Here is a 56,497-nt window from a genome sequence, read left to right as displayed (position 1 = left end):
CCCCAACGTGCAGCGTAAGAAGTTCTACCTCGCCTCTGAGGGGCGTCACATCACTCTGAATGTGTCCCCGAAGGGTCTGAAGACCATCGACAAGTACGGTATCGAGGCTGTTGTTGCTCAGATTCGTGCACGTGGGGAGAAGATCTAAAAAATGGCACGTAATGACATTCGTCCAATCATCAAGCTGAAGTCCACTGCGGGCACCGGTTACACCTACGTGACCCGTAAGAACAAGCGCAATACCCCGGACCGTATCACCATTAAGAAGTACGATCCGGTTGTCCGCAAGCACGTCGAATTCCGCGAGGAGCGCTAATTCATGGCTAAGAAGTCCAAGATTGCCAAGAACGAGCAGCGCAAGGAAATCGTCGCTCGTTATGCAGAACGTCGCGCTGAACTGAAGCGCATCATCAAGTCCCCGCACTCCACTGACGAAGAGCGCATGGACGCACAGTACGAGCTGAACCGTCAGCCGCGTGACGCGTCCCCGATTCGCGTCCGCAACCGTGACGCTGCAGATGGTCGCCCGCGCGGCTACCTCCGCAAGTTCGGTCTGTCCCGTGTCCGCGTTCGTGAGATGGCCCACCGTGGCGAACTCCCGGGCGTCCGTAAGTCCAGCTGGTAAGTCGAGGAGCACCAATGAAGCGCAATCACTCTAACAAGAAGGCGCGGATGGAGCAGTCCCGCCGCCCGAAGAAGAACCCGCTCAAGGCCGCAGGCGTTGAGAAGGTTGATTACAAGGACATTAACCTGCTCCGCCAGTTCATCTCTGACCGTGGCAAGATTCGTTCCCGCCGCGTCACCGGTCTGACTCCGCAGCAGCAGCGCCAGGTCGCTACCGCTGTGAAGAACGCCCGCGAGATGGCACTCCTGCCGTTCACCAGCCGCTAAAGATGGCTGGTCGGCGGGAGCCGATCATTCGAATACCCGCCGAAAGGCCTTATTTACGCGCTGGCCGCATGACGATACATGCGATAACAGCGTAAAACGGACTCAGTCCTTCCCCACCAAGGGGATTGGATTGGGTCCGTTTTTTATTGTCTAAAATATGCACTTATGCCCGCTCTCACCGAAATATTCACCGGCTTTGGTTCCGTCGCAGTACTGATCATTGTTGGCTGGTTGTTTGGGCGCAGTGAGATCGTCGATAAGCGGGCATCTTTTACCCTGAATATGGTCGTGTTCTGGATTGCGATGCCGTGCATGCTCGCGCACACGCTCGCGACGGCGGATTCGGCGAGCATCTTCGGTTCGGCGTTTGGCGTCGCGGCACTGTCGGCGCTTGGCACGGCGGCGTTTTACCGGATCTTTGTGGCACCCATGTTCAAACAGCGCGGCGCCGATGCTGTGGTCGGCGCGATGTCGTCGAGTTACAACAACGTCGCTAATCTCGGCGTGCCCATCGCAGTCGCAGTGCTTCACGACGCTACCGCCGTCGTCCCAGCCCTTATCTTTCAGATTGCCTTCTATGCGCCCGCTTCCATGACGGTGCTGGAAATCCTCACCAACCGCGGCCATTTCCGACCGCGCAATGTCATCATGGCACCGCTGAAGAACCCAATCTTTCTGGCGGCGATGGTGGGGCTTGCGGTTAATGCGTTTGCTATCGAAGTACCTCAGTTCGTAGCGCATCCAGTGGGGCTATTGGGGCAAGCCGCAGTGCCAATGGCACTTCTGGCCTTCGGTATTAGCCTGCATGGCATGCCGTTTATGGAAGCCGGCCGCTCCCCTCGTCGCGCCGTCGTGGTGGCGTCTATGCTGAAGCTTTTCCTCCACCCCGCGCTCGCTCTGCTGTTCGGTCATTTCGTCTTCGGTCTCAACGGGCATGCGCTGCTGGCAGCTGTGATTATCGCCGGCCTGCCGACAGCCCAGAACGTCTACACCTTCGCCTCCCGCTTCGGCCGGAACCTTGAGCAGGCGCGCGATTGTGGCGTGATTACGACGATCGCCTGCTTGCCGACGGTCCTGTTGTTCACCCTGCTATTGAGTTAGGCGACTCTTCCCGACGGCCTGGAGAGAATCTCGTTACCCTTGGAGGCGTGGAGATTCTGAAGACACTTCTCGAGGCCGACCCGTCCGTGCCTCGTTTGACCTGTTATGACGAAACTACCGGCGGTCGTACCGATTTATCGGCCCAAACCCTGGACAACTGGGCCAGCAAGATCGCCAACATGCTGCACGATGAGTTCGACCTCGTCGCCGGAGACCAAGTATGGATTGACTTGCCGTTGATCTGGCAGTCCGCCTGCATCATCCTGGGCTGCGAGCGTGCTGGCGTCACCGTTAGCGATGAGGAGCCGCTGGTCGTATTCACCACTGTCAGCAACGTCAGCACGTGGGAAGAGAAGTTCCCAGATGCCTACCTCGCAGTGCTTACCGACGATCCCTTTGGCCGTGGTGTCGTGGAATGCGGTGATGATATTCCACCGGGAGTCATTGACTTTGGTCCGGAAGTTCGTTTCCACCCAGACGCATATCTAGGCGCAGGCCCGGACTCCGACCAAACCCCCGTTATTGGGGAGAAGTCGGCTGCAGAACTGCTTTCATCTGCTGGCGATTACGCGGACGAGATGCAGCTCACGACCGGTTCCCGCGTCGTTTCCGACGGCTGGCTGGTGCCTGATTCTTCACAGGTCACCGCAGATAAATGGGCACGTAATGTGCTGTCGGCTTGGGTTCGTGGAGGTGCTGCCGTCGTCGTGCGCGGTGGTGATAGCGAGCGTGTCACTGCTATTTCTACGGCCGAAAAAGCCCGTGTGATTTAGTCGCAGCTGTCCCGTCGAGAAGCGCTCTAAGTAGTCGCGATAACCTGGAAACCGTGATTACCCGACCATATATTCTTGCGATTCTCGCCCTCATCAACGTCTTGGGCGCACTGGCTGTATGGGATCTGAGCCCATGGTGGTGGATTCTGATGGCCTTCATCCTCTTCCTGGATGTTGTGGCTATCTATGACATGCTTCAAAAGAAGCACTCCATCTTGCGGAACTTCCCGGTCATCGGCCATCTGCGCTACATGGGTGAGACCATTCGCCCTGAGATGCAGCAGTATTTCATCGAGCGCAACTTCGACGGCGCTCCGTTCGACCGCGATACTCGTACCGTGGTCTACGAGCGTGCGAAGGGGCTGTCCTCGAAGAAGTCATTCGGTACTGAGCGAAAGATTAATGCGCCCGGCTACGAGTACGTCCGCCACTCGATGGCGCCGAGCCAGCACGTCATCGAGGATCCGCGCGTAGATATTGGCGGTCCGGACTGCGCCCAGCCGTACTCAGCGTCTGTCTTCAACATCTCAGCCATGAGTTTCGGCTCTCTGTCCCCTAACGCTGTCATGGCAATGAATAAGGGCGCGAAGCTGGGCAACTTCGTACAGGACACCGGCGAGGGCGCTATCAGCCCTTACCACTTGAAGTATGGCGCAGACCTCTATTGGCAGCTGGGGTCCGGATACTTCGGTGCACGTACTGAGGATGGCGACTTCGACCCGGAGCTCTTCCGCGAAAAGGCTAAGATTCCGCAGGTCAAGGCAACCTATCTGAAGGTTAGCCAGGGCGCAAAACCTGGACTCGGCGGCATGCTGCCAGGTCACAAGGTCAACGAAGAGATTGCGGCTACTCGCCACGTACCAGTTGGCAAGGGCGTGATGAGCCCTCCGTACCACCGCGTCTACTCCACCCCGCGTGAACTTGTTCGGTTTATGGGCACCATGCGTGAGCTCAACGGTGGCAAGCCGGTCGGTTTCAAGCTGTGTGTTGGCTCCCAGCTTGAGTTCCTCGCCGTGTGCAAGGCCATGCTGGAAGAGAACATCACCCCGGACTTCATCATCGTCGACGGCGCTGAAGGCGGCACCGGTGCTGCACCGCTGGAATACTCCGACCGCGTTGGCCTGCCGCTTACCGACGGCCTGATTCTCGTCCATAACGCGCTCGTAGGTGCCGGTCTGCGCGATCGCATTAAGCTCGGTGCGTCCGGCAAGGTCATTACTGGCTTCGATATTGTGAAGCGCATGTGCATCGGTGCTGACTTTGTGAACTCGGCTCGCGGCATGATGATGGCCACCGGCTGTATCCAATCTCAGCTATGTCATACAAACACCTGCCCGGTGGGTGTGGCTACCCAGGATCCGAGCCTGTGGAAGGCCCTGGATGTCGACGACAAGGGTCAGCGTGTGGCCAACTATCACAATGCCACGGTCGCGGAAGCAGCTAGCCTGTTGGCATCGATGGGCCTGAATAGCTTCTCTGAGCTGGGGCCGTCCCACCTGCTGCGGCGCACCAATGAGCAGGTCGGTGAGACCTACGCGGAGCTCTACAACTGGCTGCAGCCAGGCGAGCTGCTGAGCGGAACTCGCTTCCACAACTGGGCCGAAGCCTGGGAGACTGCCGACCCGGACACGTTCCACTACCCCGCAGTTCATATGCGCGGGTAGTTCGGGGCTGGTTGCGCGCCCTACTCACCCATCAGCTTCTTGCGCAGACGCTCGTCCTTCGCCAGAACTTCATCGCGCATGTTGGCCTGGTAGTTCTCCATCGCCACAATGAGCTCCGGGTAACCGGCCGAGAGAATACGCACAGCCAGCAGGCCAGCGTTCTTAGCGCCGCCCACACCGACGGTTGCCACCGGAACGCCGCCCGGCATCTGAACGATTGACAGCAGGGAATCGACACCCTCCAGGTTCTCCAACGCGCGTGGCACGCCGATAACCGGCAGCGGAGTGGCCGACGCAACCATGCCCGGCAGGTGTGCTGCACCACCGGCGCCAGCGATAATGCAGCGCAGCCCCTTGTCAGCGGCGGACTTTGCGTAGTCAATCATGCGTTCCGGAGTGCGGTGTGCAGAGACCACACCTACCTCAAAGGGAATTCCGAACTCAGCCAAGACCTCCGCTGCGGGCTCCATGGTCGGCCAATCCGAGTCCGACCCCATAATCAGACCGACCAGCGGACCGGTTACGTTGGCCAACTTCGGGCTTGCCACCTGGTTTGCTTCAGCCAATGTTGTCTCCTTGAGATAGCAATCTAATTCTTATACAGCGCCAGCCACCTATGCGGTGTAGCCGTCTGCCCACACGCCATCGACGATGTAGCCAGCAGCGAGGTTGGCAACCCGCCGGGTCTCCGCGATGCCTTCCGGGCTTGCGTCGTAGCCGCACAGGTTGACGTGCCCCAGCTTACGTCCAGGGCGCCAATCCTTCCCGTACCAGTGAATCTTCGCTGATGGGAAACGACGCCATACCTCAGCAAAACGCTGTGAAATAGGTACATCCGAGGCCTCATCGCCACCGAGCGTATTGACCATTACCGTCACCGGCGCAGTCGGGCGAGTGGAACCCAGTGGCATGTCAGCAACTGCACGCAGGTGCTGCTCAAACTGGCTGGTCTCACAGCCGTCCTGCGACCAGTGACCAGTGTTGTGTGGCCGCATGGCCAACTCGTTGACAAAAATCTCCGGATTGCCGTCAGCATCGACGGTTTCGAACAGCTCAACTGCCAGCGCGCCGGTTACTCCCAGCTCGGAAGCGATGGTCACACTGAGCTTTTCGGCCGCTCTCGCAAGGTCGTCGGCAAGCCCTGGCGCCGGGCAGATTGCCTCAACACAGATGCCGTCACGCTGCACGGACTCGAGGACCGGCCAGGCCTTGACCTCGCCCGACGGCGTGCGCGCACACATGGCCGACAACTCACGAACCAGCGCGACCTTCCGCTCGGCCATCAGCGGCACGTCCTTGCCCAGCAGTTCGTCGACAAGCGCACGCAGATCCTCGCGGTCCTTCGGGAACCACACGCCGTGACCGTCGTAACCGCCGCGGCGAGCCTTCAGGCAGACGGCACCGTCAACGCGGTCGAAGAATGCTTCGGCATCCTCGGCGGACTCAATTGCAGCGTAGGCAGGTACTGGAGCGCCCAGTTCCTCCAGGCGCTGGCGCATCAGCAGCTTATCCTGCGCGTACAGCAACGCCGACGGCTGAGGCTGAACCGAGTAGCCCATCTCGGTCAGCTTGTTGAGGAATTCGGTGGGAACGTGCTCATGGTCGAAAGTCACGGCCTGCGCACCGGCGACAGCGCGCTCAACATCTTCCCAGACGTGGTAGTCGCCGATGATAACGTCCGCACACACCTGCGCTGCGGAAGCATCCGGCGAACCGGCGAGCAAACGGATGGACTGTCCCAGCTCAATGGCCTCAGTCTGCATCATACGAGCCAGCTGACCGTCACCAATCACCGCCACAACCGGCACGCCATCAGCATGCGCGGGATGCTGCGCAGCAGTTAGCGCTGCAGCGGAATTAGAAGTGGAATTAGTGGAGTTTTCAGGGGTATCCGAAGCAATCACACCCCTGATTGTAGGTTATGACCCAAAATTCTAAGTCAACCGGGAGACCAACTTAGCCACCTTGCGGGAGCTGGGAATATCTTCTACAGCCAGCGGCGGGCCGAAACTGCGGGTGTGCAGATACAACACGCCGCCCTTGCGATTGACCGCACGCACCGAACGCAGATCAATCGAGACCACCTGCGGGCGCAGAATGCCGCGGCGCAAAATAATCCGCCTATCAGTCAGCACAAACCGCTCCCCCAGCCAACTTAGTACCGGACGAACGACGCGCCAGAGAATAAGCCCCAGCCACGCGAAGAGCAGCAGCTGACGCACACCTTGCAGATCTCCCGGAGCAATCCCAGGGCCGTCGATAAAACCAATCAGCAACCAGCAGACGCCCGTGATAACCATGAGTTCCAAGAGCGGCCACACCAGCCGACCAAAAGTTGGATTGGTGTCCAGCAGAATTGCCTCGCGCGTGTCCAACTCATCATCGGGAAAGGCCATACAGCACTACCCCCGCTCCGAATCAGCCTGCGGGGACGCATAGCCGCCGTCAGTGGCACGAACATGGAACACGTCACCGGCCGCAACAAAGTGACTTGTGCCAGCTTCATCGGTGACGATCAATTCGCCGTCGGCACGCACGCCAACCGCCTTGCCCACCAGCACGCGATCCCCCGGCAACTCCACGCGCACGTTCGAACCGATGGTCGCGCACACCGCCTCGTAGTCCCGCAGCAGCTCCGCATCGCCCTTTCGCCACTGCGCTTGACGACGTCCCAGCGCACGCAGCACACCAGCGGAGATGTCGTCGCGGTCGAGGTTTTCCGCTCCCGCCAGGTATAGCGAAATGGCGTGTGGCACCGGCAGCTCATCTTCCTGCAGGGAAACGTTGATGCCGATTCCCGGAATGAGAATTGGCGGTGTCAGCGACGCGGCCTCCACCAGAATTCCGCAGAGCTTACGACCGTCAACCAGGACATCGTTCGGCCACTTCAGGGAAACGCGTTCAGGCGCAAGACCCGCAACTTCCACAACAGCATCGACAACTGCGAGGCCCGCGACTAACGGCAACAGACCCAGTTGCTCGGGTGCGAGCCCTTCCGGGCGCAGCAGCGCGCTGAGTGCAATGGACGCACCCTTCGGGGCCGTCCAACTACGACTCAGTCGACCGCGACCTGCGGTCTGCTCCGAGGCGATAAGCGCACTGAGATCTGCCACCTGCCCCAGTGCCGCCTGTTTCCGAAGATCAGCGTTGGTCGAACCAGTGGTTTCGACAACCTCAATGGAATTCCAGCCCGGCGCGGCTGCGCGCACACGCGTGGCGTCAAGAGGCTTGCGGGAAGCAACAATCCTGGGGTTGGTCATGCACAGCAGTCTAGCGCCATGGCCGGATTCACTGAGTCGTGACCTTTCTCAAGAGCTCGACAGCGTGAGAATCATCACAGCTCGCCTGCTTTACTATTTTCCTTCCCAAACACTACATTCCATAACATGACTATTTCCTCACGTTTGGCGGCGGAGCAACACACCACCGCTTTTCTCAATGAAGACCTTCTACGCCGACGCACTGCTGCACTGACTCCGATGGGGTCGCGGGGCTACGACAAGCTCAAACTGACTGAGCGCATGAATGCCCGCGAGCGCATTGACTACCTGCTGGACGAAGGATCTTTTGTCGAATTTGATGCGCTAGCCCGCCACCGCACTACCGCATTTGGGATGGAAGCCAAACGCCCCGTGACCGACGGAATCATCACCGGCTGGGGAACCATAGACGGCCGTGAGGTCTGCATCTTCTCTCAGGACGGCACAATCTTCGGTGGTGCACTCGGAGAGGTCTACGGCGAAAAGATGGTCAAGATTCAGGAACTTGCCATCACTACCGGCCGCCCCCTTATTGGCATGTACGAAGGCGCCGGCGCCCGCATCCAAGATGGCGCAGTCTCACTGGACTTTATTGCCCAGACGTTCCACCACAACGTTCGCGCCAGCGGCGTCATTCCGCAGATTTCAGTCATTTTTGGTGCCTGTGCGGGCGGAAATGCCTACTCCCCAGCACTGACGGACTTCGTTGTCATGGTGGAGGAAAACTCCCGTATGTTCGTCACCGGCCCTGACGTAATCGAAACAGTCACAGGCGAAAAAATCAGCCAGCACGAGCTCGGCGGCGCCGACACCCATATGGAGATCGCCGGAAACTCCCACTACACCGCCGCTAGCGAGCAGGATGGACTCGACTGGGTCTGCGATTTGCTCGACTACCTCCCCAACAACACAACCTCCCCCGCGCCCAGCTGGGATTCCGATGCCAGTGACGAAATCACCGACACCGATCGCACCCTCGACAGTCTCATTCCCGACAGCCCATCCACGCCGTACGACGTGCACGAAGTCATCTACGCGCTTTGCGACGATGCGGAGTTCCTGGAAATCCAGGAAAACCGAGCAGCCAATGTCGTGATTGGCCTTGGCCGTCTCAACGGTCAATCTGTTGGGTTTGTCGCTAATCAGCCCATGGAATTCGCGGGCTGCCTAGATATCGATGCAGCGGAGAAGGCCGCGCGATTCGTCCGAACCTGCGATTGTTTCAACATTCCACTCGTCTTTCTCGTAGACGTACCCGGCTTTCTCCCCGGTTCAAATCAAGAACACCAGGGAATTCTGCGCCGTGGCGCTAAATTGCTCTATGCGTATGCAGAAGCAACCGTTCCTAAAATCACCGTCACCATGCGCAAAGCCTATGGCGGCGCGTATTGCGTGATGGGATCAAAGGGGCTCGGCGCGGATGTAAATCTGGCTTGGCCGACGGCACAGATCGCCGTGATGGGCGCCTCAGGCGCAGTACGCTTCCTCCATCGTGCCGAGATTCGAACCGCCACCGAAGCAGCTCTCGCAGCAGACCCAGCGGCCGATAGATTTGGCACTCCCGAGAGTGTGAAAGAACTCATTGCTGAACTGGAAATGGGATACGAGCAACACATGCTCACGCCTTATCGTGCCGCCGAACGGGGGTTAATTGATGAAGTCATCCTCCCCTCCGAGACACGAACTCGAGTGATAAAAAATCTGCGCCTTCTAACTTCAAAGAAAGTACCGTGGCCTGCGCGCAAGCACGGCAATATTCCACTGTAAGAGCAGGCTTTTTGCTGTACAACGAGCTAGTCATTACCCCTACTTTTGTTAACAGCGATTGCCCCCAACTACCTCCCCCCGTTTTCGAAACGTAAACTAGTTGGTATGACGACTGCCGCAAATACATCAACCGGTGAAACCCCGGATTTGACCACTACTGCTGGAAAGCTGGCCGATCTGCGAGCCCGTCTCGCAGAGACCCAGGCTCCAATGGGCCAGGCCAGCATTGACCGCGTCCACGACAAGGGCAAGATGACCGCTCGTGAGCGCATCGAGTTCCTCTTGGACGAGGGCTCGTTCGTGGAGGTTGACGCTCTCGCACGTCACCGCTCCAAGAACTTCGGCCTCGACGCCAAGCGCCCTGTCACTGACGGTGTTGTGACAGGCTACGGCACCATCGATGGCCGCCAGGTCTGTGTCTTCTCGCAGGACGGCGCCATCTTCGGTGGCGCGCTCGGTGAAGTCTACGGTGAAAAGATTGTCAAGATCATGGATTTGGCCATCAAGACCGGTGTCCCAATTATCGGCATCAACGAGGGTGCTGGTGCCCGCATCCAAGAGGGCGTTGTTTCCCTCGGCCTCTACTCCCAGATTTTCTTCCGAAACACCCAGGCTTCTGGTGTTATCCCACAGATCTCCCTGATCATGGGCGCCTGCGCTGGTGGCCACGTCTACTCCCCGGCTCTGACCGACTTCATTGTCATGGTCGATGGCACTTCCAAGATGTTCATCACCGGCCCGGACGTTATTAAGACCGTCACTGGCGAAGAGGTCACACAGGAAGAGCTGGGTGGCGCTGGTACTCACATGAGCACCTCCGGTACTTCGCACTACACCGCCGCTGATGACGAAGACGCTCTGACTTTCGTTCAGGAATTAGTCAGCTACCTGCCGTCCAACAACCGCGCTGAGGCTCCTCGCATGGAGGCTGAGCCGTTCGAGGGCTCCATCGCTGACAACATCACTGAGACTGACCTCGAGCTCGACACGCTGATTCCGGACTCCCCAAACCAGCCGTACGACATCAAGGACGTCATCACCCGTCTGGTCGACGACGAGGACTTCCTGGAAATTCAGGAGGACTACGCACAGAACGTGGTCATCGGCTTCGGTCGCGTGGAGGGTCGCTCGGTCGGTTTCGTCGCCAACCAGCCGATTCAGTTCGCTGGCTGCCTCGACATCAAGGCATCCGAGAAGGCGGCTCGCTTCGTCCGCACCTGTGACGCCTTCAACATTCCGATCATCATGCTGGTTGACGTTCCAGGCTTCCTGCCGGGCACCAACCAAGAGTTCGACGGCATCATCCGCCGTGGCGCCAAGCTGCTGTACGCATATGCTGAGGCCACCGTCCCGAAGATTACCGTCATCACCCGTAAGGCCTACGGCGGAGCTTACTGTGTGATGGGCTCCAAGGACATGGGCGCTGACATCAACCTGGCATGGCCGACCGCTCAGATTGCGGTCATGGGTGCTTCCGGCGCTGTCGGCTTCATCTACCGCAAGGAGCTCAAGGCTGCTGCGGCCGAGGGCAAGGATGTCGTCGCACTGCAGAAGGAGTACGAGGCAGAGTACGAGGCCACCCTGGTCAACCCGTACATGGCTGCTGAGCGCGGCTTCATCGACGCCGTTATCCCGCCGAGCGAGACCCGCGGCCAGATCATCGAGGGTCTGCGTCTGCTGGATCGCAAGGTTGTTAACGTACCCGCCAAGAAGCATGGGAACATTCCGCTGTGACCGATTCCAAAAACACCCCAGCAACCGAAGACAAGGACGCCGCTACAGCCCCGGCTGCACCGTTCATGTCCGTCCTCAAGGGCAACCCGTCAGACGCTGAAACCGCCACGCTCGCGCTTTTGTTCGCAGGTATGGCAGCAGCCGGCGGTGCCCCAGAGGACCGCGGCCCGCGCAACAACTGGGGTCGGCTGGAAGAGGGTTTCCACCAGCCGCACCAGCACGTACCGGGCACGTTCCGCAACGTCCATTTCTACTAGTACAGCTACCGCTTACCGCGTAGTCGTTACCGCACGCTAGCTGCGTCGATTCGCTAGCACAAAGCGCCACCATCGGGTTTTCCGATGGTGGCGCTTTGGTTTTTGTTACTGCCTTAGCCTTGACCACTGCTTATTACTAGCGCTGTTCACCCAGCGACTCGCCATCAAACTCGTCATCGAGCTCCCGGTCCAGCCGACGCTGATCACGGTTGCGAGCTACCGGCCACACCACCTTGAACAGGAAATACACAAACGCCAGACCGATGGCAGCACCCACCACAGCGCCGGCAATGAATCCCCACGATTCCGATAGTGCCCCACCAGCGCTTGCCTCAGAGAGCATTTGCACTCTGATAAAACCAATCAGCCACAGCCCAATGACGGCTACGAGTGCTGCAATCTCGCCTTTTGTAAGACCATTAATCTTCGGCATTGGCACTTGACGTCGCAACCACCGCTGCGAAAACAGGAGTCCAACCAGCGGCATCAAGATGATTGCCACTGTCACGCCCACCATCTTTGGCTCTGGAATGAGCCAAATCAGTACCGTTGCAAGCACGTAATTAGCCCACATCATCATTGTGAACCCGTACGTGTAGGACTTATGCAGCAACATCTGCTGATACTCATCGTCCACCGTGGCGCTGTTGCGTTCAATTACGACATCCGCATAGGACATTGTCAGTATCCTTCCTCACCAAAAATTTCTTCGACTGTTTTTCCCAGTACCTTGCAGATACGCAACGCCAAATACACCGAAGGCGAGTAATTTCCCCGCTCGATATTTGCAATGGTTTGCCGCGAGACCTCCACCTTCGCGGCTAAATCCGCTTGGCTCAGCTCCAACCAGCGTCGGTATCTCCTGACCTGGTTCGAACGTTCTTCCCCACTCATCTGTGTACTTTCTTTAACTTGATGTCCACTTTACTTTACATCACTAGAAGGCAGCTGCCATCTAAAAAAATCTGCCTGTTCTTACAATCGGGCCAACCCCACGCATGTTTGCCACAAAAATTAGGCTTTACGATTCCGCCCTCACTAAAATCACTAACTATGAGCAGCCCCCGAATCGTCTTGGCTTCCACTTCCCCTTCGCGACTGCACATTCTGCGCTCTGCAGGCATCGAGCCCATCACAGTAGCGCCCAACGTCGACGAGGATGCCGTAATCACAGCCCTTCCGGACGCATCGCCGGTACGCATCGTCGAGGAACTCGCACAGGCCAAGGCACACGCTGCCTCTCCGGCCTACCCCAATGACATTGTCATTGGCGGGGATTCAATGCTGCTTCTCGACGGGCAGTTGCAGGGCAAGCCCCACACGGAAGAAAAGACCATTGAGCGCTGGCATCAACAGAGTGGCCGGACGGCTGAGCTGATTACTGGTCACTGTGTCGTGACACCAAAGGGCGAGCACCTTGAGGTGGCGATTACTTCCCTCGACTTCGCTGAAGTCCCAGAAGAGGACATCCGTGCCTACGCTGCGACGGGCGAGCCACTGAAGTGCGCTGGCGCGTTTACTTTGGAGGCTCTAGGCGGCTGGTTTGTCGATGGCATCAATGGCGACTCATCCAGTGTGATCGGACTGTCGCTGCCTGTCGTGCGCCGAGCTCTGTATCGCTACGGCTATTCGGTCTCCCAGTTCTGGAATAGGTAAGCATCGCAAGGACGTCGTAAAGCAAAAACCGCACCAAATTGGTGCGGCTTTCTTAGCTGTGGAGACTACTTGTTAGCAGCCTCGACGCGCTTGATGGCCTCCTGAGCAACGAGCTCCTGGATACCCATATCCAGCTCGGAGGTGAAGCCAACACAGGAACAGTTGATCTCGCCGAGAACGTAAGTGTCCTCGCCGTCCTCGCCGTCTGCCAGCATGAAATCAGCTGTCCAGATCAGCGGGATATTGTCGCCACCGAGGTTCTCGGCAATGACCGGGCGAGCCTCAGCAAACATATCGATGAGGTCCTGCCACTCTTCCGGCTTGTTGTAGGTGTACTTCGCGCCAGAGAACAAGGTTGCGGAGAAAGCGTCGCCGCCCTCGGCCGGCTTCTTGTGAACCACGAAGACCGGGTGCGGGCCGACCAGCAGAATGCGAATTTCGCCTTCGGTGATGCGCGGCATGAAGCGCATGTCCACAAGCATGCCGTTATCGCCGATGATGTACTGGTCGCAGAAATCCATGAACTCGCCGAGCTCACGAGTCTCAGTGTGATTGTCCACGGCCTCGGTGCACTTCAGCTTGGTGTTTAGCGGCAGCGGGGTGCCCGGCTCAACGTTCTTAGCAACCTCTTCGTCAGCGATGCGCACGCGCCAGATGCCGGATCCGGTGGAGCCACGGTTCTGCTTAAGGACGCGCTCGCCGTAGGACAGGGAGGTCGGGAAAGTGCTGTGGAATGCCTCGACGTCGTAGTAAGCAGCGGTGTCAGACGGAACCAGGTCAGTATCCTTGAGCTTGACCAGTGCGTCCTTTGCGCCGTAGGCCATCATCTCGCCCGGGGTGGACATACCAACCAAACCAGCGACCGAGAGACTGGTCAGAAGCTCGAAGTAGCCCCTCTCACCACCCGGGATGTTGCCCGGGTTTACGCGGGAGATGTAGCCGTCGAAGTTCTGGGAGACGTAGTCGTACAGGTCGTCCTTCCACTCCGGTCGGTAGTAGACGACCTCAGCGGACCAACCGGCTTCGCGGATAGCGTTGACGATTGGCATGGTGTCCTTGCGGTGTCCGTCGAAGTACTTGTCCGAGCCGCCCTCGATCTCGAATACAACAATGTTCTTGTGCACAGGCACTCCTTTTAAGAAAATACATGGACTTCCGGCACTCAATTGTCTCCGTAACGCAGCGAATACCCAGGCAGATAGCCCATTCCAGCCCATTTTCCAGTGATACGAATCAACACAGTTTTTGCGCTAACTCTCAGCTAAATTTTAGGGCACTACCTGGACTCCAAGCGCGCTGAAAACACTGCTTTTACCCCCAACTGTGAGGCGTATCCCAGGGTGGCCGCGGACGCAATTGTTGCCGTCGGAAAGCGCTCACACTGGGGACTATTCCGCCGTTCGCCACGCGACCCGTAAACTAGATATGCAATCGACGATAAACGTCAGAAAGTCCCACCCACCCAACTTGCGCCAAGGGAGTATCCGATGGCTGTTCCGCACGACCCGCACCCCCAGTTCCAGCAGTACGCCCACCCTGAGCGCCTCGTCTCTAGCTCCTGGCTTGCTGCCCGACTGGGCTCTCCCGGTCTGCGCGTTGTTGAATCCGACGAGGACTCACTGCTTTACGACATTGGACATATTCCGGGCGCGGTTCGCATCGACTGGCATCACGACCTCAACGATCCTGTGCGCCGCGACTATATCGACGCCGAAGGCTTTGCCGAGCTCATGCGCGAGAAGGGTATCTCGCGGGACGACACCGTCGTAATCTACGGCGACAAGTCCAACTGGTGGGCCGCCTACACACTCTGGGTTTTCGAGCTTTTTGGGCATCCCGACGTGCGTCTGCTTAACGGTGGCCGCGATGCCTGGATGACTGAAGAACGAGACACGAGCTTCGAGGTCCCCAATTACCCACGCACTGACTACCCTGTCGTCGAGCGCGACGATAAGACAATGCGTGCCTACTTCAGCGATACACGTGAGCTCATTGGAAAGGCTCCGATTATCGACGTGCGCACTCCGGAGGAGTATGCCGGTGCACGAACCCACATGGTCGATTACCCACAGGAAGGCGTCCTGCGTGGTGGCCATATTCCAACCGCGGTAAACATTCCATGGAATCAGTCCGTTCACCCGAACTCGCGTTTCCGCGATCGCGAAGAGCTCGAGCAGATTTACGCGCACGTCCAATTTGAAGATGAGGCGATTGTCTACTGCCGCATCGGCGAGCGCTCCGCGCACACTTGGTTTGTACTGCACCATCTCCTCGGCCACGAGAATGTTCGCAACTACGACGGCTCGTGGGTTGAGTGGGGCAATATGATTGGCATGCCCATTGCCCACGGTTCGGAGCCGGGAAGCCTGTAGGCGATCGATGCAACCGGTGGGCGCTTCCCCCACCGTTTTCCGGCGTCCGCGACTGGCTCTACATCGGAGATTTAGTTTCCCCCTGCCGCCCCCGATCAAGGGGGCGGCAGTTGCACTCTTGGGTGATAATTTTAACCACAAACCTAGGTTTTTGAGCGAAAAATAGCCACTTCAGCTGCCCCCACACTCACTTGAACGCTGCTCAAGACCACAATCCCTACCCCCTTATGTAGCGAGCAATAAGAGGTTGCTTACCGCACCTGTGACACAATGGAGACATTGGGTCACACGCTGTTAGCTACCGCGTGGTTAACCGTATTGCGGTTCACCACTCAGTTAACTGCAGTGCTGCTTGTGATTCCTACAAATGACTGTCGCAACCTGCCCCGAGGGCCAATTCTCGGGGTGCCCACGAAAAATGGAGGATTTCGTGTCCGAGCAGACCACTGAAAAAATCACGAAGGTTCTCGTCGCCAACCGTGGCGAGATTGCCGTTCGCGTTATTCGCGCTGCGAAGGACGCAGGCATTCCTTCCGTCGCCGTTTACGCTGAGCCGGATGCGGACGCTCCTTTCGTGACCATGGCGGATGAGGCTTTTGCTCTCGGTGGCACCACTTCCGCTGAGTCCTACCTAGTTTTCGACAAGATTCTGGACGCCGCAAAGAAGTCCGGCGCTAATGCCATCCACCCGGGCTACGGCTTCCTGTCGGAGAACGGCGACTTCGCTGAGGCTGTTGAGAACGCTGGCCTGATCTGGATTGGCCCGTCACCAGAGTCCATCCGCGCCCTGGGCGACAAGGTCACCGCTCGTCACATCGCGCTGAAGGCTGACGCTCCAATGGCTCCAGGCACCAAGGAGCCAGTTAAGGATGCAGACGAGGTCGTCGCGTTCGCTAAGGAGCACGGTCTGCCAATCGCCATTAAGGCCGCTTTCGGTGGCGGTGGCCGCGGCATGAAGGTCGCACACAAGATGGAAGAGGTCGCCGACCTCTACGAGTCCGCTACCCGTGAGGCCGTTGCGGCCTTCGGTCGCGGTGAGTGCTTCGTAGAGCGCTACCTGGACAAGGCACGCCACGTCGAGTGCCAGGTTCTCGCTGATAAGCACGGCAACGTCGTTGTCGCCTCCACCCGTGACTGCTCGCTACAGCGTCGTTTCCAGAAGCTCGTCGAGGAAGCACCCGCTCCGTTCCTGACCCCAGAGCAGGATGAGCGCCTGCGCCAGTCCGCTAAGGACATCTGCCGCGAGGCTGGCTACTACGGTGCGGGCACCGTTGAGTACCTGGTTGGCGCTGACGGTCTGATTAACTTCCTCGAGGTCAACACTCGTCTACAGGTGGAGCACCCGGTCACCGAGGAAATTACCGGCCTCGATCTGGTCCGCGAGCAGTTCCGCATTGCTGAAGGCAAGGAACTGTCCATCAAGGAAGACCCGGAGATGCGCGGTCACGCTTTCGAGTTCCGCATCAACGGCGAGGACGCCGGCAGCAACTTCATGCCGGCTCCGGGCACCATCACCAAGTACGTCGAACCGTCCGGCCCGGGTGTCCGCATGGACACCGGCATCAAGGAGGGCGACGTCATCGGCGGCCAGTTCGACTCCATGCTGGCCAAGCTGATTGTTTGGGGCGAGACCCGCGAAGAGGCCCTACGCCGCTCCGCTCGTGCTCTGTCCGAGTACCAGGTTGAGGGCCTGGCAACGGTCATTCCGTTCCACCGCCACATTGTGGAGAACCCGGCGTTTGTCGGCGATGGCGAGAAGTTTGACGTCTACACCAAGTGGATTGAAGAGGAATGGGACAACCCGATTGCTCCGTACGACGGTGACTCCGACGCTGACACCGACACCGTTCCGGCTCAGAAGGTTGTCGTCGAGATCGACGGTCGCCGCGTCGAGGTAGCCCTGCCGGGCGACCTGGCTCTGGGCGGCGGCAACGCTGGTGCCAAGAAGAAGAGCAAGAAGAAGCGCGCTGGCGGTTCCAAGAAGGCCGCTTCCGGTGACGCTGTGGTTGCTCCGATGCAGGGCACCGTCATCAAGGTCAACGTCGAAGAGGGCCAGGAAGTCTCCGAGGGTGACACCGTGGTTGTCCTTGAGGCCATGAAGATGGAAAACCCAGTCAAGGCTCACAAGGACGGCGTTGTCACGGGTCTGGCTACCGAGGCTGGCTCAGGTGTCGGCAAGGGCGATGTCCTGATGGAACTGAAGTAGTTCTAAAGCTCTAAGCGGGGCTGGTTGCGATGGGATTCGCAGCCAGCCCCGCTTGATTCTTTTCAGCCCCTCCCCCGGCGCCCTTAAACACTGTTCAGGACGTCTAGAGTGGACGGTATGGAACCCATGGAAGTAAATGCCGGCCGCTTCTACTGCCGTCCGCTGCGCCACGATTCCCGCGTCGATGACGCCCCGGTCGCAACCCAATTACTCACAGAATTGGCCCCTGACTCCGTCGCCGAGTTCCTTCGGAACTCCACCACCGAGTGGGAAAACGACACCGCCTACCGCTTTGCGGTTGCTGAGCAGACGAACGTCGAGATGCTCGCACTAGCAACCGTCGAGGTCATCAATGCCGACCACGTCAGCATCACCGTCCGTCCCGCAGGCGATCCCGCACGCGTGTTGCCTAACGACGATCAGGTCCTCACCAAGGTAACCGTCGCCGACGGCGTCGAAGCCGCCGAAAAAGCCCTCCACCGATGGGCAGAGGGCTTCTTGGGCAAGAAAGTCAGCTAGCCGAACTGGCACCGCTGCGACTGCTCAGTCCTAGGCGCCGGAACGCAGCAGGTAGATATCCATAATCCAACCGTGCTCCGCACGGAGCTTCTTTTTCAGCTCCGCAATCTCTTCGCCGACGTCGCCAACGCGACCACGGCGGAGCGTCTCCAGCTCCGTTCCCAGGAATGCACCCCAGAGAATCTCTTCCTCCGGGTCCGCGTGCTCGAGCCAGGCTGCACCGCCATCGAGCATCATCACCGCATCCATGCCAGGCGCACGCTCCCCCAGGCGCCGACCAGTGGTAATCAATACCGGCTTACCAATCTGGTTCAGGCACTCTCCATGCGCTGCGGTCAGCGCGGAAATCGCCGTCACACTGGGGATAACTCGCGAGCGCACGTCCAGCCCAAGGTCGCGGACGCGCTGCAAAATCCGCAATGTTGAGTCATACAAGGAGGGGTCACCCCAGACCAAGAACGCACCGCGGCGCTTGCCCTCTCGTCCGAGGTGAGCGACGAAGGCGTCGGCAAGCAGCTCTGCACGGCGCTGATGCCAGTCACGGACGACTGCGCCGTAGTTATCGGGCGTGCGGTCACGTGGCGGGTCGGGAACGGTAACGAGTTCGACATGCGGCGCATGCTTATCGACGATCGCCTGTCGCGCAGCCAACAAGTCCGCTTTGGCATCACCCTTGTCGAGAGCAAAAACTACGTCGACATCAGCAAGAGCGCCGATAGCCTCGAGCGTAATGTGGCTCGGACTACCGGCGCCGATTCCGATGACGTCTACATCGACATATCCGCTGTATACAGGGCTCTCGGCCTGAGTGCGGGCGGCGTCGTTTCGACTAGTGATTGGTCGGATCTCCCTCGTAACCGAACTGTTCAGCCATCTCATCTGGAGACAGGCCAGCCATCGAACCCTGGAGGTTAGCCGAAGCGGCCTGCTTCAAGTAAATCTCGCAAGCGTTGGCCATGTACTTGGAGTCGTACACGTTCATCTCCAGAATCGGAGTCAAAGAGCCATCATCTTCCATGCGCGAAACCAAAAGGTGCGGCTTGTCCGAGTCCGTGGTCATGGAGCACTTAATCTTGACACCGTTGACATCCGTGAAAGTTGGCTTAATCATATTGTCATCCTCCTCCAAAACAGCGACCGGAAAATAAGTAGCGCTGTTGCGACCGCAAGCGCAAGAAAGTCGCTCGTTATAAACCATGTTAGCCAGATTCCGGGCGGCACCGCCGAGCACAAAAGCACATGGGGGTAATAGCGAGCTTCCTGCATGTTTGCGTGTCAGGTCGAGGACCCAATTGCCACTAGAGCTCGCAGATGCGTTAAAGTGATGAAGTAATTTTCCGGCCGCCGAGAATGTGTTTTCACGGCTGTTTTACCCGGAAGATGATTGCCCTAGTAGCTCAGTGGATAGAGCACGGCTCTCCTAAAGCCGGTGTCGGAGGTTCGATTCCTCTCTGGGGCACAAATACCCTCGTGACCTTTTACATATAGGGCGCGAGGGTTCTTTGTTTTTCTCACGACCGGCCACTACGCCCCCTCCTGAGAACGCATCACCCAGCAATTTCCAGAAACACTTGTGTTAGGCTTACCTAATCACGTGGCGTGTAGACTTCCGCCAGTACAAAACAGCCCAAGACTTGTTGAAGGACAGTGACAACTATGGCTGGCCTAGCTAAAGCAGCAGCACCGAAGCGTAAGCCCCGTAAGGCACACGAGGCAACAGTTACTGGACGTCGCCAGATTTCCCCAGACCTTGTTCGTTTGAGCATGAACTCGCCTGCATTTGTGGGCAAGGAGCTGGAGTTTACCGACCATTACATCAAATTATTGTTTGTGCCAGAGGACGCTGATTACTCCTGGCCGTTCGATATTGCGAAAATTCGCGCCGAACAGCCGCGAGACAAACTGCCAATCACCCGCACATACACTCTGATTAATGTGGACTCCGAAACCGGCGACTTTGACGTCGACTTCGTCACCCACGGCGATTCCGGCCTGGCTGGACCGTGGGCACGCGTAGCCGAAATCGGAGACAAGCGTGGCTTCTTAGGGCCAGGAGGCGCATGGGGACCTGCAGCAGAATATGAACACTTTGTACTCGCCGGAGACGAGTCCGCAGCGCCAGCTATCAGCGCCGGACTGAAGCACCTCCCAGCAGGCACGACCGCAACCGCATACATCGAAATCGAGTCCGAAGATCGGAAGTTTGAGCTCCCAACCCGAGAGGGTGTGGAAGTCCATTGGGTCCTCCGCAACGGCGCAACCCACGGCACAGAGCTATCCCGCGCAGTGCGCGAGGCGGGCATTCCAGAAGGTAAGAAAACTAGCTGGTTCATCCACGGTGTCGCCGAGATGATCAAGGAATTGCGCCGCTTCCTCTTCGTCGAATCTGAGATCCCGAAGAAAGACGTTTCCATTTCTGGCTACTGGCGTATCGGTATGACCGAAGACCAGTGGCAGTCTTCTAAACGAGAATTCAACGCTGAGGTTGAGGCCGAGGAGGAAAGAGCCAGGGCCTGACGCTTGCTCGAACGTTAGCGCTCGCTACGCCTTTCAACAACGACGCGTTTTCCTGCCAACCAGTCGAATGGGTGCCAGCGGCAAACAGCAACCCAAATCATCAGGACACCAAAAAACAGTTCAACGTTTGGCTCAAAACCCGTAGGCAAGAAAATCAGCGACAATAGGTAACAATTACGTACCGCTGCCCGCCAACCTCTGTGCCAAGAATCGTCTCCTGATTCGAGCTCCGATGTTCCCTCTGGCTGAGCGACTTCGAACGGAGTTGCCCCAGAGTCTGCTTTCCGCGCTGGAACAACGTGTAGCAAAAATGCGCTTTTACCAAACGTCTGTTCACCGCGAGCCTCTGCAACCACGCGCACAAAGAAAAAGACAGCTGGGAATATGACACCATACAAAATCCTGAACTCTGGCGGACTCGGCAGCGCCCAGTTCGCCATGGCTGCTTCCCACGCAAGTTTGCCAAGTGCCATAATGATGGCAACAAAGATTCCTACAAGGAACGAATCCAGTATCCACGCGCCACTGCGCCGAGCGAACAAATCCGCATTACTCTTTACGGGGAATCGATTCGGGGTGCGCCGATACATGGGACACACGCTATCAAAACCACTTATGACTTCACAGACGAATTGCCTTTCCCTACCGCACCCGTTCTGCCACGATTAGAAGCATCCAGTATGCAAATCGAAAAGTTGACTGTATAGTTGCCGGTTGAATCAACCTATCTATTGGGTGTCAGCAACTACCTTGCCAATAACTTGGCAAGTTCCCCTATAGCTGGCACCCCCAGTGGTTTTTCAGGAGACGCCGCCCCAGAAAGCCGAGAATTAAACCACGCGACGCAGGCCCGAGAAGCCCAGAAAGTGAGATGGATGTGAATACGCGAACTCAGCTGTCAGCCGTACAGCACCCTAAACTCACTGCCGTCCGGCGCAAGAACCGCCGGCAGCTGGCGCTGGCCTGCTGCTTCCTCACCTTCGCAGCCACGGCCACCAGCTGCGCCAACAGCGAAAGCGAGGAGGTTGCCGCGACGCAAACCTCGTCGTCAAGCCAACTTACTACGGTGTCGACGACGAGTTCGCCGACGACGACCGGACCAAAGGTTCGAGAAGGCGGTACGCCGCGCATCGGGCAGCTGTGCCCGAACCAGACCGGGGAAATACGAATGAGCGCCAACGGCCAGAATCTTGAATGCGCACAAGTCGGCGAGCAGGAAGTATGGACGGTGCTGCAGCAAACCCCCGCGAACCCGACATCGCAGCAAATGTGGATTTCCACTACTCCGACGACCACTGAGCCACTGCCTCAGGAACCTGAGCCGACGACTCCGAGCGAGAGCACAACGGAGACAAGTGAGACGGAGAGCTCGACGACCTCTGATACTTCCACGCCGCCCGATACTTCAACGACTCCGACAACCTCCGGCGAGCCGACAGAATCGGAATCGGAGCAGGAAGAGCAGCCAAGCGAAGATAATCATGGGCTCACCGGCCTGTTCCGCTAGGTTCGTCTCTGGCTGCGAGGTTCGTCGGCTCGGGACTTAGTTAGGTAAGGTGCGCTAGCTCGCCCTAAAAACCAAAATCCGCTGCAACAATACTGCAGCGGATTTTTTATTTACCCAACAGATACGAAGAGACGAACCTGAACAGATCTGAGCCCGCCACAATGCGGCGGAGCACCCGCGCTCCCCTACTTGCGGTGACGGCGGTTGTAGAACGGCGTCGGCACGACGGTGGCGGTAATGTCGGCGCCTTCAACGGTCAGCTCCGTGCCAGTGGAGGACTGCCAACGCTGAACGTATGCAAAACCGATGGGGTGCCCCAAAGTCGGCGACACCTTGGCGGAAGTCAGCACGCCAACCTCGTTACCTTCCGCATCAATGAGCTTGGTGCCACGCTTGGGAGCTTCATCACCGGAGAAACGCAGACCAACCAGTAGCTCCTTCGACTGCGGACGATTAATCAGTGCGTTGCGACCAATAAACTGCCCCTTGGTCGGCCCCATGATGGACTTCAGGCCGGCCTCCAGCGGAGTGCGGTCGCGAGTCAGCTCGTAGCCATAGAGCGGCATACCAGCCTCAAGACGCAGGGTGTCGCGGCAGGCCAGACCACACGGCAGCAGGCCGAGGTCAGCGCCGTTGTCAGCCGGATCCTCCGGGTTTTCCACCTTGCCACCTGCTGCAATGATTGCACGCCAGACCTCGACGGCGCGGTCAGCCGGCGGGAAGATCTCGAAGCCGTCCTCACCGGTGTAGCCGGTTCGGGCAACAATCATTTCCACACCTGCGACCTCGAGCAGAGTGCAAGAGTAGTAGTTCATGCCATCGAGAGTCGCGTGCAGATCCTGTGGCAACAGACGGCGCAGAAGCTTCGCAGCCTTCGGCCCTTGAATGGCCAGGAGCACATTCTTGTCATTCATGCGCTCAACCTCGACGTTGTAGCCACCAACGCGCTCGCGCAGCGTCGAGTACACATCTTCAGCGGCTGCGGCATTCTGCACCAGCATGAATTCGTGACTACCGAGGCGGTAAATGATGAGGTCATCAATAATGCCGCCGTCTTCCTGCACAATCATGGTGTACTTGGCACGACCCAACGCCAGCGGCTTGATTGCCGAAATCAGGGAGTGTGCAAGGAACGCCGCCGCATCCTCACCAGTGACGCGGATGATACCCATCAGCGACAGGTCGAAAACACCAACGGCCTCACGCACTGCGTTGTGCTCTGCAATTTCCGAAGAGTAGCGGAACGGCACTTCGTAGCCACCAACATTGCGCATTTCTGCGCCAAGGCTTACGTGCTCATCATGCAGGGCGCTACGGAAAGAATTGTTGTTCTCAGAAGCGCCAGAATTGTCAGTCATACACACTCCAATTATTGCGGTGGGGCAAACCAGATTGTTACCTTCCCACCTTATATCTAAGACTCCGTGCTCGCTTCCGCGAGCCCCTGCGGATCCAGGGCAACAGGCCCGTCCATTAACTATCATGCACTGATTCGCACATGCTTGACGACGACCCCGCGCCCACCACAAAGGCCCCGCTACCAGTGACGATAACGGGGCTTTTGCATTTGTCTATTCAGTTAATTGAGTTTGGCCGAGCTGTTCGGACAGCGTTGCCAGCCAAAGGCTCAGTGGTTATTAGTGATCAACCGCAGCCTCGGTACCAACACCGGTCAGGGAGCGAACTTCCATCTCAGCTGCCAGGTCATCGAAGTTATCCGGCTTACCCATGTAGGTGGCGATGATGCCAGCCAGGAACGCCAGCGGGATTGCGAGCAGACCCGGCGAGGTCAGCGGGAACCAGGAGAAGTCAACGGACGGAATCATCGAGGACTCAGCGCCGGAGACTGCCGGGGAGAAGATAATCAGAACCAGCGAGGCGATGACACCGGTGTACATGGAGGCAACTGCGCCTGCGGTGTTGAAGCGCTTCCAGAACAGGGACATCAGGATGGTCGACACGTTTGCGGATGCTGCCACTGCGAAGGCCAGCGACACCAGGAAGGCGACGTTCTGCCCCATGGCCAGGATGCCGAGGATAATGGCGACAACACCCAGCACGATAACGGTAATGCGGGAGACACGAACCTGCTCGGCTTCCGTGGCCTGTCCCTTGCGAATCACGGCCTGGTAGAGGTCCTGGCCGACAGACGCGGAAGCGGTAATTGCCAGACCAGCGACCACGGCCAGCACGGTAGCGAACGCCACTGCGGAAATCACAGCCATGAAGATGGAGCCACCGATTTCGAAGGCCAGCAGCGGAGCTGCAGCGTTGGCCCCGCCCGGCGCGGCCATGATGCGGTCCGGGCCGACGAGTGCAGCAGCACCGTAGCCGAGCACCAGGGTCAGCAGGTAGAAACCACCGATGAGGATGATTGCCCAAGTCACGGACTTACGAGCTTCCTTTGCGGTCGGCACCGTGTAGAAGCGCATGAGCACGTGTGGCAGACCAGCAACACCGAGGACCAGTGCCAGGCCCAGAGAGATGAAGTCCAGCTGCTGGACGAAGGAGCCGCCGTACTTCAGACCCGGCTCAAGAATGGCGGAGGCTTCGTAGCCCTTCTCGGCGATGTAATCCGAGCTTGCGTGCATGTCCACTGCGTCCTGCAGGAGCTGGGAGAAGTTGCCCTTAACGCCAATCAGGATGATCAGGGTCATGATGATGACAGCACCGACCAGCAGGACGGCCTTAATCATCTGCACGTAAGTCGTGCCCTTCATACCACCGATGAGGACGTAGGCAACCATGATGATGCCGACGACTGCGACAACGATGGACTGCTGAGTGGAGTCGTGGATGTTGAGCAGCACGGCGACCAGGGAACCTGCACCGGCCATCTGCGCGATGAGGTAGAACAGGGTCACCGCGAGGGTCGAGATAGCAGCCGCAGTACGTACCGGGCGCTGCTTAAGACGGAAGGACAGCACGTCGGCCATGGTGAACTTACCGACGTTTCGCAGCGGCTCTGCAACCAACAGCAGCGCGACCAGCCAGGCTACGAAGAAGCCGATGGAGTAAAGGAATCCGTCGTAACCAGTCAGCGCGATGGCGCCGACGATACCGAGGAAGGAAGCCGCCGAGAGGTAGTCACCCGCAATGGCAAGACCGTTTTGGGTACCGGAGAACTGTGCGCCACCGGTGTAAAAGTCTGATGCTCCCTTGTTTCCGCCCTTGCCCACTCGAGTAACGATGAACATGGTCGCAACAATGAAGGCGACGAAGACCGCGATGTTGAGAATCGGGTTACCTGCTGCTGCAGTGTCATCTGCAGCAAAGAAACTAGTCAGCATGCCTATGCCTCCTTCTTTGCGACGATTTCAGCGATTTCTCCGCTTTCCAGTGCCTCGCGCAGCTCTGCCTGCATCGGCTCAAGCTTCTTGTTGGCGAAGTTGATGTACACCCAAGTGATGGCGAAGGTGGTCACGAACTGAAGCAGACCAAGGACGATGCCCAGGTTGATATTGCCCAGTACGGGAGTCGCCATGAGATCCGGCGCGAACGTCGCAAGCAAAACGAATGCGATGTACCACACCAGACCTGCGACGGTCATCGGGATGGCGAAAGAACGGAATGTAGAGCGGAGCTCTTGGAACTGCGCTGAGTTTTGCACGTAGCGGTACTCGGCCGCCTGTGGCTTATGCCGGTCTGTCGGCAAGGGAGTTGCGGACACGGGCTAATCCTTTCCAGGAAGTTATGCAGGTGTTCGTAATGAGGTCCAGCACAGCCACCCCGAGGGTGTGCCATGCACCACATTTTTCATTATGTGTGGAAACAAAGTTACCTGGAACACAGTTAGCAAAGAAGTTAAATGCGACTAACTACTTCTCAGCGAGCCTTAAGGCACCCCCAAAAACGCCATTACCTGCATACTTAGGCGCCGTTTTACTACCCCCATTTACGCCGTTGTACTCGTGTTCTCCGCTTCTTCCGGCAATGGCTTACTCTGACGCCACCACCACAGCGCTTCGATAATGACCGCGCCGATGGCCCCCACGATCAGCGCGGGAATCAACAGCTCCCGCCCTACCCAGTACAGATTAAGCACTGTGGCCACTGAACGAACCGAGAAGATGAACAGGTAGGCTCCTGCCGATACCGCCAGCAACAGAACCTTCCACCAGGTGTATGGCCTAGCCACGACCACCAAAACCCAAAATGCCGAAACAATCAGCACAATGAGGGTCGCAGTAGACGCCTCCCCTCGTGCCGCATCGCTGGCGTCGACTCCCGGGTTTGCCCACAACCAAAACATGAAGGTCAACAACCCCACCGTGATGCCCGCCGGTATCGCTAAGCGCAACACGCGCCGCACGAAACCATCGCGCGCACGCTCCAAGTTAGGAGCCAACGACAGCACGAACGCCGGGATTCCAATTGTGAACCAACCCGTAATCGTCACGTGAATCGGCTCGAATGGATAATCCATCCCCCACAGCCCCACAGCCAGCGCCAGCACCACCGAGTAGATGGTCTTCGTCAAAAAGAGGTTGGCCACACGCTCGATATTGCCAATGACGCGACGCCCCTCCGCCACAATCATCGGCATCACGGCGAAGCGATTATCCAACAGCACCAACTGCGCAACCGAACGTGTCGCCGGCGCCCCATCCCCCATAGCCACGCCCAGGTTCGCCGCTTTCAGCGCCAGCACATCATTGACACCATCACCGGTCATCGCCACATGATGCCCCCGCGACTGCAGCGCATGAACCATATCGCGCTTATTCTCCGCCGTGACACGGCCGAAGATCTGCCGCGACTCCACAATGTCTGCGAACTCGTTGCGGATCTCGGTGGGCTTGGCTTCGCTATTCTCATCGCGGCTGACCGGAAGCTCAGACGCATCGACAGGATTGTTAGCCCCCTCCATTTCCAGCTCACGTGCAACAGCCCCCACGGAGCGGTCATTGTCACCAGAAATGACCTTGACCTCGACGCCTTCTTCATAGAAGTAGGCCACCGTGTCCGCCGCATCTGAACGCACCTTCTGCCCCAGCACGACAAGTGCGACTGGCTCCAACTCCACCTCGCCACTCTTCCGCAGCGCACCGCCGGGCAGGTCATCTGCCCCAACTGAGGTCCGCGCGAGCAGGAGCACACGAAGTCCTTCCTCCATAAGCTCCCGAGCTTTCTGCATGCCGACCGCGTAGTCGTCGACAAGCACATCGGGCGCGCCGAAAACCCACGTCGCACCGCCGTGATACGTCAGCGCCGACCACTTATTCGCCGAGGTAAAGGGGCGGGTTTTGGTTTGTTCATGCTTTACGACGTCCCCTGCGTCCGCAAGTCCATCGAGCAGTGCACGAGCCGTTGCGTTGGGGCGATCGTCGAGCTTGCACAGATCGATGAGTGCGGAGTCGACCTCATCGCGGGAGGTACCGTCACCCGATACGATGTCGACTTCCACTAGCTGCATCGCATTTTCGGTGAGCGTGCCAGTTTTGTCGACACACACGGTGTCGACACGCGCGAGACCTTCGATGGCGGGCAACTCATTGACCAGCACGCGATGTCGCCCCAAGCGCACCACCCCAAGGGCAAATGCGATGGTGGTCATGAGGACAAGCCCCTCAGGGACCATGGGCACCAGCGTGGCGACCATCCCCAGCAGCGCATCGTTGAAATCATCGCCGGCGACAAAGAGCTGCGTATAGATTGCCAAGGCACCGACGGGAATGAGAATCCAGGAAATGTAGGTCAGGATCTTGTTGATGCCGCGGAAGAGCTGGGAATCAGTCAGCGTGAATTTGTTGGCCTCAGCTGCGAGCTTGGCGGCGTAAGCCTCCTTGCCCACTTTGGTGGCCTGATATCGCGCCGACCCCACCACGACCGAGGAACCCGAGTAGACCATGTCCCCAACGCTCTTATCGACGGCATCGGATTCACCGGTGAGAGAGGACTCATCGACAGCCACGTCAGAGGCGTAGCGGAGAATACCGTCAACGACGATTTGGTCACCGGGACCAACCTCGATGAGATCGTCGAGGACGACGGACTCGCGGTCGATCTCGCGAGCAGGCTCCCCGTCGCGAATGACCATGGGTTTTGCACGGCCGACAATGGAAAGCTTGTCCAGTGTGCGCTTGGCACGCAGTTCTTGGATGATGCCGACGATAGAGTTGGCGATAATCAGCAGACCAAAGGCACCGTTGACGATTGAGCCGGTATAGAGCACGACTGCGAATAAAACAGCGAGAATACCGTTAATCCGGGTAAACACATTGGCACGGATAATGTCCCACACACTGCGCCCGGATGTTGGCGGCAGCTCGTTGACGTGCCCCAACTCGATGCGTTGCTGGACCTGCTGTTGAGTAAGACCACTGTCGGGAGTTTTCCACGAGCCCATGCCTGCCTACCCTATTCGCCTAATTGCTGAACCTATTCGACCTATTTGCCAATGAAATTTGGTTCGCGCTTTTCGGCTCGCGCCTTCGATGCCTCCGCAGCATCCTCGGAAGCCCACACCGTGTTGTAGAGCTCCTGCTGGTAGTCCTTCAACGGGCTATGCGTCTCATCGTCGTTGAGCACTGCCTTGTGGTAGGCCAGCGACAGGGGCGCGTAGGTGGCGATACGAAGCGCTACCTCCTCCGCCTTGTCCGGACCACCGAGGTAGGAAGCCAGACCGCAACCGCGGGCGGCTTCCTGATCCATGCGCTCGGCCGCCAACAGAATAGTGCGGGCACGGGCACCGCCGACGAGGACGCGCACGCGGCGAATTGTCCAGGCATCGACAGCGATACCGAGCTTGACCGGCGGAATCATAAACCAGCCGCGCTCACCCACGACGCGCAAATCGGCCGCCATCGCCAGCTGCATCCCAGCGCCGACAGCCGGCCCCTGCACATCCGCTATAACCACCAGACGGCTGGCCTCGATTGTGCGCAGCATTCGACGGAGCTGTTCGTGGAAGGAATCTTCATGGTGCTGGCCACTCAGGTCGGCGCCCGCACAGAAAGCGCGGCCTTCGCCGCGCAGCAGGATAACGCGCTGCTCTGGAACCTCAGCGGCAGCTTCCACCGCATCGGCGATGTCACGACACACGTCGGCAGTCAGGGAGTTGCGCTTATGATCTCGGTCGATGGTGATAGTGACAATTGCGCCGTCGGCTTCGACGCGGATTTCAGATGCTGGGTTCGTCATAGCATTTAGGCTACCCGCGAAACACCAATAGTGATGGGGCTATAAGCAAATCTAAATTCGCTTATTCGTTGCCGAATACCCGCGGGTCGCCACTCAGGCGCCCGTCGGCACGCGCCATCGACGCAATCGTTTCCATGTCCTCGTCGGTGAGCTCAAAGTCGGTGACCTGAAAGTTCTCCTTGATGCGCGACGGCGTGCCCGACTTCGGGATGGCCACGATGCCACGCTGGAGGTGCCAGCGGATAGCAACTTGGGCGGGAGTTTTACCCAGGCGGTCTGCGATTTCAGCAATCGGCGAGCCTTCAAAGTACTTCGCACGTCCCAGCGGCGACCACGCCTGCGTGACGATGCCGCGGCGACGATCATCTACAACCTGCTCATCCTGCGGGAACTGCGGATGCAGCTCAATCTGATTGACCACCGGAACCTCGGAGAGCTGGTCGAGGACCTCTGGGTAGAAGTTCGCCACACCAACCGAGCGAATCAGCCCCTCGCGCTTGAGCTCTAGCAGCGTGTCGAAGCACTGCCCAAACGTCCCCTGCTTCTCCACCGGCCAGTGCACAAGCACCAGGTCAACATAGTCAAGGCCGAGCCGCTCCAAAGATGCCTGCACGGATTCGCGCGTCGCCGCCGTCTCCTGCGCATCGTTCCAGACCTTCGTGGTCACGAAGATATCTTCACGCTTTACGACGTTCGCAGCGACCGCATCAGTAATTCCCTGCCCAACTCCACGCTCATTGCCATAGAGCGATGCGGTGTCGATGTGACGGTATCCGAGCTCCAGGGCATAGCGCACGGATTCACGCGCTTGCTCATCGTCGAGCTTGTAGGTACCAAACCCCAGAATCGGGATGGCGTTACCATCAACCATTTCCACGTTGACAATTCCGGTTGTCGCTGCATCGTACTTCAGATCGAGTGTGGTCATGCCAACCGAGTGTACGGACTGAAAATTTTTTAGATTTTTTCTGCCCCGCTGACCTGCGATTTAAAAAAGTGATTGCCATTCATTTTGTTGCAAACGGTTGACGGAACGTTGCGTTTATACAACACTTTGGGGTGTGTCCCCAAAGATTAAACCCAAAGAACAGATATTCAACAGAATTTCAGTGCTGCGGGCAGAACACGGACTCAGCCGAGCCGAACTAGCCAAACAAGTAGAGGTCAATCCTCAAACGATTGGTGCGTTGGAGCGAGGTGACCACTACCCCAGCCTGGATCTGGCATTTCGTATCTGCGCGGTGTTCGATCTCCCCGTTGAGGCGGTGTTCTCTCGCGAGGAATTCAAGCCCATGTCCTCTGCCCTATACCGAAAGGAAAGCTAACGATGCCAACTATTCGGACTGAAAACGCAACACCGAGCTTTTTCGAGAAGCTAGAAGCTCGGCGCGAAGCGAAGTACACAAAGCGCGTCGAGCAGATGTCGAGCTGGCTGCCCAAATGGCGCAACCAGGCGGCGCGGCGAAAGCTGGTCATCGCATTCGAGGTATGCCTTGTGCTGATGCTGATTAGTGGCATCGCGCTTCTCGGCACTCTGACCGATATTTTCCCGGGCTGGCTTTCTCTGCTCTGGCCAGTGATTTCCCTCATTGTGATTGTCGTCTGGACCAGCCTCAACATCACAGTCGACATGGTCGACAGTGCACCCACCTCACTGCTGGACGAGTACCAGCAAGAACAAATTTTGAACCTGCGGGGGCTGACATATCGCTGCTTCATCTACTTCGGCCTAGTGTCCTTCCTCGCTCTAGTTCTGGTGGGCACCTATGTTCTGAACGCGCAGCCTGACTGGGGACACTACATTCCGTACAGCTTCGGAATCTTCGGAATTATCGCTTTCCTTTACATTTCCTCGCTTCCCACCGTCGTCTATGCCTGGAACCTGCGGGACGACTAGCACTGGCTCAAAAAACTCACATCCCTCCTCTGCCCTTCACTCCTCAATCTAAGGATCACCATGAACAGCCTCATTCTTGACGGGCTTGAGAAGTCCTACGGAGACCTGCAGGTTCTCCGTGGCATGAGCTTCCAAGTTCACCCTGGAGAAATCTACGGCTTCGTCGGCTCTAACGGTGCCGGCAAGACCACCACCATGCGCATTGCCCTCGGCGTGCTGGCCACCGATAAAGGCGAAGTGCGCATCGGCAATACCCCGATGAATGACTCGCTGCGCCGCACGATTGGCTACATGCCAGAAGAACGCGGTCTCTACCCGAAGGCTGAAGTCCGCAAGCAGCTGATCTACTTTGCTCGCTTGCACGGTGTGCCCACCAAGCGCGCGGAGTCCAACGCCGACAACTTGTTGGCGCGCCTCGGTCTCACTGAGCGCGCCAACGACAAGGTCGACACGCTCTCGCTCGGAAATCAGCAGCGAGTGCAGCTGGCCGCCTCCCTCGTCCACGACCCGGAGGTACTCGTCCTCGACGAGCCCTTCTCCGGCCTCGACCCAGTTGCGGTCAAGGTGATGAGCTCCGTACTCAAGGAGTACGCCGACCGAGGCACCCCGATTGTGTTCTCTTCCCACCAGCTCGATCTCGTTGAGCGTATGTGTGACCGCGTCGGCATCATCCGCGACGGCCGCATGCTCGTGGAAGGCACCGTTGATGAGCTCCGAGCACGTGGTCCACGGGCTTTCGTCGTCAAGCTCGATAGCGCGTCCCAGGATTGGGCGACCTCTGTCGAAGGCGTAACAAGCGTGGAGCGCGAGGCCCACGGCTCCACCGTCGTTCACCTCGATTCCGACGCCCCAGCCGACACCGACCAGAAGCTACTGCACAGCGCAATGGCAGCGGGAACGGTCCGTTCGTTCGGACCTCTGCAAATTCCACTTACCGAGCTCTACCAGGAGGCCGTACAGCAATGAGCACCAACACTTACAACGCCTCAACGGCCGTCAAGACCGTTTTCGTCCGCGAACTCCGCGAGCATCTACTGAAGAAGAGCTCGCTGATCACGCTCATCATCATGGCAGTGGCGGTCGTCGGCGGTATCTTCGTTGCCGACTACATGACTTCCAAGTCCGATAATGACGCTGTCAAGATCGCGGTCGTCGGAGAAGCGCCGTTCGCGGACTCTCTCGCCGACGCCACCGCCGAAATGAAAGATGCTGAAGGTGCGGATGCCGCAGCCGGGGCATTTGCCACGGCATCACTGTCACCGTTGGAGATTACATCCGCGGCAGACGACAAGGCCGCTCGCGCTGCCGTCACCGACGGTGATGCCGACGCCGCTCTCGTCCCCGACACCGCAGAAGGCAAGGAGGGCTCGTGGAAGCTGCTTGCCGACGACGCCCCATCCTGGCTAGCCCCAATGCTGCAGGAGTCGCTGCAGAAACAGAACGAAGCCATGCTGCTCAGCGAAAACGGAATCAACCCCGGCGAGTTTTTCTCCAAGACTCAAAGCGCAGCCGTGTCGGTGGAATCCCTGGATGAAGCAAAAGACGAGAAGATGCCTGCGATGCTCATCACGCTAATCGGTGTGATGGTCATGATGACCGCCATCCTCGTCTTCGGTGGCGCAGTGGCCACCAGCGTCATCGAGGAGAAGTCCTCCCGTGTCATCGAGATCATTCTCTCGACAGTCCGCCCGGCGCACCTGTTGGCCGGCAAGATCCTCGGCGCCGGTCTGGCCGGCATCATCATGATGAGTGTGCTGACCGCCAGCGCCGCAGTTGCCCTCATGATTACCGGATTGGCGGAGAGCTTCGATGTGCCGTGGTCCGCAGTCTGGCTGCTGGTCCCGTGCTTCATCCTCGGTTACTTCTTCTTCGCCGCGCTGTATGCAGCCTCCGCATCCTTGGTCAGCCGTATGGAAGATTTCCAGGGCGCACAGATGCCGGTACTGGTGTTCTCGCTGATCACGATGTATGTTCCGCTGTTTGGCTGGAGCAAGCTGGACTCTACCGTCATGCAGATTGCAGCGTGGATTCCACCGGTTTCCATCACCACTGCCCCGATGCAGTACGCCGTTGGCAACTTCTCCGCACTCCAGTTGGCGGCTTCGCTGCTAATCATGGTTGTGGGAGTAGCCGCAGTCATCGCACTCGCCGCCTGGATCTACCCGCGCAATGTCCTGCGCACCGGTGCCGCGGTCAGCTGGAAGAAGGCTCTGACAGCCAAGAGCTAGCCCCAGCCCTGCCCAAAAGAGCGTGACTCCTTCGGCCACGGTCACCTAAAACCGAATAATCGTCAATCGCGTAGTTTGCTCAGCGCACCTTATAGACCATGGTCCGCCGCAAACTGCGCGATTTTTCCTGTCTCGCCATAGGAGGTCTGCGCCCCCACGCCTGTCGCCGCATGAGCCGAGACCACCGCCGCAAGACGAGCTGCCGTCACCACATCATCGCCCGCGGCCAACGCGGTGAGGACCGTACCCATGTACGCATCACCGCAGCCCGTGGTGTCCACGACCTCGATGGGCAGCGCTGGAATGCGAGTGACTGCCACCTCGCTTTCCGACGTCCTCAAGACCGCAGACCCCTCCCCGCCAAGTGTGACAATGGCCGTGGAAATCCCGTGTTCGTCGGCAAGCGCGCGCCCAACCGCATCCCACTGACCGTGCTCGCAACCGGCGACCGCGCGCTCGGAGCCGATGATGGCTGCGAGTTCGTGCTCGTTGACAATGAGGACATCGACCAGCGCGAGCAGATCCTCACTGACCGCCCGAATCGGCGACAGGTTGAACACCACCGGCACACCCGCATCGTGGGCAATCTGTGCGGCGGCCAGGACAGCCTCATCACAAATCTCCAGACACAGACCGAGGCACCCAGCCCGCTGAATCTTGTCCGCATGACTGCGCACCATCTCAGCATCGACTTCACCATTGGCGCCAGCGGAGATGACAATGAAATTCTCCGCCGCATCATCAACGACAATCATGGCTGTACCAGTGGCAGAGTCGACGGTCTCAACTGCAGAGATGTCCACGTGAGCGTCGGTAAGCGCGTCGCGCAGCAACTGCGCATTGGGATCCGAACCGACCGCGCCGACCAGTTCCACGGCCGCGCCCAGTCTTCCAGCCGTCGCCGCCTGATTCGCCGACTTACCGCCCGGCAGAATGCGCAGAGGACTGCCCTCGATAGTCTCGCCACCATGCGGCAGGCGCTTCACGGTGACGGTCAGGTCTGCGTTGATGGAACCGACGACACATACGTTTGGCCTCTGTTCAGCCAGCTCGGTGAGGCGCTCAGTAATCGGCATTGGTTCGACTCCTCGGTAGTGCGGACACGTTTTTTCCGACAATAGCGCTACCCCTTTCCGCCCACCATCGACTAAGCCGGTTTACCCCTTGTTTACTACCGTGGAGGTATGGCTAGAATCAGCGCCCAACAAGTAATAGATACCGTCCTCGACCACGGAAGTTTCACCTCCTGGGACGGCGCGCCCGAGCATGGCAACATCGACGAGTCCTACCGCGGCACACTGTCCCGAGCCTCTGAGAAGACCGGTCTCGATGAGGCCGTTATCACCGGCGAAGGCACCGTCGGCGGCAAGCGCGTCGCCGTCATCTGTTCTGAGTTCGGCTTCCTCGGCGGTTCTATCGGCGCCGCAACCGCTCGTCGTATTATTCGCAGCATCGAGCGCGCGACTGCGGAGCAGCTGCCGCTGTTGCTCTCCCCGACCTCGGGCGGCACTCGCATGCAGGAGGGCACTGCTGCGTTCGCGCTCATGATCTCTATTACCACCGCAGTGGCGCGCCACAAGGATTCTCACTTGCCATTCCTGGTGTACCTGCGCAATCCCACCACCGGTGGTGTCATGGCGTCGTGGGGGTCGGCAGGCCACTTCACCTTCGCAGAGCCCGGCGCACTTCTCGGCTTCCTCGGCCCGCGCGTCGTCGAGCTGGCTACCGGCGAACCCATGCCCGAAGGCGTTCAGACCTCCGAGAACCTGTTCAAGCAGGGCATTATCGACGGCATCATTCCGCTCGAAGGTCTGCGCGGCGCTGTCCGCCGCACCATCGACGTGCTTGCCGACGGAGACCCCAGCGAACCCACCCCACCGCCAGTAGCAGCCATTGACGGTCGCGATACCTGGGAAGCTATCCTGCGCACCCGCGATACTTCTCGTCCAGGTGGCGGCGATATTATCGATGCCCTTGTCGACTGCTCCGTGCCAATCTCCGGCACCGGCGATGGCCACAAGTCGCTGTCGGTTCGGGCTCGCCTGGCGCGGATTGGTGAGCGGCCGGTGATTCTGGTCGCCCAGGATCGCCATAACCAGCCGCCGCTGGGCACGCATCCAATGGGGCCGGGTTCGCTGCGTTTTGCCCGCCGTGCGATGCGCATCGCGGAAAGCCTGAACATTCCGCTGGTCACGGTCATTGACACCCCAGGCGCTGAGTTGACCAAGGACGCCGAGGAAAATGCCATGGCCGGCGAGATTGCCCGCACCTTGACCACGCTGGTGAACTTGAAGGTTCCGACCGTGTCACTCATTCTCGGCCAGGGCTGCGGTGGCGGTGCGCTGGCCATGCTGCCCTCTGACCGCGTGCTGGCAATGCACGATGCCTGGATGTCTCCGTTGCCGCCGGAGGGTGCTTCGGCGATTATCTACCGAGACACCGAGCATGCCCCGGAAATGATGGAGGAGCAGGGCGTTGGCGCCGAGGCCATGCTGAAGACCGGGGTCATCGACGAGATTGTGGCCGAACCTGAGAATCCGGCCGAACTGCCCCGCCGTGCTCTGAGTGCTATCGAGCACGCCCTCTGGGAGCTAGAGAAGAATCCGGCTCGCGTTGGCCGTGAGCAGCGTTTCGACCACTACCGTCGCTTCGCGCTGGGTGAGTAAGGGGTCTGGGGGCTGGTGTGGGGCTGGTGTGGGGCTGGTGTGGGGCTTCAGCCCCCACCCCAACCTCAGAAAGCAAGAAAGTGACTGAGTTTATGACACTTTTGGGCAATTTTTCACGCCTGAAGTGTCATAAACGCAGTCACTTTCTTCGCCGGAAATCCTGCAAACCGCCGACGGAGGGATGAGCAGGAACCGCGAAGCGAAGCTCAGCCAGCCAACAGAGCCAGCATGTGGCCTTTTACTTAACGTCCAACAGGTCGATGACAAAGACCAGGGTCTTACCAGACAGGAAGTGTCCTGCACCAGCCGGGCCGTAAGCCTTCTCCGGCGGGCAAATCAGCTCGCGGCGACCGCCGACCTTCATGCCCGGAATGCCTTCCTGCCAACCGGCAATCAGACCGTTCAGCGGGAACTCGATGGACTGGCCGCGGTTCCAGGAAGAGTCGAACTCTTCACCGGTCTCGTAGTCAACACCCACGTAGTGGACCTCGACGCGAGCACCCGGGGTGGCCTCCTTGCCGTCACCGACAGTGAGGTCGTTGATGACGAGTTCCGTCGGAGCCGGACCGGACTTAGCAGTGAGTTCTGGCTTGGACAAGACAATCTCCTATCACAGTTGGCATTTATCAAAGCTGGCAATTATTCCAACTTAAATGGACCCAACTCAAATGGGGTTTCTTAAAATTCTAGGAAAAATAAAAGGCGCGTACCAACCTTTCGAAGGCTAGTACGCGCCTTTTCGCGTTTTCAACGCTGGACTTTTCTATGCTGAGTTACCTGCGAGGAACCCCCTACGCAGTAATCGCTAGAAACCTTAGCGCTGGTCGCGCGGAACGAAGTCACGCTCGGTCTCGCCGGTGTAAATCTGGCGAGGGCGGTTGATCTTCGATGCCGGGTCAGTGACCTGCTCGTTGAACTGAGCGATCCAGCCCGGGAGGCGGCCGATGGCGAACAGGACGGTGAAGAAGTCCGTCGGGAAGCCCATGGCGCGGTAAATCAGACCGGTGTAGAAGTCAACGTTCGGGTAGAGCTTGCGGGAGACGAAGTAGTCATCAGCCAGTGCAATCTCTTCCAGCTTCATAGCCAGATCCAGCAGCTCGTCGCCGCCGAGGTGCTGGAGCACCTCGTGAGCGGTCTTCTTAGCGATAGCTGCACGCGGGTCGTAGGACTTGTAGACGCGGTGACCGAAGCCCATCAGGCGGACGCCCGGCTCCTTGTTCTTCACGCGGTTCATGAACTCGGTTGCGTCGCCACCGTGGTTCTGCTGGATGTCCTCGAGCATCTCCAGAACAGCCTGGTTAGCGCCACCGTGCAGCGGGCCAGACAGAGCGTTGATACCAGCAGCGATGGAGACGAACATGGAAGCGCCGGAGGAAGCGACCATGCGGACGGTGGAGGTGGAGCAGTTCTGCTCATGGTCAGCGTGCAGGATGAGCAGCTTGTCCAGAGCGTCAACCACTACCGGGTCAACCTCGTAGTCAGCGGTCGGGTAACCGAACATCATGCGCAGGAAGTTCTCGCGAGCGTTCAGGTTGTTGTCCGGGTACATGTACGGCTCACCCTTGGATGCGCGGTAAGCGTATGCAGCCAGCATCGGGACCTTAGCCATCAGGCGAACCGCAGCCAGGTTGCGCTGCTCTTCGTTCAGCGGATCCAGCTCGTCCTGGTAGTAGGAAGCCAGAATGTTGACCGAGGAAGCCAGGGTCTGCATCGGGTGTGCGCCACGCGGGAAGATGCTGAATGCGCGACGGAAGTCCTCGTCCAGCAGGGTGTGGTGACGAATGTCGTGGTTGAACTGCGCAAGCTCTTCCTCAGACGGAAGGTGGCCGTGAATCAGCAGGTAGGAAACCTCGTTGAAGGTAGCCTTCTCAGCCAGCTGCTCAATCGGGTAACCGCGGTAGCGCAGAATGCCGTTACCGCCGTCGATGTAAGTGATCTTGGACTCGGTAGAACCGGTGGCGGTGTAGCCTGGGTCAAAGGTGGTCAGTCCAGTTTCCTGGAGCATCTTGCCCAGTGCGATACCGTCGTTACCCTCGGTTGCCTTGACGATGTCCATCTCGAACTCGCCGCCCGGGTAGTGGAGTACAGCTTTGCCGTCTTTAGTAGCCACAACTTCCCTTTCACAGAAAAATTTTTCTTAACGACTCCAGAGTGCGGGGGAAGCAGGCACAGCGGAAAACAGCATGCTGCCTCCCAACTCCACGCCACCCCTTCGGGGTCGCATTGTTTTCAATGATTCAATTATGCGCGACATTTGCGTTCCATTGCATCTTGCCCTGTGAAAAAAGTTTGCTTAGTTCACATCGACCGTGTCGTAACCATAAAGAACCGACACCTGCAGTGGATTAGAACACACAATATCAAAGAGTGTGAGCAGTGCAACACCCTCTACCCCATTCGGGCAGCCTGGGCTTACCCAATCTTGACCCCTCTTCACCCCGAAATGCAAATGGAAAAAACGGGTTTATTACGTTGTCACTGCTCATTTACTAATCAGGAGGTCAGGAGCCCATTCAGCGGCCAATGTCTTTAAAAGTTCAAAAGCCATCGAGCCGACGCCCGAAAACACATCGACTAAATCCACAATAATTCACCCCTCGCCGCCCGCCCGAGGCCCCACACCGCCAAGTTTTCAGCACCAACAAAACTGGAAAAAATTCTTCGCAAACTTTGCAAATACGCCAATCCACCCTGTTTTGTTATGCAAAGTACGGAAGCGGGGGCAATTGAACCCCACCCTTTTGCTATAAGTACCCCCGATTACCGCTAGAGTTTGAAGACAACGGCTGTATATCAAGCTTCACTTTGAATGCACTTTGAAAGGTTGCGCCTCATATGAGCGATCAATTCCCAGTCCTCCCTGAAGAGTTCCAGCCCGGCGACGGCCGCTTTGGTTGCGGTCCGTCGAAGGTTCGCCCGGCACAGATTCAGGCAATCGTTGACGGCGGTACCTCTATCATGGGTACCTCCCACCGTCAGCCGGCAGTGAAGAACGTTGTTGGTGAGGTTCGCGAAGGTCTGGCTGAGCTCTTCCAGCTTCCGGAAGGCTACGAGATTGTCCTGTCCCTCGGCGGCGCAACCGCTTTCTGGGATGCTGCCACCTTTGGGCTCATCGAGAAGAAGTCCGCTCACCTGACTTACGGTGAGTTCTCCTCCAAGTTTGCCAAGGCCTCCAAGATGGCTCCGTGGCTCGACGCTCCGCAGATCATCGAAGCAGAGCCGGGTTCCGCACCTGAGGTTGTCGCTGGCGAAGAGGGCGTTGACCTTATTGGTTGGGCTCACAACGAGACCTCCACCGGCACCATGGTTCCGGTCACCCGCCCGGCAGGCTCCGAGGGCCAGCTCGTGGCTATCGATGCCACCTCCGGTGCCGGCGGCCTCCCGGTCGACATGTTCCAGGCTGACGTCTACTACTTCTCCCCGCAGAAGTGCTTCGCTTCTGACGGCGGCATCTGGTTGGCTGCAATGTCCCCGGCTGCCATCGATCGTATTGAGAAGATCAATTCTTCCGACCGCTTCATCCCGGCTTTCCTGAACCTGCAGACTGCCGTTGATAACTCCCGCAAGAACCAGACCTACAACACCCCGGCCGTCGGCACTTTGCTGATGCTGGCTGATCAGGTCAAGTGGATGAACGCCAACGGCGGCCTCGACGGCATGGTTGCCCGCACCACCGAGTCCTCCTCCCACCTCTACAACTGGGCTGAGAACCGCGCGGAGGCAACTCCGTTCGTCACCGATGCTGCAAAGCGCTCGCTGGTCGTCGGCACCATCGACTTCGAGGACAACATCGACGCCGCACAGATTGCCAAGGTTCTGCGCGCCAACGGCATCCTCGACATCGAGCCGTACCGCAAGCTGGGCCGCAACCAGCTGCGCATCGGTATGTTCCCGGCCATCGACCCGGAGGACATCCGTCGTCTGACTGGCGCTATCGACTGGGTTCTGGACAACGGCTACGCTGCAAAGTAACAGCCAAATACCGGCCTCAGCCGCATAACTCCCGCGCCACGCGCAAGGGCATTGCCCCATTTGTCCGTGACGCGGGAGTTTTGTCGTTTACCATGATTAGTGAGCATTACTTATAACGTCGACCAACAAGGAGGTTCTCGCATGAGGGAGCTGAAGCCCGTTCTGGACGGCGATGTGACCGATTCACTGATTCTCGTTCCCGCCGATATCACCGAGCAGGAACGGCAGGAGGGACTTCGCTTCACGCTGCCTCTCGACGAGAACCTGCGCACTTTCCTGGTCGAGCACTTCGAGCTCGCCGATGCCACTGGTTCCCCTGCTGTAGCTGATTCCGCATCGCTTGCCGACGGATCCAGCGCCGCCACCGCCACTGCCAGCGGTAGCTCTGGGGAGAGTGCTACCGCAGAGAGGGGCTCCACCGACGGAAGTTCCACTAGTGGCAGCACAGCGGAAGCCACCACCGCAAGCGGCGACGCGGCCGAAGGCAGCGAGGCGGCCGGCAACTCCGCTACGGCAGGCGGGGCACCGAAGAAGACTCCAACGGCACCGAAGCCAGTTCTGGAAGAGCCCCGCGTAGTTTTGTCGCCGCGCGAAATCCAGGATCGCATTCGCAGCGGCCAGACGGTGGAGGAGCTCATTGAGTACAGCGGCATGCAGCCGCGCAAGATTGAGTCCTTCGCCTACCCGGTGCTTGCGGAGCGCGCACGTATTGCGGAGCTCGGCAAGCAGTCGAAGCCACGTCGCATTGATGGCCCGGCCAAGTTGTCCCTGTGGGAGATTCTCGCCACCGCTTTTGCCGCCCGTGGCCAGGAACTCGCCGATGCCTCGTGGGACGCCTACCGCGACCCGAGTGGACAGTGGATTGTGACGGTTACTTGGAATGTCGGCCACACCACCAACGTAGCTGAGTGGAGTTACCAGGCGGAGGGACTTTCCGCGCTCACCATTGCTCGCAATGAGCTGGCAGCAGAGCTGATTGACCCCGACTTTGCCCGCCGCAACCGAGACTTGGCTCCGCAGGCCAATCGAGCTGCTGATACCGCGGATACCTCTGAGATGCCAGCCGCATGGCAGTCTTCGGCGGAGCCGCAGCGAGGCCACGGGGAGCAGGATGTTCCGTCGCAAAGCGATGCCGCCGACGACGATATTGACGAGGCGGAGTTCTTGCAGCACCCGGACGCGGAGCAGCCGAAGCGCAAGAAGAAGACTGTCATGCCGTCGTGGGAGGATGTGCTACTCGGCGTACGTCCGAACGGCCCGAAGAAGTAGGAGTTTCCCTCGACAATGAGCTCCATGACCAGTGGCAACGCTTCTGATTTCGAATTCTCCGCGATTCGCCGCGGTGTAGTCACGATTTGGTTTATCAGCACCAATGACCCTGCTGCGACCCTGGAGACAGGTGTTCAGCATGACCGCGGTTTCGGGCGTCGTTTCCTAGCTCTCTATGACTCGACGTTGCCGGTAACACCGATTGGTGATTTCCCGCTCAACCGCTCGGCGGAAACCGGTGACGGTGAATACTACATCGGTGGATTTGAGGGCGTTGCCGTACTGCAGACGGTTCTCGATGATGTCTCGCAGCTGTCCAAGCTGTCGCCTCGTCTGCGCCAGGAGATTGCCGCCACGGACGTCTACGCGAGTGTGTCGAATAAATCCACGGGCTTCGGTGCCTTTGCGCATTGGCACGATGGTGAGCTCAAGCGTGCTTTCTCCGCTACTCGCTACCGCACACTGGAAGACATCGGTCTTCCCTGCCCCGCAGAGGGCAGCTTCTGGGCGGGCAAGCACCGCCCGCTGCCCGATGCTTTCGAAGGTACGGGTTCACGTCCACGCGAGGGGGTCGGTTTGCCGTTCGTTCCGGCAGAGCTTGCCGACGCCGTCATCACCGACTGGCTCGGATTCGACCCGCATTCGCCCGCTACCGATATCCCTGTTAGTGGTTTTGCGGTGGATGGCCGTCGTGCGGCTCCCGGGGCTTCGTATTCGACGTCTCGTAGTCCACGCGGGCTAATGGGTGAGCCGGGTTCGTCCGAGTCTGGCGCAGAGCTTGACCGCGCCTACGACGACTACGAAGTTCACAACGCAGAGCCGAACCGAGACTTTCTGGAGGAGCTCAGTCGCTTTGGGGCTAAGGCCAAGAACTTCGCTGGCCGCACCTGGCAGCGGGCGCGAGGCAAGTTCGGGAAATAGTTTCTACCGCCCTGCGCGCTGCGACTGAACGCGCAGTCGCTCGTAGAACGCGATCGCCGCGGAGGTAGCCACATTCAGGCTGTCAGTTCCCGGTGACATGGGAATGCGAGCACGCACATCGGTGGCTGCCATCGCGTGCTCGGTAAGCCCCTGCCCCTCAGCGCCAACGAGAATCGCGACCTTGTCCGTGTCCATGGCATCCCACAGGTCCACCGTGCCCGCAGGGGTCATCGACACCACGCGGAAGCCCTGCTCTTTGAGCTGGTCCAGGCTTCGCTGCCAGGTGGTCGTAGTACCGGGCAGAGTCGCAAATGGGACTGTCAGCACATGCCCCATGGAAACGCGCACGCTGCGGCGATACAGCGGATCGGCGCAGGCCGCGCCGAAGACGACCCCATCCACGCCCATGCCCGCCGCGTTACGGAACAGGGCTCCGATGTTCTCGTGGTCACCGACTCCCTCCATCACGGCCAAGGTGGTGGCTCCGCTCAGAACTTGGTCCACCGATAGCTCCGGCGCGCGGTCAGCGGTGGCCAGAAGGCCGCGGTGAAGATCAAATCCGGCCGCTGCGGCCAGAACCTCGCGGTCGAGTTCAAACCAGGGCACCGTTTCCGCAATAGCGGCCTCGCTCGCGGTCAGTCCGTCGGCAAGCGATGCGAGCTTCTGGCGAGTACCAAAGACTGCGCGGAGCGGAAAGCGTGAGCGCACTAACCGCGGCACAATGAGCGTGCCTTCGGCGATGACCAGCCCCTTCCCACCGGGCAAATCGGGGCGGGAATCGGACTTGTTGAGGTTGCGGATGTCATCGAGACGGCTGTCGGCGGGATCGTCGACGACGATGGGCGCAAAGCGTTCGAGGGATGTGGTGGTACTCATGGAAACTCTTTAGCCGCCCAGCAGAGCGGTGAACGGATCGGCGGCGAAGTAGATGATGAACAGGCCGGAGACAATCCACATCAGCGGATGTACGGACTTGGCACGACCCGAGAAGATAGCCATCGCAGCAAAGGTGATGAAACCGATGCCGATACCATTTGCAATCGAGTAGGTAAACGGCATGGTGACAATAGTCAAAAATGCCGGCAGTGCGATGTCGAAACGGGTGAAATCAATCTCGGTAATCTGCCCGATCATCATGGCACCGACGATGACCAGCACTGGCGCGGCAGCCTCGATGGGCACGATTTCATAGAGCGGGGTGAAAAACATCGCCGCCAGAAAGAGGATGCCGGTGACAATGTTGGCAAGGCCAGTCCGTGCACCATCGGCGATGCCCGCTGCGGAGTCCACAAAGACGGTGTTCGACGAGGAGCTGACTGCACCACCGACAATGGCACCGGTGCCTTCGACAACCAGTGCGCGCTTCATGTCCGGCAGCACACCGTCTTCATCGACAAGTGCGGCCTGCTTGCCCAGACCAGTCATCGTGCCCATGGCATCGAAGAAGTTCGCCAGGACCAAGGTAAACAGCAGCATGGTGGCGCTGAGGGCACCGACGCGGGCAAAGGAACCGAAAAGATCCACAGCTCCAACGAGGGACAAGTCCGGCATGCCGCCTACGCGGTCCGGCAGAGTCGGTACCGCGAGATTCCAACCGGTCGGCACTGGCTTGCCATCAGCGAAGGAGGGGCCCGCATCCGTCAAGGCCTCGACTGCGAGCGCAATGATGGTATTCAGCACGATGCCGATGAACAGGCCACCTGGAATATTGCGGACAACCATGATGCCGCAGATAATCAGCCCGAGGACGAACACGGCGGTCGGCCACGAGGCAATCTGACCATTGATGCCGAGCTGCACCGGAACAGTCGTGTCAGCGGCATCGGGAATACGGCGAACCAGGCCACCGTCGACCAGACCAATCATGGCAATGAATAGGCCGATACCCACACTCATCGCGGCCTTCATATCGGACGGAATCGCGTGGAAGACAGCTGTGCGGAATCCGGTCAGCGCCAGCAGCACGATAATCACCCCGTCCAGCACGACCAGGCCCATCGCTTCTTCCCAGGCCAGCCCCTCGTTAGCAACGAATGTCACGGCAACCAGGGTGTTGATGCCCAGGCCCGTCGCAATGCCGAAGGGGTACTTGGCAAAGAGACCAAAAGTAATGGTCATGACACCCGCGGCGAGCGCGGTGACAGCAGCGACCTGTGGTATCCCCAGGCTATTGCCGTTGACATCCTCGATATTGCCGAGGATCAGCGGGTTGAGCAGAATGATGTAGGCCATCGCGAAGAAGGTCACTACGCCACCGCGAATCTCGGTCACGGTCGTCGAACCGCGCTCCGTGATGTGAAAATAGCGGTCCACTGCCGAAAGATGGCTCCCCTTCCGTGCAGGCTTGGAGTCCTTCGCCTCATCTGAGGATGTTGCAGAGGTGGACGTACCTTTGTCCATTTTTTATGCCTCTCTAGAGTCTCTTTACTATCCGTGTCACGTGTTTATCCGTGTCAGAGCGGAATTTTTGTGCCGAAATCCGTAACGGTGCAGTCTCTGGGGCCACAGTGGCGTCGAAACTGCACCTTCTCCGTCATCGCGTTTGCCTAGGTGGAAAGCTACAGGTGGGAATCCTGGTAGGGTTCCGCCACCGGTGCACCCTGCCCCGTTACTTCCGGGATAGCTGAGTGAGCACCGCAGCCGTGGTCAAAGCTTACGGCCGTGGCATCGAATGTCCATTCGTTAACGCACACGCCCCAGTTCTTACCGAGCGGACCGGTCAGCGGGACCATAAAGGCGCAGGTTCGGCAGCGGTGCAATGCTTCCCGAGCAAAGTCACTCTCGGGGCCGGTATCGCCCTCTTCCCAACGCTGCTCGGTGTCTTCCACACCACGCGCCGACAAGGTGCGGGTCTGCAAGTCATCGCCGTCGAGTCGCTCATCTCCCACTGCAGCCGGCAACAAATCGCGCGGACCGAGGTCACCGGGGCGCAGCCGCTCCTCGTAGGGCACCCATTCAGGCGCCTGCAGCGCGGTTTCGCCAGGGACAAGAGCCACTTCACTGACCGTCGCCTGTTGAGTGCCCGGCGCGCACGCGACCACCACATGCCACTCCCAGCCCCTGTATCCGGGCAGGTCAGCCGCAAAACGATGCACCGCAACGCCCTCGCCTACGACACTTACACCGGTGTGCGCGCCGGCAGGCCCCTCCCCGAGCTCTTCAATCGCGGTACGGGCAGTGTCGACCGCCTGGTGATTCATCACCTTCCCCCGTCGGCGGCTGTTTCGGGAACGTCGTCGATTTTCAGTCACGTTTCCTATCCTAGAGTGAAGCTATGGACAGATTCCCGTCGGGCGACGCAAAACCCGCCCGCACCTTCCACTCATCACGCTTTACGACGGTCCGAGCTGCCATCCTCTCCGTGGCAACTGCCGCCCTATTGGCCGGCTGTGCGGCTGAAACTGGTTCAGGTGGCGATCCCTCAGGCGAGGCCCCTTCTAGTGGAGCTAGTGCGGACTCGAACTCCGGCACCGCCCCAAGGTCGACTTCGGCATCGGTTAATCCCTCCGAGCTGGTCGGTGCCGATAAGGTGCCGGGGCTCGGTGACGTTCCGACACTGAAACTGGCCATCGAGCAGTCCTATCCTGTCTTGGCTCCACCACTTCCCACGGAGAAGAACGTCGCTGCGCCTTTTGTCCAGGGCCTTGAGTTCGAACCCGATGGCTCTTTGTTGATGGGCACCGGCCTCTACGGCGAGTCCCAGATTTACCGATTACCGCAGTGGCTCGACAACTCTGCAGCCGAGCCGACCAACGTGGAAGATTTACAGCCTGAACTCTTCGGCGAGGGGATTACCCGTCATGGAGATACCGTGTGGCAGCTGACGTGGAAGGAAGGACGCGCCATTGAACGCGACGCGGCTACTCTCAAGCAGCGTCGCGAGGTTCCCTTCGACACCGAAGGCTGGGGCGCGTGCTCCTTCGAGGACACCATCGTGACCTCCGACGGCAGTGGCACCCTCACTTTCCGCGCCCCCGATGACCTCTCTTCCCAGCGTCAACTGCCCGTCACTGCAGCAGGTACAGAGACAACGTGGCTCAACGAACTCGAGTGCGTCACTGTCGACACCGACATAGCCCCGGACGCAGCTCCGGACGAAGCACCAGCGGACACGAGCGATTCAAACAACCAGAGCAACGCGGACGGACCAAACTCCCCGCAATCGCACCGCGAGATTTGGGCCAACGTCTGGCAGAGTCCATTCATCTACCGCATCAACCCGGAAGACGGAAAGGTCACAGGCATCGTCGATGCCACCGAGCTCTTCCGCGACTTGTACGCGCAGCTCTCCCCGGCAGAGCAAAACAGTATTGATGTGCTCAACGGCATTGCTCTATTGCCGGATTCTTCCTCTACCTCCCCCAATGGCCCCCGCCAGTTCCTGCTCACAGGGAAGAAATGGCCCACGGCCTACCGTGTTACCGTGAGTGAATAGCAGTATCTAGCCCGAGAACAGCTAGTGTGACTGAACGTAGCTTCAATTCCGTTACGAATGTCGGGAAGTGAGAGTTGATGGGATCGAGTAGGCGCCGCTGGCAACAGAATAGTAAGGCGTTCATGGTTGTCGGCGCTATTGTCGTGGTGGGTCTTGTCGTCACCGGCATTGTCCTTGCCGTCAATAAGTGGACCAACCAGGCAATCGACGACCCGCACGCGCTGTCCATCGAGGTCATTCAGGACGGCGAAACCACAGAGGTTCTTCCCTACCGTGTCTGCGACCTCTTTGAGAAGAATGCCTGCACCACGACTGAGGCCAACGCCGCCAAGATCTCCCTGGGCGAGCAGGAGACAGCTGAGGTTAACGTCGGCTCCACTGTTGGCTCTAACTCTTGGACTCTGCAGCGTTTCTTCTCCGACGATGCGGTCAACTCCACCTCTCGCAAGGATCCGGGCGAAGCCACGACCGAGACCATCGCCGGCTCCGCAGCTGTTGCCGGCAAACGCACCCCACTCGGGGTCGTGGAGGTTTCCACCGCGCTCATCGGAAAGAACTCCGAGGGTGAAGAGACCACCTACGGTATTACTTGGTCGATCGTCAACGAACAGTCGTAAAGCACAGCAAAACGCCCGCTCACTGAGGTTATCCACCTTCGTGAGCGGGCGTTTTTCACATCTTCTACCGACTTACGAGTCCAGCTCGCGCGCGACCGCACGCAGGACTTCAGCCATCTGGTGGCCGTCCTTACGCTCCGGGTAACGCCCGGCGCGCAGGTCACGCTGCACCGTCGACTCCAGCATGGAAATCATGTCCGAAATCATGCCGTTGAGATCGCTGGGGCTGTGCTTCTTTGCTTGACGACGGGCTCCTGCGCCCCCACCTGCCCCGCCACGGCGGTGACGGGCACCGCGCGGTCCCTCGTCGAGCACCTTGATCCGGAGAGCCTGCGGGCCTGGGCGGCCGTCAGCGTAGTCGTACTCCAGGCGCTGACCAGTTACGAGTTCTTCCACGCCTTTCGGCAGCACGTTCCTGCCGATGTAGACATCTTCACCGTCCGGATTCGAAACGAAGCCAAAACCGCGATCCTTGTCGTACCACCTGACCTTACCGATGGGCACTTTCCACCTAACCTTCCCGTGCCCTGTGACTGGGGGCACTCAACCTCGTTCCCCTTGTGCAGCGGTGACTGCCCTTCGGGGTCTTCGGATCGGAGATGCAATTCTTCCGCATTTGCCACCGTCCTCGCACGCACAAATGGCCAGAGTTAGAGGCTCGCTCGGGGCGAGCTTGGCCAGACAGGACCGCGAGGATATGCCAGGCCGGGTGCTGTCTTAATGGTGTTCCTTTAATTAAGGTGCGACCAAAACAGGACGCACTCCAACCGGGAACACATTATTTATTACTGCTTACTAGTGCGAAGTGGCGGCAGCGGTAGCGGCGTGCATGTGCACGTCACCTCCGATTACCTAAAGAACTCAATTATACCCATAGATGGGGACATAAAGGGAAGACGGATCTGTGTGAAGCGAGCACTCTCGCGGATTGACGCACCGAGACGGCAACTAACTGCCAGCGTTGGTTCTTTATGACTATCTCTTATGGCCATCCTTCTCAGTGCATGCGGCGCGCCAAAACCGGAAAAATAACAAGACGATAACGTGAGCTTTATCACATTTTGAAGTTTTAACTTACACAACACCAATAACAGTCACGTCTCTTACCTGCAGTTTCACCTACTTTTATGCATATTTCCCACCTGCGCTCAAAATTAAGAATCCGGCGATTCGCGTGACTATTTCGTTATCAACCGCTACGGTGTGCAATCGACGCGTTTAACGGACGAAGTCGCATAGATCGCCTTCATCTCACTCCAGTGCGATGACATCGGCCCGTTATCAATAACGTGAAGAACTTTCCATAAGAGTGAGATGGGGTTGCATTAGCCCCACTGGCGCCACAAAGAAAATCGACGAAAAGGAAATTTTCATATGGCTCGCCACGCAGCTAAGACCAACACCTTCGCTTCCACTTCGGCAAAGGTTGCACTGACCGGCGCAATCCTCGGTGCCGGTGCCGCTATCTTCGCACCGACCGCTTCTGCAGCTCCGGACTCCGACTGGGACCGCCTGGCACAGTGTGAGTCCGGCGGCAACTGGCACATCAACACCGGAAACGGCTACTACGGCGGTCTGCAGTTCTCCGCAAGCACCTGGAACGCTTTCGGTGGTAACGAGTTCGCTTCGACCGCTGATCAGGCTTCCCGCGAGCAGCAGATTTACGTTGCTGAGAAGGTCCTGGCTCAGCAGGGTTGGGGCGCATGGCCGGCTTGCTCCGCAAGCCTGGGTCTCTCCTCCGGCCCGACCGATCGTCCGCACCCGAGCCAGGGCTCCGCTCCTGTTCGCGCACAGGCCGCTCCGGCAGCTGCTGCTTCCGACTCCAAGACTGACCTGGTCCAGCAGTTCGCTGACCGCCTGTCCAACGTCGACAGCCTGTCCGACGCTCAGGCACTCATCGCTGAGTTCCGTGCACTGACCGGCGAGGTTGAGCTCCCGCAGGAACTGGTCGCAGCCATTCCGTTCGACCTGTCGAAGCTGCAGGGTCTGATTTAAGACTTTCGAGCTAGCCAGCTCATCACAGTAGCCCCGAGGGTAATCCCCCTCGGGGCTACTTTTTGGCTTCCGCAGGTTGGCGGTACCGACCCAACGCGAGTTAGTGACTGCGTGAGTTACTGCCTGCGTTTATGGCTAGCGACCGCGTGCCAACGCGAGTTAGTGACTGCGTTTATGACAAAAATGGCCCGAAAAATGGCTTGAAAGTGTCATAAACTTACACAGTTTCACATTTGCAGCCCGCATCCATGGGGCCATTCCGGTGGATTGGCCAAAAAACTGGGCTTGAATAAGCCCCCGCCCACTTCAAGCCCCCACTTCAAGCGCCCCTACTCAAGCCCCCGCCCCGAGGCCACTGATGTGAAAACCCGCAGCCATGGCTGAACTAGCAGTCACGGCTGCGGGCCTCCAGCAGAAGTAGCTCTGCTAAGAATCTAAAAGATTACTTGTTAATCACCGTGGTCGGGTGCACGTAACCCAGAGTCTCCGGATCAACCGGGAACTCAATGTCGCCGAAAGGCGAATCTGCACCAGCGTGGTGAGCAATCAGTTCAGTAACAGCGTGCTGACCAGGCTCGAGGTCCTTCGGCCAGCCGGGATCGACATAGGATTTCTTTGCAACGTTAGCCATGCTGAGATTATCCCAAAAATTTTCTCCCCAGTCACCTTCTCCCCTCCTTAAATCTCACTAAAGTGGGGATTGTCATGACTAGCACCACCCCCTTTGCACTCTTTTCCGACTGGCTGGCAGGTCAACCAGACCAATTTGTGGGCACTATCCTCAGCAATCGCCCCGATGCGCTGTCGCCACCGCCGAAGTCTTCCCAGGTGCTAGCGGCAAGGCTCCAGCTCCGCGCTTCTGTCTCCCGCGCGCTAACCAAACTGCCCGCACTGGAGCTCGCCTGCATTGAGGCCGCCGCCGACCTCGGTGCTGACGCCGAACCCGTCACTGCGGACGCCCTCATCGACTACATTCTCGACTTACTCTCTCGAGCAGAGGTTCCCGCCAATCAACGGCCCACGGCCACGCATATTCGGACAAGCCTCGATACCCTGCGCGAATACGGACTCATCTGGGGCAACGGTCCCGGCCCCCGCGGCACCTTCACCGGCAAGTCCACCCGCAAGAAACCTCTGCCCTGGCAGGACTACTTCTGTCTCAGCGATGAGGTCGCCACCTCGTTGCCACCTGGCTGGTATCTTCTGCCCAATCCCGATGGCCCAAGCCGCAGTCAGCTACGCACGGCACTCACCGAGGTTACAGACAGACAGCAGCGGCTTCTGGACACCCTCGCCAACTCCGGAGGTCTCGGCGTTACAAAGGACGCTCATCCGGATGCCGACCCTTCGCTGCCGGTCCCAGCGCTCATCAACGCCGGCCTGCTCGAACGCATCGACGAGGGCACCGTCCGCCTGCCCGCCACCGTTCGCGCGCTTATGCGTGGAGTCGGGCTTGCCGACGACGACGTCCCCCTGCGCCCCGAAACCCCCGCTACCCACGTGATTGCCAGCGGTAACGACCGTGCTGCCGCCACTGCCTGGGAAACTTTGCGACAGGCGACTGACCTGCTGGACTTGCTGGGAACCGACCCCGCGCCGACATTGAAAAACGGTGTCATTGGAGTGCGGGAAACCCGCAGTCTCATCGAGGAGCTCGGCGTCGACATCTCGGAGTTGGCTCGCGGCGTGGCTAACCTCAGTGCAGCGGGGCTGGTTCATGTCGGCACTCCGCATCCGCTGCCACTGCATGACACCGGTGGTGACTATTTCGCCCCCACGCTGGCAGCCGACGGCTTCCTCGACGCCGATCTGGTTGACCGGTGGGTGAGTTTGACGGTCGGCACTCGCACTAGCGACGCAGCTCCCTGGCGGGTCGACCAGCTCAATGAGGAAGGCAAGCGCATTGCTCTACTCTCCCCACAAGCTCGGCTCTCCGGGGTACCGTCAATCCGGGAAATGGTGCTGGCCTGCTGTGCGCAGGTGGCGTCGTCGGCAAGCGACAACGACATCGTTGCTCTGACTGACCTGCGTGAATGCGCCGCCTACTACTACCCGATTACCAACGCGAGGTGCACGGACGAGACGCTCAGTGGCGTGGTCGACGAGCTGGTCGCCCTCGGCATCGTCGTGCGGGACCCGGGCGTGGAAACGATTTCCGTCGGCCTTAGCGAGGTTGGCAAAGCCATGGTCGCGCTCATCGAATCCGGCACCGCCGAGGCCTTCGACGATCTGCGTGCCGCCTGTAACAACCTCTTGCCACCGAACGCCTCGTACCTGATGGTTCAGGCGGACAACACCATCGTCGTACCGGGCCCCGCATCCCCGGAGATGGAACGCATGCTCAGTTCGATTGCGCAGCTGGAATCTCCCGGCCTCGCCAGCGTCTACCGCGTGACCGAAGACAGCCTTCGCGATGCCCTCGACGCCGGCATCAATGCCGCCGATATCTCGGAGTTTCTTTCGCGCTACGCCGTCGGCGAGGTGCCGCAGTCCATTACCTATTTGCTTGACGACGTCGCCCGCCGCCACGGTCGTCTCCGCGGTGGCCCCGCAGCGTCGTTTATCCGCTGTGACGATCCGGCCCTGCTGGCCTCATTCCAGAGTCACCAGGCTGGACAAAGCCTGGCGTTGCGGAAGATTGCCGAAACGGTGCTAATTAGCCAGGCCCCGCTTGCCCAGGTGATTGAGACCGCTAGAAATGCGGGCTTTTCCATCATCGCCGAAGATGCAGAGGGTTTGGTGCTGGATCTCGGTCGCGCTCCCTGCCGCATTGAGGCGCCGGCTCCGGTGCCCGCTGCGCGTACAACGATGCCCGAACCGGAACGCATCAGCCAGGCGTTGACGGCTATTGCCGATGGCAACCGTGCTGCTGAGCACGCCGGTAGTTCCAGTGGCGCTACGGCCAGTGGCAGCACTGCTGGGGTCTCTGGCTCGGCTGCAGATTCGGCGACAGGTACGGGGACAGCTGCCGGTGCCAGCACTAGCACCAATGGCACGAGCGACTACGCCTCCGGCACCGAAGCGTTCAAGCTTCTGCAGCGCGCGGCTCGCCATGGCGACGACCTGTATTTGAGCTACGTTGACCGCAACGGCAAACCCGGCCGCAAGCGCGTGCGCCCAGTCACCGTCTCCGGTGGGCAGGTCGATGCTATCGACCCGGCCACCAGTCAAGTGCTGCGCTTCCTGCTGCATCGCATTACCGAAGTACATCCTGTCGACTAGGCGGCGGGCGCGCGGACCGTCGTAAAGCGATGCAGAAGCGAATGTGGCGGTTCGGGATGATTCGAGCCCGTGACGCATCTTCTGCGTAATCGTGGCAGAATTGACCTTTAGCTTATTTTTGGTCGAATGTCTGCGAGGCGAGGAAATAATGGGTTTCGGTACGGGGCCGCTGATCGTCCAATCGGATAAGACGGTGCTGCTGGAGGTCGATAATCCGGAGGCGGATGCGGCACGCGCGGCGCTGGCACCGTTCGCGGAGCTCGAACGTGCTCCTGAACATGTGCACACCTACCGCATCACCCCGCTGGCGCTGTGGAATGCTCGCGCCGCCGGTCACGACGCGGAGCAGGTGGTCGATGTCCTCGAGCGCTTCTCCAAGTTCCCCGTCCCACAGCCGCTGCTTATCGACGTCGCGGAGACCATGGACCGCTATGGTCGCCTGAGCCTGACCAAGCATCCAGCTCACGGCCTTATTCTGGTCTCACACGACCCTGCGGTACTGGCCGAGGTGACCAAGCACAAAAAGATACGTCCGATGCTCGGTGAGCAAATCGATGCCGACACCTGGACCGTGCACCCCTCCGAGCGAGGCCGTATCAAACAGGAGCTGCTGAAGGTCGGCTGGCCGGCCAATGACACCGCCGGCTACATCGATGGTGAGGCACACGCCATCGCTTGGCAGGATCAGGGCACCGGCGGCCACGACACCTGGGAACTGCGCGACTACCAACGCATGGCGGCTGATTCCTTCCGCGAAGGCGGCTCCGGCGTCGTGGTGCTGCCCTGTGGCGCAGGCAAGACAATCGTCGGTGCTGCGGCCATGGTAGACGCGCAGCGCACCACTTTGATCCTGGTCACCAACACCGTCGCCGGCAGGCAGTGGCGCGACGAGCTGCTGCGACGCACCTCGCTGACCGAAGACGAAATCGGCGAATACTCCGGCGAAAAGAAGGAAATTCGCCCCGTCACCATTGCGACCTACCAAGTGGTCACGCGCAAGACTAAGGGAGAATACCGCGCACTCGAGCTATTCGATTCCCGCGACTGGGGCCTCATCATCTATGACGAGGTCCACCTCCTGCCCGCTCCCGTGTTCCGAATGAGTGCGGATCTGCAGTCGCGCCGTCGACTGGGGCTCACCGCCACCCTGGTGCGCGAGGACGGCCGCGAAGGCGACGTATTCAGCCTGATCGGGCCGAAGCGCTATGACGCCCCATGGAAGGACATTGAAGCCCAGGGCTGGATCGCACCGGCAGACTGCGTTGAGGTCCGCGTGACCCCGACCGAGTCCGAGCGCATGCTCTACGCCACGGCTGAGGCCTCCGACAGGTATCGTCTGGCCGCAACGACGCCGACGAAGATTCCCGTCGTCAAGCAAATCCTTGCCCGACACGAGGGCGAACCCGCTCTGGTGATTGGTGCCTACCTGGATCAGCTCGAAGAGATCGGCGAAGAGCTCGGCGTCGACGTCATCGAAGGAAAGACGTCCAACGCCAAACGCGAGGAGCTCTTTGGGAAGTTCCGGCGCGGCGAGATCAACACGCTGGTGGTCTCCAAGGTTGCGAACTTTTCCATCGACCTTCCCGAAGCCTCTGTCGCCGTGCAAATCTCCGGCACCTTCGGTTCCCGACAGGAGGAGGCACAGCGCCTGGGGCGTCTCCTGCGCCCGAAGTCCGATGGTGGTGGCGCCGTCTTTTACTCGGTGGTGACTCGCGATACGCTCGATACCGAATACGCAGCTCACCGCCAGCGTTTCCTGGCGGAACAGGGCTACGCCTACCGAATCGTCGACGCAGACGAGTACCTCGGGCCCTCCCTGCCCGGTGATTCCACCGCTAGCTCGGAATCCTAGAAAACTGGATAACTAAAGGACTGCCATGAACTTTCACTTCCCCGTCAACCGCGAGCACACCAACGCCAACAACGAGTACTACCGCGATGCCCGCCGACTGCTCATCTCCTCCGGCATTTTCTCTGCTCTGCTGCTCGTCGGCGCTGTGCTGGTTCTAATAGTTTTCGACCGCACGCCGTTTGTTATCGGCAGCGCGGTTGTGCTTTTCGCCCTCGCGGCTCTCTACGTCGGCGTTACCTTCCAGGTGCGACGCGCAATTAAGGATCCGCAAGAGCTTTACGACGAATCCCCGCTGGTTCCGGCCATGATTGCGCGTGTGGATGAGCGGACCATGGTGCTGATGACCCTGGTGGACATGCGTAAAAACCCCTCCGATGGCGAGCCCGTCCCGGCCCTGGCTACACGTACGGTCACCACGATTTCCGGTGTCCCCCGCCGCGTGGGCGCGAAGGTGCCAGCTGTTGCTGTGGCCGGTACACACAAGAGCCGCACCGAGTTCTACGACGAGATCACCCCAGTGCCGCTCGCGTGGTCCACTCCAGACAAGTCAATCATTGCCCAAGCCCAGCGCAATATTCCTGTCAACGATTGGAATGTGCTCGAACGCAACATCGACCGGGTGGAAGAGGTACACGCAACGAAGCGCAACCTCCTGCCGCTGAACTAGTCCGGGGGCTGTTAGCCCCCGACATTTTGGCACTGAACTGTTCTAGACCCGCCCCCGATTTCCCTTAGCAGCGCCCCCTCCGCGGTGCTCACATGCACGGCGAGAGCGCCATTGGGAACTGAAACGGATTGACTAGCTCTTGCCCCATGACTCTTCGTTCTGCCGGTCGATCGCTTCCTTATCGTATTCACCTGCCGGATCCTCTGGCAGCTCACGTTCCGTGTGAGTGGCCTCTAGAATGAACCGCGCCGCGTCCGTAATCTGTTCTCGCTGAACCTTTGGAACCGCAATCTGGTGAGTCGCCAAGAATACCGCCTGAGAGGCCTCTCCCCCTGCCTCCTCAACCTTCTTCAGGTACTCGGTAGCTGGCCGAACGACAGTATCGCGGGAGGCCGCCTGAACGTGGACACGCATGCTTCGCGACGGCTCATGCAATCCCGGTGACACTTCCTTTGCCGAATCATCAGAGGTGCCGAAGAATGCCTGCAACCACACCGCAGGAGCACCACGCAGGTCTAGAGCCGGGGCAACGAGCAACAGAGCAACCGGAGTGTCTTGACTAATCTGGTCCACCGCAGAAACAACGTTGTGGCCGCCTGAAGAGACACCATAGAGAACTATCGGGTTCTGATCACTGATGGGCATTGCACCCAATTTTTGAAGCTGCAACGAATCATCTGCAACAGATGCGACTACCCGCGCGATGTCATTGACGGCCTCAGATACTTTATGCTCTGGCGCGAGACGGTAATCCACATCCACAACAATTGCGCCCGATCGGGCTGCCAGGGCAGCCATATTTGGGCCGAAGGAATTCTCACGCAGACTGCCGTCACCCATCCAGAAAGCGCCGCCGTGTGCAGCAACTACCACAGACCCGGTTGGATCCTGCGGGACAAAAACCCGAACCGGAACGCTAGGACTATCCCCCACCGTCGTATCCGTCACCTCTACCTTGCCGTCGGCATACGCAAGGTATGGCGAAGAGTGGTTGACAGCCGCCCCCAGGACCATCATCGAACCGTGAATAATGGCGTCTGGCATACGAGCGCCGCGGTCATTGACTGACGCACGAGCCTTCTTAATGTCTTCCTCAGAGGCACCCAAGGGGACAACCTCGCTCAAGTAGGAATAGGCCGAGACGTGTTCTTCGAGCCATTCAATAAGCTGTTGTAGCTTACCTTCTTCGGTCGTTACGGGAGTGAAGTTGTCTTGAGCCTCGTCCTCAGAAGAAGCGAGGTTAACCACATCGGAGTTAGGTGTCTGATTAGTCATAGAGACAGTCTGCCACAGAGAGCCAACGAGGATTCACCAAAAGAGGAAACCGAGGATCCGATCGACGCTTAGTTAATTCCGTTTACCTGTGGGTAAAACAAAAGTGGGCCGCAG

The 56,497-nt window shown here is 59.0% G+C and carries 55 protein-coding genes and 1 tRNA gene (1 of these 56 cut by a window edge); 31 read left to right on the top strand and 25 right to left on the bottom strand.

What is annotated here, in order from left to right; genetic code table 11:
• The 7 genes from rpmB to HMPREF2681_RS02165 all read left to right on the top strand — a co-directional run.
• Positions 1–148 carry the 3' portion of a 50S ribosomal protein L28 gene (rpmB, locus tag HMPREF2681_RS02195; protein ID WP_016423274.1) on the top strand. The gene continues 89 nt to the left of window position 1, outside the view, so only the last 148 of its 237 coding nucleotides appear in the window; its start codon lies off the left edge, out of view; the stop codon is at positions 146–148.
• A gap of 3 nt (positions 149–151) precedes the next feature.
• A complete protein-coding gene (gene rpmG / locus HMPREF2681_RS02190; protein ID WP_005511413.1) occupies positions 152–316 on the top strand; it encodes a 50S ribosomal protein L33 in 165 nt (54 codons plus the stop codon).
• Positions 317–319: 3 nt separating this feature from the next.
• Positions 320–625: a 30S ribosomal protein S14 gene (gene rpsN, locus HMPREF2681_RS02185; RefSeq protein ID WP_005511414.1), complete on the top strand. Its 306-nt coding sequence runs from the start codon at positions 320–322 to the stop codon at positions 623–625.
• A 14-nt stretch (positions 626–639) separates the two neighbouring features.
• The gene (rpsR, locus tag HMPREF2681_RS02180) at positions 640–891 is read left to right on the top strand and encodes a 30S ribosomal protein S18 (protein WP_005511410.1); all 252 of its coding nucleotides are present in this window, start codon (positions 640–642) and stop codon (positions 889–891) included.
• A 165-nt stretch (positions 892–1,056) separates the two neighbouring features.
• The gene (locus HMPREF2681_RS02175; RefSeq protein WP_070545935.1) at positions 1,057–1,992 is read left to right on the top strand and encodes an AEC family transporter; all 936 of its coding nucleotides are present in this window, start codon (positions 1,057–1,059) and stop codon (positions 1,990–1,992) included.
• Between the two features lie 47 nt (positions 1,993–2,039).
• Positions 2,040–2,765, top strand: a complete 726-nt coding sequence (locus HMPREF2681_RS02170) for a TIGR03089 family protein (protein ID WP_016423276.1) — start codon at positions 2,040–2,042, stop codon at positions 2,763–2,765.
• Between the two features lie 53 nt (positions 2,766–2,818).
• A complete protein-coding gene (locus HMPREF2681_RS02165) occupies positions 2,819–4,429 on the top strand; it encodes an FMN-binding glutamate synthase family protein (RefSeq protein ID WP_016423277.1) in 1,611 nt (536 codons plus the stop codon).
• A 20-nt stretch (positions 4,430–4,449) separates the two neighbouring features.
• Here HMPREF2681_RS02165 and purE read toward each other — a convergent pair whose 3' ends face one another.
• From purE to HMPREF2681_RS02145, 4 genes are all read right to left on the bottom strand, one after another.
• A complete protein-coding gene (gene purE, locus HMPREF2681_RS02160; protein WP_042389458.1) occupies positions 4,450–4,926 on the bottom strand; it encodes a 5-(carboxyamino)imidazole ribonucleotide mutase in 477 nt (158 codons plus the stop codon).
• Positions 4,927–5,043: 117 nt separating this feature from the next.
• A complete protein-coding gene (locus HMPREF2681_RS02155; RefSeq protein WP_016423279.1) occupies positions 5,044–6,333 on the bottom strand; it encodes a 5-(carboxyamino)imidazole ribonucleotide synthase in 1,290 nt (429 codons plus the stop codon).
• 30 nt (positions 6,334–6,363) lie between these two features.
• Complete coding sequence (locus HMPREF2681_RS02150) at positions 6,364–6,825, bottom strand: YdbT family protein (protein WP_016423280.1); 462 nt, start codon at positions 6,823–6,825, stop codon at positions 6,364–6,366.
• A gap of 6 nt (positions 6,826–6,831) precedes the next feature.
• On the bottom strand, positions 6,832–7,689 hold the full coding sequence (locus tag HMPREF2681_RS02145) for a biotin--[acetyl-CoA-carboxylase] ligase (protein WP_016423281.1): 858 nt from the start codon (positions 7,687–7,689) through the stop codon (positions 6,832–6,834).
• A 126-nt stretch (positions 7,690–7,815) separates the two neighbouring features.
• On the opposite strand from HMPREF2681_RS02145, the gene HMPREF2681_RS02140 reads away from it, so the two are divergent.
• From HMPREF2681_RS02140 to HMPREF2681_RS02130, 3 genes are all read left to right on the top strand, one after another.
• Entirely contained in the window at positions 7,816–9,456 is a 1,641-nt protein-coding gene (locus HMPREF2681_RS02140) for an acyl-CoA carboxylase subunit beta (protein WP_070545933.1), read from the top strand.
• 105 nt (positions 9,457–9,561) lie between these two features.
• Complete coding sequence (locus tag HMPREF2681_RS02135; RefSeq protein ID WP_016423283.1) at positions 9,562–11,190, top strand: acyl-CoA carboxylase subunit beta; 1,629 nt, start codon at positions 9,562–9,564, stop codon at positions 11,188–11,190.
• Positions 11,187–11,447: an acyl-CoA carboxylase epsilon subunit gene (locus tag HMPREF2681_RS02130; protein WP_016423284.1), complete on the top strand. Its 261-nt coding sequence runs from the start codon at positions 11,187–11,189 to the stop codon at positions 11,445–11,447. Before HMPREF2681_RS02135 ends, HMPREF2681_RS02130 begins: the two co-directional genes overlap by 4 nt.
• A 136-nt stretch (positions 11,448–11,583) precedes the next feature.
• On the opposite strand, the gene HMPREF2681_RS02125 is transcribed toward HMPREF2681_RS02130, so the two are convergent.
• On the bottom strand, positions 11,584–12,126 hold the full coding sequence (locus HMPREF2681_RS02125; protein ID WP_049193052.1) for a hypothetical protein: 543 nt from the start codon (positions 12,124–12,126) through the stop codon (positions 11,584–11,586).
• Between the two features lie 2 nt (positions 12,127–12,128).
• A complete protein-coding gene (locus HMPREF2681_RS02120; RefSeq protein WP_048733637.1) occupies positions 12,129–12,341 on the bottom strand; it encodes a helix-turn-helix transcriptional regulator in 213 nt (70 codons plus the stop codon).
• Between the two features lie 159 nt (positions 12,342–12,500).
• On the opposite strand from HMPREF2681_RS02120, the gene HMPREF2681_RS02115 reads away from it, so the two are divergent.
• Positions 12,501–13,103 (top strand): Maf family protein, encoded by a 603-nt coding sequence (locus tag HMPREF2681_RS02115; protein ID WP_016423286.1) that lies wholly within the window; start codon positions 12,501–12,503, stop codon positions 13,101–13,103.
• A gap of 65 nt (positions 13,104–13,168) precedes the next feature.
• Here HMPREF2681_RS02115 and HMPREF2681_RS02110 read toward each other — a convergent pair whose 3' ends face one another.
• Entirely contained in the window at positions 13,169–14,227 is a 1,059-nt protein-coding gene (locus HMPREF2681_RS02110) for a Cj0069 family protein (protein ID WP_049189713.1), read from the bottom strand.
• Between the two features lie 363 nt (positions 14,228–14,590).
• Here HMPREF2681_RS02110 and HMPREF2681_RS02105 point away from each other — a divergent pair, with 363 nt between their 5' ends.
• The 3 genes from HMPREF2681_RS02105 to HMPREF2681_RS02095 all read left to right on the top strand — a co-directional run bounded on the left by HMPREF2681_RS02105 (position 14,591) and on the right by HMPREF2681_RS02095 (position 18,200).
• Positions 14,591–15,475, top strand: a complete 885-nt coding sequence (locus HMPREF2681_RS02105) for a sulfurtransferase (protein ID WP_070545931.1) — start codon at positions 14,591–14,593, stop codon at positions 15,473–15,475.
• A gap of 418 nt (positions 15,476–15,893) precedes the next feature.
• Complete coding sequence (locus tag HMPREF2681_RS02100; protein WP_042388874.1) at positions 15,894–17,681, top strand: acetyl/propionyl/methylcrotonyl-CoA carboxylase subunit alpha; 1,788 nt, start codon at positions 15,894–15,896, stop codon at positions 17,679–17,681.
• Between the two features lie 117 nt (positions 17,682–17,798).
• Positions 17,799–18,200, top strand: a complete 402-nt coding sequence (locus tag HMPREF2681_RS02095) for a hypothetical protein (protein WP_042388876.1) — start codon at positions 17,799–17,801, stop codon at positions 18,198–18,200.
• 30 nt (positions 18,201–18,230) lie between these two features.
• Here the strand turns inward: HMPREF2681_RS02095 and cobF are convergent, their stop codons facing one another.
• Both cobF and HMPREF2681_RS02085 read right to left on the bottom strand, forming a co-directional pair.
• Positions 18,231–19,079 (bottom strand): precorrin-6A synthase (deacetylating), encoded by an 849-nt coding sequence (cobF, locus tag HMPREF2681_RS02090; RefSeq protein WP_070545930.1) that lies wholly within the window; start codon positions 19,077–19,079, stop codon positions 18,231–18,233.
• Positions 19,030–19,311: a cg0963 family protein gene (locus HMPREF2681_RS02085; protein WP_016423292.1), complete on the bottom strand. Its 282-nt coding sequence runs from the start codon at positions 19,309–19,311 to the stop codon at positions 19,030–19,032. The genes cobF and HMPREF2681_RS02085 overlap by 50 nt, the downstream gene beginning before the upstream one ends.
• A 275-nt stretch (positions 19,312–19,586) precedes the next feature.
• Between HMPREF2681_RS02085 and HMPREF2681_RS02080 the strand changes: the two genes are divergently transcribed.
• Together HMPREF2681_RS02080 and HMPREF2681_RS02075 are read left to right on the top strand one after the other, a co-directional pair.
• A tRNA-Arg gene (locus tag HMPREF2681_RS02080) sits at positions 19,587–19,659 on the top strand.
• A gap of 197 nt (positions 19,660–19,856) precedes the next feature.
• Complete coding sequence (locus HMPREF2681_RS02075) at positions 19,857–20,717, top strand: siderophore-interacting protein (protein WP_016423293.1); 861 nt, start codon at positions 19,857–19,859, stop codon at positions 20,715–20,717.
• A gap of 14 nt (positions 20,718–20,731) precedes the next feature.
• Here HMPREF2681_RS02075 and HMPREF2681_RS02070 read toward each other — a convergent pair whose 3' ends face one another.
• A complete protein-coding gene (locus HMPREF2681_RS02070; RefSeq protein WP_070545928.1) occupies positions 20,732–21,307 on the bottom strand; it encodes an RDD family protein in 576 nt (191 codons plus the stop codon).
• Positions 21,308–21,588: 281 nt separating this feature from the next.
• Here HMPREF2681_RS02070 and HMPREF2681_RS02065 point away from each other — a divergent pair, with 281 nt between their 5' ends.
• Entirely contained in the window at positions 21,589–22,224 is a 636-nt protein-coding gene (locus tag HMPREF2681_RS02065; RefSeq protein WP_048733659.1) for a hypothetical protein, read from the top strand.
• A gap of 185 nt (positions 22,225–22,409) precedes the next feature.
• Here HMPREF2681_RS02065 and gcvT read toward each other — a convergent pair whose 3' ends face one another.
• The 6 genes from gcvT to HMPREF2681_RS02035 all read right to left on the bottom strand — a co-directional run bounded on the left by gcvT (position 22,410) and on the right by HMPREF2681_RS02035 (position 30,295).
• Positions 22,410–23,582: a glycine cleavage system aminomethyltransferase GcvT gene (gcvT, locus tag HMPREF2681_RS02060; RefSeq protein WP_016423296.1), complete on the bottom strand. Its 1,173-nt coding sequence runs from the start codon at positions 23,580–23,582 to the stop codon at positions 22,410–22,412.
• Positions 23,583–23,861: 279 nt separating this feature from the next.
• On the bottom strand, positions 23,862–25,514 hold the full coding sequence (locus HMPREF2681_RS02055) for a solute symporter family protein (protein WP_070545926.1): 1,653 nt from the start codon (positions 25,512–25,514) through the stop codon (positions 23,862–23,864).
• Positions 25,515–25,516: 2 nt separating this feature from the next.
• A complete protein-coding gene (locus tag HMPREF2681_RS02050) occupies positions 25,517–25,894 on the bottom strand; it encodes a DUF485 domain-containing protein (RefSeq protein ID WP_070437585.1) in 378 nt (125 codons plus the stop codon).
• Positions 25,895–26,119: 225 nt separating this feature from the next.
• The gene (locus tag HMPREF2681_RS02045) at positions 26,120–28,573 is read right to left on the bottom strand and encodes an HAD-IC family P-type ATPase (protein ID WP_070545924.1); all 2,454 of its coding nucleotides are present in this window, start codon (positions 28,571–28,573) and stop codon (positions 26,120–26,122) included.
• Positions 28,574–28,614: 41 nt separating this feature from the next.
• Positions 28,615–29,367: an enoyl-CoA hydratase gene (locus tag HMPREF2681_RS02040; RefSeq protein ID WP_016423300.1), complete on the bottom strand. Its 753-nt coding sequence runs from the start codon at positions 29,365–29,367 to the stop codon at positions 28,615–28,617.
• A gap of 61 nt (positions 29,368–29,428) precedes the next feature.
• Entirely contained in the window at positions 29,429–30,295 is an 867-nt protein-coding gene (locus tag HMPREF2681_RS02035) for an aldo/keto reductase (protein WP_070545922.1), read from the bottom strand.
• Between the two features lie 133 nt (positions 30,296–30,428).
• Between HMPREF2681_RS02035 and HMPREF2681_RS02030 the strand changes: the two genes are divergently transcribed.
• From HMPREF2681_RS02030 to HMPREF2681_RS02015, 4 genes are read left to right on the top strand one after another with little or no spacing between them, the layout of a single operon-like run.
• Entirely contained in the window at positions 30,429–30,692 is a 264-nt protein-coding gene (locus tag HMPREF2681_RS02030) for a helix-turn-helix transcriptional regulator (protein WP_070545920.1), read from the top strand.
• A gap of 2 nt (positions 30,693–30,694) precedes the next feature.
• Complete coding sequence (locus tag HMPREF2681_RS02025; protein ID WP_070545918.1) at positions 30,695–31,264, top strand: hypothetical protein; 570 nt, start codon at positions 30,695–30,697, stop codon at positions 31,262–31,264.
• A 60-nt stretch (positions 31,265–31,324) separates the two neighbouring features.
• Entirely contained in the window at positions 31,325–32,230 is a 906-nt protein-coding gene (locus tag HMPREF2681_RS02020; RefSeq protein ID WP_070545916.1) for an ABC transporter ATP-binding protein, read from the top strand.
• The gene (locus HMPREF2681_RS02015; protein ID WP_070545914.1) at positions 32,227–33,492 is read left to right on the top strand and encodes an ABC transporter permease; all 1,266 of its coding nucleotides are present in this window, start codon (positions 32,227–32,229) and stop codon (positions 33,490–33,492) included. The genes HMPREF2681_RS02020 and HMPREF2681_RS02015 overlap by 4 nt, the downstream gene beginning before the upstream one ends.
• 89 nt (positions 33,493–33,581) lie before the next feature.
• On the opposite strand, the gene HMPREF2681_RS02010 is transcribed toward HMPREF2681_RS02015, so the two are convergent.
• Entirely contained in the window at positions 33,582–34,568 is a 987-nt protein-coding gene (locus HMPREF2681_RS02010; protein WP_016423305.1) for a ribokinase, read from the bottom strand.
• A gap of 108 nt (positions 34,569–34,676) precedes the next feature.
• On the opposite strand from HMPREF2681_RS02010, the gene HMPREF2681_RS02005 reads away from it, so the two are divergent.
• Positions 34,677–36,158, top strand: coding sequence for a carboxyl transferase domain-containing protein (locus HMPREF2681_RS02005; protein WP_070545912.1), 1,482 nt, complete (start codon positions 34,677–34,679; stop codon positions 36,156–36,158).
• A gap of 238 nt (positions 36,159–36,396) precedes the next feature.
• On the opposite strand, the gene HMPREF2681_RS02000 is transcribed toward HMPREF2681_RS02005, so the two are convergent.
• Positions 36,397–36,756, bottom strand: a complete 360-nt coding sequence (locus HMPREF2681_RS02000) for an FKBP-type peptidyl-prolyl cis-trans isomerase (RefSeq protein WP_005511805.1) — start codon at positions 36,754–36,756, stop codon at positions 36,397–36,399.
• A gap of 216 nt (positions 36,757–36,972) precedes the next feature.
• Positions 36,973–38,268 carry a citrate synthase gene (locus HMPREF2681_RS01995; RefSeq protein WP_016423307.1) on the bottom strand — a complete coding sequence of 432 codons (1,296 nt, stop codon included), beginning with the start codon at positions 38,266–38,268 and terminating at the stop codon, positions 36,973–36,975.
• Between the two features lie 725 nt (positions 38,269–38,993).
• Between HMPREF2681_RS01995 and serC the strand changes: the two genes are divergently transcribed.
• From serC to HMPREF2681_RS01980, 3 genes are all read left to right on the top strand, one after another.
• A complete protein-coding gene (serC, locus tag HMPREF2681_RS01990; RefSeq protein WP_070545910.1) occupies positions 38,994–40,130 on the top strand; it encodes a phosphoserine transaminase in 1,137 nt (378 codons plus the stop codon).
• 141 nt (positions 40,131–40,271) lie between these two features.
• On the top strand, positions 40,272–41,399 hold the full coding sequence (sepH, locus tag HMPREF2681_RS01985; protein ID WP_083301581.1) for a septation protein SepH: 1,128 nt from the start codon (positions 40,272–40,274) through the stop codon (positions 41,397–41,399).
• Positions 41,400–41,423: 24 nt separating this feature from the next.
• Positions 41,424–42,320 carry a DUF6928 family protein gene (locus HMPREF2681_RS01980; protein WP_246815957.1) on the top strand — a complete coding sequence of 299 codons (897 nt, stop codon included), beginning with the start codon at positions 41,424–41,426 and terminating at the stop codon, positions 42,318–42,320.
• Positions 42,321–42,323: 3 nt separating this feature from the next.
• Here HMPREF2681_RS01980 and HMPREF2681_RS01975 read toward each other — a convergent pair whose 3' ends face one another.
• The 3 genes from HMPREF2681_RS01975 to HMPREF2681_RS01965 all read right to left on the bottom strand — a co-directional run bounded on the left by HMPREF2681_RS01975 (position 42,324) and on the right by HMPREF2681_RS01965 (position 45,571).
• Positions 42,324–43,196, bottom strand: coding sequence for a TrmH family RNA methyltransferase (locus HMPREF2681_RS01975; RefSeq protein ID WP_070545908.1), 873 nt, complete (start codon positions 43,194–43,196; stop codon positions 42,324–42,326).
• 9 nt (positions 43,197–43,205) lie between these two features.
• Positions 43,206–44,720 (bottom strand): NCS2 family permease, encoded by a 1,515-nt coding sequence (locus HMPREF2681_RS01970; RefSeq protein WP_016423312.1) that lies wholly within the window; start codon positions 44,718–44,720, stop codon positions 43,206–43,208.
• A 158-nt stretch (positions 44,721–44,878) separates the two neighbouring features.
• A complete protein-coding gene (locus HMPREF2681_RS01965; RefSeq protein ID WP_224433761.1) occupies positions 44,879–45,571 on the bottom strand; it encodes a DUF3027 domain-containing protein in 693 nt (230 codons plus the stop codon).
• Positions 45,572–45,594: 23 nt separating this feature from the next.
• Between HMPREF2681_RS01965 and HMPREF2681_RS01960 the strand changes: the two genes are divergently transcribed.
• Together HMPREF2681_RS01960 and HMPREF2681_RS01955 are read left to right on the top strand one after the other, a co-directional pair.
• A complete protein-coding gene (locus HMPREF2681_RS01960; RefSeq protein ID WP_070545906.1) occupies positions 45,595–46,755 on the top strand; it encodes a glutaminyl-peptide cyclotransferase in 1,161 nt (386 codons plus the stop codon).
• A gap of 122 nt (positions 46,756–46,877) precedes the next feature.
• Positions 46,878–47,372: a DUF2771 family protein gene (locus HMPREF2681_RS01955; RefSeq protein WP_049193037.1), complete on the top strand. Its 495-nt coding sequence runs from the start codon at positions 46,878–46,880 to the stop codon at positions 47,370–47,372.
• A 72-nt stretch (positions 47,373–47,444) separates the two neighbouring features.
• On the opposite strand, the gene HMPREF2681_RS01950 is transcribed toward HMPREF2681_RS01955, so the two are convergent.
• On the bottom strand, positions 47,445–47,876 hold the full coding sequence (locus tag HMPREF2681_RS01950) for a cold-shock protein (RefSeq protein ID WP_070545904.1): 432 nt from the start codon (positions 47,874–47,876) through the stop codon (positions 47,445–47,447).
• An 870-nt stretch (positions 47,877–48,746) separates the two neighbouring features.
• Between HMPREF2681_RS01950 and HMPREF2681_RS01945 the strand changes: the two genes are divergently transcribed.
• On the top strand, positions 48,747–49,367 hold the full coding sequence (locus HMPREF2681_RS01945) for a transglycosylase family protein (RefSeq protein ID WP_016423316.1): 621 nt from the start codon (positions 48,747–48,749) through the stop codon (positions 49,365–49,367).
• 442 nt (positions 49,368–49,809) lie between these two features.
• On the opposite strand, the gene HMPREF2681_RS01940 is transcribed toward HMPREF2681_RS01945, so the two are convergent.
• Complete coding sequence (locus tag HMPREF2681_RS01940) at positions 49,810–49,998, bottom strand: hypothetical protein (RefSeq protein WP_016423317.1); 189 nt, start codon at positions 49,996–49,998, stop codon at positions 49,810–49,812.
• A 74-nt stretch (positions 49,999–50,072) separates the two neighbouring features.
• Here HMPREF2681_RS01940 and HMPREF2681_RS01935 point away from each other — a divergent pair, with 74 nt between their 5' ends.
• The 3 genes from HMPREF2681_RS01935 (at position 50,073) to HMPREF2681_RS01925 (ending at position 55,108) form a co-directional block, all read left to right on the top strand.
• Positions 50,073–52,589 carry a helicase-associated domain-containing protein gene (locus tag HMPREF2681_RS01935; RefSeq protein ID WP_070545902.1) on the top strand — a complete coding sequence of 839 codons (2,517 nt, stop codon included), beginning with the start codon at positions 50,073–50,075 and terminating at the stop codon, positions 52,587–52,589.
• Between the two features lie 148 nt (positions 52,590–52,737).
• A complete protein-coding gene (locus HMPREF2681_RS01930) occupies positions 52,738–54,441 on the top strand; it encodes a DNA repair helicase XPB (RefSeq protein WP_016423319.1) in 1,704 nt (567 codons plus the stop codon).
• A gap of 25 nt (positions 54,442–54,466) precedes the next feature.
• Complete coding sequence (locus HMPREF2681_RS01925) at positions 54,467–55,108, top strand: DUF3239 domain-containing protein (protein ID WP_049171985.1); 642 nt, start codon at positions 54,467–54,469, stop codon at positions 55,106–55,108.
• Between the two features lie 132 nt (positions 55,109–55,240).
• Here the strand turns inward: HMPREF2681_RS01925 and HMPREF2681_RS01920 are convergent, their stop codons facing one another.
• Positions 55,241–56,383, bottom strand: coding sequence for an alpha/beta hydrolase (locus HMPREF2681_RS01920; protein ID WP_049171987.1), 1,143 nt, complete (start codon positions 56,381–56,383; stop codon positions 55,241–55,243).
• Between the last annotated feature and the right edge of the window lie 114 nt (positions 56,384–56,497).

This window comes from Corynebacterium sp. HMSC064H12, assembly GCF_001809925.1.
Taxonomy (GTDB): domain Bacteria; phylum Actinomycetota; class Actinomycetes; order Mycobacteriales; family Mycobacteriaceae; genus Corynebacterium; species Corynebacterium jeikeium_D.
The sequence above is the reverse complement of the archived record's forward strand: the minus strand, read 5'-3'. Positions and strand labels throughout refer to the sequence as shown.

Coding starts and splice junctions, on each gene's coding strand:
- sepH (WP_083301581.1), top strand. CDS start 40,272: ATGAGGGAGCTGAAGCCCGTTCTGGACGGCGATGTGACCGATTCACTG.
- HMPREF2681_RS02040 (WP_016423300.1), bottom strand. CDS start 29,367: ATGACGAACCCAGCATCTGAAATCCGCGTCGAAGCCGACGGCGCAATT.
- HMPREF2681_RS02045 (WP_070545924.1), bottom strand. CDS start 28,573: ATGGGCTCGTGGAAAACTCCCGACAGTGGTCTTACTCAACAGCAGGTC.
- HMPREF2681_RS01960 (WP_070545906.1), top strand. CDS start 45,595: ATGGACAGATTCCCGTCGGGCGACGCAAAACCCGCCCGCACCTTCCAC.
- purE (WP_042389458.1), bottom strand. CDS start 4,926: ATGGGGTCGGACTCGGATTGGCCGACCATGGAGCCCGCAGCGGAGGTC.
- HMPREF2681_RS02125 (WP_049193052.1), bottom strand. CDS start 12,126: ATGTCCTATGCGGATGTCGTAATTGAACGCAACAGCGCCACGGTGGAC.
- HMPREF2681_RS02025 (WP_070545918.1), top strand. CDS start 30,695: ATGCCAACTATTCGGACTGAAAACGCAACACCGAGCTTTTTCGAGAAG.
- rpmG (WP_005511413.1), top strand. CDS start 152: ATGGCACGTAATGACATTCGTCCAATCATCAAGCTGAAGTCCACTGCG.
- HMPREF2681_RS02100 (WP_042388874.1), top strand. CDS start 15,894: ATGGAGGATTTCGTGTCCGAGCAGACCACTGAAAAAATCACGAAGGTT.
- HMPREF2681_RS02065 (WP_048733659.1), top strand. CDS start 21,589: ATGGATGTGAATACGCGAACTCAGCTGTCAGCCGTACAGCACCCTAAA.
- HMPREF2681_RS02070 (WP_070545928.1), bottom strand. CDS start 21,307: ATGTATCGGCGCACCCCGAATCGATTCCCCGTAAAGAGTAATGCGGAT.
- HMPREF2681_RS01925 (WP_049171985.1), top strand. CDS start 54,467: ATGAACTTTCACTTCCCCGTCAACCGCGAGCACACCAACGCCAACAAC.
- HMPREF2681_RS02010 (WP_016423305.1), bottom strand. CDS start 34,568: ATGCCGATTACTGAGCGCCTCACCGAGCTGGCTGAACAGAGGCCAAAC.
- HMPREF2681_RS01930 (WP_016423319.1), top strand. CDS start 52,738: ATGGGTTTCGGTACGGGGCCGCTGATCGTCCAATCGGATAAGACGGTG.
- HMPREF2681_RS02055 (WP_070545926.1), bottom strand. CDS start 25,514: ATGCTGACTAGTTTCTTTGCTGCAGATGACACTGCAGCAGCAGGTAAC.
- rpsN (WP_005511414.1), top strand. CDS start 320: ATGGCTAAGAAGTCCAAGATTGCCAAGAACGAGCAGCGCAAGGAAATC.
- HMPREF2681_RS02175 (WP_070545935.1), top strand. CDS start 1,057: ATGCCCGCTCTCACCGAAATATTCACCGGCTTTGGTTCCGTCGCAGTA.
- HMPREF2681_RS02095 (WP_042388876.1), top strand. CDS start 17,799: ATGGAACCCATGGAAGTAAATGCCGGCCGCTTCTACTGCCGTCCGCTG.
- HMPREF2681_RS01920 (WP_049171987.1), bottom strand. CDS start 56,383: ATGACTAATCAGACACCTAACTCCGATGTGGTTAACCTCGCTTCTTCT.
- cobF (WP_070545930.1), bottom strand. CDS start 19,079: ATGAGATGGCTGAACAGTTCGGTTACGAGGGAGATCCGACCAATCACT.
- HMPREF2681_RS02115 (WP_016423286.1), top strand. CDS start 12,501: ATGAGCAGCCCCCGAATCGTCTTGGCTTCCACTTCCCCTTCGCGACTG.
- HMPREF2681_RS01935 (WP_070545902.1), top strand. CDS start 50,073: ATGACTAGCACCACCCCCTTTGCACTCTTTTCCGACTGGCTGGCAGGT.
- HMPREF2681_RS02140 (WP_070545933.1), top strand. CDS start 7,816: ATGACTATTTCCTCACGTTTGGCGGCGGAGCAACACACCACCGCTTTT.
- HMPREF2681_RS01970 (WP_016423312.1), bottom strand. CDS start 44,720: ATGGACAAAGGTACGTCCACCTCTGCAACATCCTCAGATGAGGCGAAG.
- HMPREF2681_RS02020 (WP_070545916.1), top strand. CDS start 31,325: ATGAACAGCCTCATTCTTGACGGGCTTGAGAAGTCCTACGGAGACCTG.
- HMPREF2681_RS02015 (WP_070545914.1), top strand. CDS start 32,227: ATGAGCACCAACACTTACAACGCCTCAACGGCCGTCAAGACCGTTTTC.
- HMPREF2681_RS02105 (WP_070545931.1), top strand. CDS start 14,591: ATGGCTGTTCCGCACGACCCGCACCCCCAGTTCCAGCAGTACGCCCAC.
- gcvT (WP_016423296.1), bottom strand. CDS start 23,582: ATGACTGACAATTCTGGCGCTTCTGAGAACAACAATTCTTTCCGTAGC.
- rpsR (WP_005511410.1), top strand. CDS start 640: ATGAAGCGCAATCACTCTAACAAGAAGGCGCGGATGGAGCAGTCCCGC.
- HMPREF2681_RS01980 (WP_246815957.1), top strand. CDS start 41,424: ATGACCAGTGGCAACGCTTCTGATTTCGAATTCTCCGCGATTCGCCGC.
- serC (WP_070545910.1), top strand. CDS start 38,994: ATGAGCGATCAATTCCCAGTCCTCCCTGAAGAGTTCCAGCCCGGCGAC.
- HMPREF2681_RS02075 (WP_016423293.1), top strand. CDS start 19,857: ATGGCTGGCCTAGCTAAAGCAGCAGCACCGAAGCGTAAGCCCCGTAAG.
- HMPREF2681_RS01940 (WP_016423317.1), bottom strand. CDS start 49,998: ATGGCTAACGTTGCAAAGAAATCCTATGTCGATCCCGGCTGGCCGAAG.
- HMPREF2681_RS02150 (WP_016423280.1), bottom strand. CDS start 6,825: ATGGCCTTTCCCGATGATGAGTTGGACACGCGCGAGGCAATTCTGCTG.
- HMPREF2681_RS02035 (WP_070545922.1), bottom strand. CDS start 30,295: ATGACCACACTCGATCTGAAGTACGATGCAGCGACAACCGGAATTGTC.
- HMPREF2681_RS02135 (WP_016423283.1), top strand. CDS start 9,562: ATGACGACTGCCGCAAATACATCAACCGGTGAAACCCCGGATTTGACC.
- HMPREF2681_RS01975 (WP_070545908.1), bottom strand. CDS start 43,196: ATGAGTACCACCACATCCCTCGAACGCTTTGCGCCCATCGTCGTCGAC.
- HMPREF2681_RS01955 (WP_049193037.1), top strand. CDS start 46,878: ATGGTTGTCGGCGCTATTGTCGTGGTGGGTCTTGTCGTCACCGGCATT.
- HMPREF2681_RS02145 (WP_016423281.1), bottom strand. CDS start 7,689: ATGACCAACCCCAGGATTGTTGCTTCCCGCAAGCCTCTTGACGCCACG.
- HMPREF2681_RS01945 (WP_016423316.1), top strand. CDS start 48,747: ATGGCTCGCCACGCAGCTAAGACCAACACCTTCGCTTCCACTTCGGCA.
- HMPREF2681_RS02085 (WP_016423292.1), bottom strand. CDS start 19,311: ATGATTAAGCCAACTTTCACGGATGTCAACGGTGTCAAGATTAAGTGC.
- HMPREF2681_RS02120 (WP_048733637.1), bottom strand. CDS start 12,341: ATGAGTGGGGAAGAACGTTCGAACCAGGTCAGGAGATACCGACGCTGG.
- HMPREF2681_RS02005 (WP_070545912.1), top strand. CDS start 34,677: ATGGCTAGAATCAGCGCCCAACAAGTAATAGATACCGTCCTCGACCAC.